Here is a 45,564-nt window from a genome sequence, read left to right on the forward strand (position 1 = left end):
CTTCGATTAAGCACGGCTAGAAGTTCCCTTCTTCGCCTTCTTGGCACACAGCTACTTCAATCTCTCCGAAGTGCTGATCAGCGCGGAAAGGTATGACGAAGTTCCCGCGATCTTCAAGAAAACCGAACCTCTAGTCAAAGAAATCGAAGATCCTGCAGGGTCTGCTGAATTCGATTTTCTTAAGGCTCAGTACTACATGGGAACTGGCAACTATGCAAAGGCTCTGGAAAAAATCGAAAGTTATATAGAGTATCAGAAAGAGTCTGGAAGCATGTCGAAAGTGCCTAACGCATTAAGAAATAAGATTACGATCCATGAAGAGCTTGGAGAAGAGGGGCTGGCTCTCGAAACCTACAGGGAACTTGACCTCTTGTCCCAAAGAATTTACAGGGAAGCCTCCAGTGCCAGGGCCGCTGAGCTGGCGGCTTCATTCAGATTTCAGCAGAAGATGCGCGAAATACAGTTACTGAGCAATCAGAACTTAGAACTTCAGGAAGCAAAGACAACTATCGAAAAGCAATATGAAGAACTTCTCGAAATCGACAGCAAACTCAAGAAGGCCAATGAGTTGCTCGAGAAACAGGCCGAGATAGATCCATTGACCGGCCTCCTCAACCAGAAGAAGATGTATCCCATAACAGAAAGAGAGATAAATAGAGCCACACGATACGGGACTCCTCTATCCATGATCATGATAGATCTTGACAACTTCAAGAGCGTCAACGATACTTACGGTCACCTGCAGGGAGACATGCTTCTCAAGAATGTGGCGGGCATAATCAGGGCTTCTCTAAGAAAGGTTGACTTCGTTTTCAGGTATGGTGGGGAGGAATTTCTTATTCTTCTGCCCTCTAGCGATTTGCAAATGGCAAGTTTTACTGCAGATCGTCTCCGGGAGAAGCTGGCCGAGACCACAGATCCTAAGGTGACGATGAGCGCTGGTGTCTCCAGCTGGTCAGGTGAAGATGCGACTCAGTTCATTCAGAAGACCGACCACCTTCTGTATGAAGCGAAAGGCAGAGGAAAGAACAGAGTTGAATTTCAGAAAGGCTCTTGACAGAGTAATCGGTGCAACATCAACCGGAGAGAAACTAGGACACTAGTAAATCCACCTTTTCTCAATATTGCGCGTGCTTATTAGAAAGAGCAGTGCGGCAAAGCCCAGCAGTATAAAAATGCTCGCCAGAGGATCTATGATTCCATTTCTGTTTATCGCATGTTTAAGAGAATCGGCACCGTACGTCAGAGGAAGGACGAATGAAAATGGCCTCAGAAAAACCGGCAGATTCTCTATAGGGATGAAGAGACCACAAAGAAACATCATAGGAAAACGGAAGAAGTTAGAGAACGTCTGCGCCTCGAATACTTCGCTGACCGAAACCGCTATAAAAAGACCAAGAAAGGTCGAAGTCACGGCAATCAACAGAACGCTAACTGAAACCAGGAACCAGTTTATTCCAGATAGGTCGACAATCAAGAGGGCAAAAAGAACGGGAATGAAAGCGTTGATAATTCCGAAAAGTATCGCCCCAGTTGTTTTTGCAAGCATTAGAAGCTTGAGGCTTATGGGAGCGAGAAGCAAACGTTCAAATGACCTGCTTTTTCGTTCGAAAGTTATCGTAACTGCAAGCATCGATGTAGTCCCAAAGAGAACGGAGAGAGCCATAACCCCCGGCAATATGCCTCTTATGTCTACGGCGCTTCCCGATCGCACAAAGAACATGAGGGTCCATGAGATGGGAAACACAATTCCCCAGCTTATGTTTGGCGGCTTCAAATAGTAGTTCTTCATATCCTTCATAAGGATTGTCCAGTAGGCAACTCCGCTCATTTTTTCTTCCCTTCTTTCTCTGTCTTCATCTTTTCAACCTCGATTCCGGTTACTTTTACGAAGACCTCCTCGAGGGATGGTCTGACTATCTTCGCCTCATACACATCGACCCCACGGGAACCGAAGAAGCTCATAAACGGCATCAATTTTATTGATTCCAAAGAGGTTATTCTAAGAGTGTTACCAGGTCGGAGGTTTATAGTCACGTTGCTGAACTCTTCAATCAACTGCTTCTTGAGATCAACGGAATCACTTCCAAGAGTGAATTCAACAATATTTTCTCTCTGAGCTTCTTTCATCAGGTCGACCACGGTACCTATCTTTACAATTCTTCCCCCGACGATGAAACCAATCCTATCGCACAACCTTTCGGCCTCTTCTATGTAATGCGTGGTCAGAAAGATCGTGGTTCCCCGGTCGTTAAGTTCTCTTACCAAAGATCTTATCTGCCTTGCGCTTTCGACGTCGATGCCTGTAGTGGGTTCATCGAGGAAGAGAATCTCTGGATCGTGAATTAAGCCCGCGGCGATCGTGAGCTTTCTTTTCATCCCCTTCGAAAAAGCCTTGAACGGTCTCTTTCCTGTATTATCAAGGCCAAACTGCTTCAGCAGAGACCTCGCCTTTTCTTCTCTTTCAGACTTTATGACCCCATAGAGAGCCGAACAGAAGACAAGGTTCTCATAGCCGCTAAGATCATCGTAAAGGTTGCTCTCATCAGGAACAATCCCGATCAATCTCTGAACCTTCTTGATCTCTCTGATACCGTCTTTGCCTGCAATATCGATCCTTCCCGAAGTAGGTCTTGCCAGACCCGTGAGCATGTTTATCGTAGTAGTCTTTCCGGCTCCGTTAGGTCCAAGGAAACCGAATACCTCTCCCTTTTCAACCGAGAAGTCGATATTATTCACGGCAGTGAAGCCGTTGTAGTTCTTCGAAAGGCCCGAGACTTCAATAATTTCCAATGCGACTACCCCCCAAGCTTGTATATTTCACGCATTTCTCTATTGACTTATCCTGAGAAACCTAACCGCTTTCCCCACTGGAGTTTAAACCACCGCCAATCTATTCCTGCACAATTGCAATGCTGTTAGAGAGAAGAGTATCTGAAGATTCTTCACAAAGCTCAGCAAGTTGATTCGACAGCTCCTTCAACTTCCCTCTGTCCACAGAATAATGGGTGAAATATCCTTTCTTATGGCCCTTGACAAGATGAACGCTCCGAAGCACCTTAAGATGCTGAGAGACGGCTGGCTCGGAAATACCGAGTCTTCTTGAAAGAGCTCTAACGCAGAGCTCCCTCCGAAGAAGCAGCTTAATAATTTCATACCTTGTATTATCTGCAAGTGCCTTCAATACATCGATTTCGAGATTCACAAAAATGTTCTCTCCAATCCAATTAAGTGAATACTTAATTGGATCATAGTCCATTTTTTCTACTCTTTCAACTGGACCTCGCTTACAGTTTTCTCATTTCAGCTCATTTCCTCAAGTGCTTTCTTCTGGGGGGCGTGTTTTTCTATCGATTGTTGTCTTACGATAAAAAACTCTTCTCATTCATTTAATACTAATTATTATAATCATAATTATTATTAATATCAGTATTGAATGAAGAAGGTGAATCCGATATGAGTGACTGCCCATGCAGAAAAAGGAAGTGCGAGTTCCACGGTATATGCGACAGATGCCGGGAAAAACACGAAAGACTCGGGTCGCTTCCGGTCTGTGAAAGGAAGAGAAGGAGGAATCGGAGGAAATGAGAAAACTGATCAACCGCATCCTGTTGGCTGTGGCGCTTTCCCCGCTCGTACCAGCGGCCGTCACGCTTTTCCCGTGGGAAGCTTCAAAGCCAAATTGCGTCGGCTACTATTCTGTCTGCTCTTTTGCACCGTATAGCTCCATTATTCTTGCAGGGATTGCGTTTGCTACTCTTGGACTTGTTATAGCAACCAAGAGGCTGCTGAAGAGGTTTCTGAGGTTGTCCGATGATCTTCGATGACAAGATGGGAAGCCTATTCGAGAAAATCGCTTCGTTGCACATAAACCTCAGCAGAAATGCACGGCTTGCCCTGGAACCTCTGGGTATTACCTATCCGCAGTTCGGCGCACTGCTCGTTCTTTCAAGCCGCGGAGAGATGACCCAGAAGCAGCTCTCCTCATATCTCGAAACGGACACAACGAACACCATGGTGATATGTGTCGGACTGGAGAAGAAGCACCTTATAACGAGAGAACGGTCCTCTGAAGACAAGCGGGCAAACATCGTCTCGATAACGGCTAAGGGAAGAGAGATATTTCAAAAGTCAATGGCAGTGCTTGGAGAGATCTATGGTCCGATTGCCAATTCAATTTCGGAGAAGGAAAGAGATACGGTGAAACCAATCCTGGATAAGTTACTTGAATCACTGAACACACTTCGGTAAGATGAGTTCCGGACTCTTTCACTTTCTCGAACGATACTCTTCGGCAAGCTTTTTCATGTATGGATCTATATGGGAGAAGTATTTCTTCAGTCCGGGGCAAAGGTAGTTCAGTCCCGGTTCTCCATCTGGTGTTTTGACAAATCTGTTCTTCGGGCATTCTCCGTGACAGGCGAAAAGGTATTCGCACTTGTTGCAGTATTCCGGTAGCGTGGCAGCTTTCGAAACTCCAAAGACATTCTGTGATGTCGAAGTTACCATTTGGAGCAACCTCCGGTCCTTAATATTCCCAAGCCTGTGCTCGGGATAGACAAAGTGATCGCAGGAGTACAGGCTTCCATCGGCCTTCAGTGCAAGTGCCCTTCCGCAAGTTTCGGAAAAGATGCACAACGATGCCTCCATCCCGAGCCACTGGGCAAGAGCACACTCAAAGAGAAAGACAAAGACTTTGCCAATATCCTCCCTGTACCAGATATCGAAAACACCGTTGAGAAAACTTCCGTAGTCTTCAGGAACGACCGACCAATCAGCAACGAGCGAACCGTGCTTACCTGGCAGGGCTTCAGTAGAACCTGTAATCGGCATACTATTTTCGGGAATGAATGTAGTGGGCGAACTTCTGAATACCTTCGGTTCTGCGATAGGGATGAACTGCATTCTGGTTGAACCGGCTGTTTCCCTCAAAAAGCGATACACTTCTCCAGGATACTTCGCGTTTATTCTGTTAACCACGGTCAGGGTATTGAAGGGAATCTCGTATTTGTGCAAAAGCCTTATGGCCTTGAAGACCTTCTGGAAGGTCGGGTCACCACTCCTGGTCTTTCTGTAAACGTTATGCAGTCTCTCCGGCCCGTCGATGCTTATTCCAACGAGAAAGTTGTGTTCTTTGAGAAACGAACACCACTTTTCATCCAGCAGGGTTCCGTTTGTCTGGAGATTGTTGGCAATCTTCTTGCCGGAAGGACAGTAAAGCCTCTCGTAATCGACAACCTTTTTGAAGAAGTCGATTCCAAGTAGTGTGGGCTCCCCTCCCTGCCAGGTGAATACTATCTCTGTCAGCTCTCTTGAGAGAGCGAGAGTCTTCTACGAAGAGATTCTCGGGTTCGAACCGGACTTTTTTTACGAACAGACCAAATGGCAGTCCTATAAACTCGACGGAACGGCCGGCTTTGGGATAATCGAAACTCCGCGATTGAAGAGAATCAGGAATTCAGACATCTTGAACTTCCGAATCACCGGTGTCGAGGTGCTGTGGAATAGAATCAAAGACGCTGTGGAAGTCGATACTCCTCTCGAAACGACTCCCTACGAAATTCTGAAATTCGTCATCAGAGATCCAGACGGTTTTAGAATTGGTTTTGTTGAAAGGATAAAAGCCTGAGGATTCTCTCCTCAGGCTCTTTATCATGTGCACTGAAACTATGCCAACTAAAAAGATACGGTCTTGAAAAGAGAACTTCACTCTCTTAAGGCTGGTAGAAAGACGCAAAAAGAGTCACATCAAACTGCAAATCGCTTAAAGTAATAGTCGGATAACCACTGAAAAAACTCCCGCATGATTCATAGTACCAGCCACTAAACTCATATCCGGGATTAGGCTTGGCGCTGATAGTAGTGCTCGTCCCTTTTGGAAATTTGCCTCCGCCGCTTACTTGACCACCCTCCGGTGGCTCAGCTCTTAGGCTCACTGTAATTGTATCGGGCACATCCAGATCGAACTTCGCCGTAAAAGTGAAGCTGTTTTCCGTACTCGTTATTGGAAGCGTATGGGTATCCAGGAAGCTGGCAGTGTCAAGGGTGAAGCTTGGGGATCCGCTCATGTTCTCTTCACCGTAGTACCAGCCCTCAAAGGTGTAGGATTCATTCGGTGCGGCCAGGAATGAAACGGTCTGCCCATATTTGGCCGTTCCTCCGCCGCTCACCGTCCCACCTTCAGGAGGTTCTGCAACTGCGTTGAAACTGTATATTATATCTGCAAACGCCCCTAGTAAGGGGAGCGCGGTGTATGTAATGCCCTCAGTGTAGTAGTCATTTGCCGGGAAAGTGTAAGTAGCGCCTTGGCTTAGCTCTTCCCCACCGTAATACCACCCATCGAAATTGTAATGCTCTGAAGGGGTCGCCCCGACAGTCACATAGCTGCCGTACGGATACACTCCCGCGCCCCAGGTCTCACCGCCGTTAACCGGCGTCGATTCAATAGTAACGTCTAATTGCCACTGAGGAGCCGAAGGATCGAACCTCCCCTGTATGGTGTATTCCGTACAGGTAATGCATTCGGTGTGATTTAGGATTTCGACTGTGCTAACCTGATCAACGGCCTGATCACTAAACATATAGCCGTCTATCCACCATCCCGCAAAGCCATAACCGTCATTAGACAATGCGCTAAGATTTAGAGAATCACCGTAATTCACAGCGCCTCCTCCGGCCACTTCTCCACCTTCAGGAGGAACAGGCACAAGATTGAAGGTATATTCCATCGGATTGAATGATACCAAAAGACTTACATCGTTCAAAGCCTCGAAAGAGACGATGGGATCAGTGTATATAGGATCGTCACCGCTCTCCTCAAAACTCTCTTCTTCAGGTTCGTCGAGATACCATCCATTGAACGTATGGTGAATGGATGGTGTGGCCACTATCGTTACGAGATCTCCGTAGACGTATTCGCCGTCTCCGCTAAATTCTCCTCCATTCGGAGGATCGGCCGTGATCGAGATCTCTACCTTCACTGTAAAGAAGATGCTGTAAGTTAGGCTTTCCTTTCCATTAAGAGAGGTGACGAGTACCGTTGCGGTCCCGGGAAGCGTCTCGGCGTCCGTTATAACTATGTTGACCCCTTCAACTGCAGATACGGCCGTAACAGTGGGCGGTTCCGTAGTGCCCGCCGGAAGTACAACCAAATACAAGGTCTTCTTCGCACTGAATTCGGGTACTTCAACTCCGTTGTACATAAGCTTCTTTAAAGTGGCGTCGGCCGATTTCCAGAATGCCGGACAACCGGTAATCATTATAAGAAGCAGCAAGACCACAGCATACACATAAGCCTTTTTCATTCCTGTGCCTCCTCCATGAACAATAATTGGTAATCTTGTTAAGACCCAATATGTGATTTCCAATGACCTTTCATAATAACTGTAAGGAGAAATAACACGGCGAAAAATGCTGAGTAGAATACAGAGAGCGGCGTATTTCAGTCCTTGAACTCAGTCTAGCATTACGGCGTGAAAATACATTCAAATTTCGCCTCCTTGAGCGACTATATTTCATCCTATTTCAACCCGTGTAGTTTAAACTAATTGAATTCTAATGTATGTTTATTCCACAACCCTTATCTGAAAGTCAATTTAGTTCAATCACTTGAATAAAAAAACCATGGACAGCAAATCGGAAAGGCTTCCAAACTCAGTACTTAATAACAAAAGTTACACGATTAACACTTGATTAAGCTCGATTGATATTTGTGGAGTATATTTTGAACTACAATTGTTACCATCTCCATAGTGTAACTTAAAGGCATACTTTAATTGATCTAATATGAAATACCTGATTTTGATTCCTGGTTTACGTAATCTAGTGATCAATAGATTCAACTAAATATCAATCGACAGTATAAGGTCATTTCAGGTCAGGCCCAACGTTCAACTCAGTATGAGTCTCTATTGTCGGCTGTGCTCAAACACTAGCTGCAGCAATGGAGTATCATTTCATTAAGGAAGCTTTGCTCAGAAACGAGTTTCAATTTTTGAGTAAGACTTCTAGTGAGAAAAGACAGCAGGTGGAATAATGCTCTCAACAGACCATGTAGATATTCCGACAGAACTAATAAGGGCGCAGGAGGAAGAAAGGCTGGTGGTCTTCGCGGGTGCTGGTGTTTCGATGGCCTCGCCGTCAAACATACCCGGTTTTGTCGATCTCGCAAAGGCCGTCGCGAAAAGCTACGGCCAAAAATACTACGCAAAACAGCAGAGAGTGCAGCCTCCGGACGTCTTCCTCGGTAGTCTTGACTCGAAGAATGACAGACAAGGTGTCCACGAAATTGTGAAGCAGATAATGAGTGAACAAACTTCTAGGCCATCAAAGCTTCACAACCTTATTCCTCTTCTATTCAAAAGCGCCCGGGACCTCAAAATCGTAACTACAAATTACGACGCGCACTTTCTAACCGTCTTGAAGAATTATGGAGAGAGGTACGACGGCTTCGATATCTTCAAAGCGCCCGCTCTACCGAGAGGCAACGACTTCAGGGGAATAGTATATCTACATGGAAACGTGGAACAAGATTCGAGGTGGCTTGTAGTAACTAACAGGGACTTCGGAAGAGCTTACCTCACCGAAGGTTGGGCGAGGGACTTTCTTAGGGACCTGTACCTATCAAACTACACGGTTCTCTTCATAGGATACAGTCACAGAGATACCATAGTCGATTACCTCGCCAGAGGACTGGACATAAGGCAGTCGAACAGATACGCACTTGTCAGCGCGAACGATGCCGAGAGGTGGAAAGAGATTAACGTGATTCCCGTTTCTTATCCACTTACACCCGAAAAGAAGAAAGTTCATTACGAACTCCAAAAGGCTCTTGAAAACTGGACTTACCTTGCCAGTTCAGATCTGGAAACCCATACTGAAAGAATCAACCATATTGCTAGCAAGAAACCCGGCAAAGATCAGAAGGCTGACAGCTACCTTACATACTGTCTCAACCGTGAAGACCTTACTGAGGTCTTTTGTCGTTTCGCAGAGGACTTCGCATGGGTGGAATGGCTAGATTCGAAAGCGATGTTGGACAGCCTCTTTCGCGAGGAAGAGACTCTCACGGAGATCGAAAAGTCTCTCGCCCGCTGGTTCGTAAGAACCGCTTTCGAAAGCAGCAGCCAGGAACACCTGACTTTCTTGGCCTCCAGAAAATCATCCCTGAACCCATATCTGGTCTCTTCAATCGTGGAGCACATGGCAGACAATGATTTGAACATTCCCGATACCTGTCAGGCAGAATGGTTGAATCTGATCCTCAACAACTGGCACAAAGGGGAAACTCCAGGTCTCGCAATGCTGAAAGCCTTGAAGAAGGTCGATGTCACCACAAACTCATGGATAATCACAAAGGCCATTCAGAACTTCTTTTCTCTTTCTCAGACTGGGAAATCGGCGAAGCTTTCCCTCTTTCACAGGCAGTATGATCTTGAGCCTCTCGTCAAACCCGATTGCTTGAAGAAATTCTGGTTTGAGATCATTGAATCGAACCTTGACACTCTACACGAAGATATCCTTTCGATTCTCACTTCGCAGCTAATGAAGGCCGTCACAGACATGTCGGTAATTAACAGTTCTGTAAGAGAGTACGACAGCATCTGCAGCGCGAGAAAGACCATCGAAGAGAGCGAGCCGGAATCAAACCCGGAATGGCTTCATATCTATATAGATCTCGTACGTGATACCATCCTTTACTTGATAAAAACCGACAACAAAGCCAGGAACTTCTATTACGAATGGTGGAGGCGATCCAGGGCACCTATTCTGTGGCGTATGCTGCTGTATGCGGTCTCAAAAGACCACCACTGTACACACGAATACCGAACAGAAATCATTATCGACAGAAGTTGGCTGACCAATTCTGTTCTTAAGGAAGAGGTTTCCAGTATACTGATTGACTCCTTTTGCAGCGCATCCAAGTTTCAGCAAGAAAGTATTGTCGAAACCCTTAGGAAGGAAATCACCAATTCGGAGAGAATAGAAGATAAAGCGGTCAGACAGAGTTCGTACGCTTCAATTCTGGCTATTATCCTATCGATTGAAGAATCCGAAAGCGATTCTCCCGAGATTAAAAGATCGATCGAGAGTATTAAATCAACCCTCTTAGACAATACTAGTCGAGGCAACAATTGATGACTTTATTGCTAACTTTGCCGGCAATTCTTATAGTCATCTTGATTGGGTTCGTTCCAGTTTTCAAAGCTTTTTTGGACGCAAGTATAGTCGACGGACTTCTGAGCGTATCAAACTTTCAGTACATCATTCAGGACAATGGGTTTTTCTTTAGTCTTAAGATTTCTATCTTATGGGCTTTCTTGAACACAATTATTATCCTTTGTCTAGGTTTACTAATTGCTCACTTCCTAAACGAAATGAAAAGATGGAAGACGCTGTATCTTGCTTTGCTTGTACCTTGGGGGATACCGTTGTATATTGGAGTTCCAATATGGAGATCAATCATTCATCGCGGAAGCGGTTTTTCTCCACTCAATCTTATTGGACTCGACATCAATATGCTTACTGATCCGATGTCAGCATTCTTGTCAGCTCTCTTTGTTAGTGTCTGGTTCGGTCTTCCGATAACTGTTTTTGTGCTCTGGGGGGCGATGGCAACTATTCCAAAAGGACTTACTGACTCTGTTAAATTAGATGGCGGAACCAACACAACTCTCCTTTTCAATCTCTATCTTCCAACATTGAAACCTACTTTGGTTACAATGTTTGTTCTCAACTTCTTGAAATTCATGAAAGAGTTCTCTGTAGTCTTTTTGATGACAGATGGGGGTCCACCTTTAGTATCAGGCTTCACCAAAAGAAGTATCATAGGTGCTACAACAACTTTGGACATCTTCATTTACGATATTTTTATGGGAAGAAACGAAACCGGAATTGTCTCCGCATACTCTGTTCTAACTCTCTTGGTTGTTGCTTTCATGATGGTACTGTGGTTTCTTTCGAGTAGAGAAAAACCAAACCTGATATTCTTAATAACTATTACTCTTGTTGCTCATCTTGCAGTTGGAGGATGTTCAGGGCTTATTATTGGTCCTCTCTACTTATTGACATTTTATAGAAGAGGATGTTTTGCTCCAGTTCTTTTAGCAGATATTGCAACTAACCTGATAACGGTCCTTTCTCTGGGATTTCTCAAAGGGCTAAATCCAGCAACGATAGTATCCTTTCTTGTCTTCATGATCATTAGAAAACAAGCTGGAAGTCAAAGAGTCTTTCGAGGGAGTGAAAGGGCTTTCAAAATAATGAAGTATCTCTTGATCTCCGGAGTGATCATCGCTGCTTTACTACCTTTGGTTCATCTTCTATGGATAAGCCTTTCGGCTGTGTCTACAACTTTCATCGATTCTCCCCTACCAAAATTCCTTACTCTTGGCAACTTCAAAAGAGTTATGAAAGAAGAACGAATTCTACGGGTTTTTTTTAATACTCTTCTGGTTTCAGCACTAACGGGAATATTAACGCCTCTGCTGACTTTTCATTTGGCTTCATTTCTTAGGAAACATAGGGGGACTTTCTCTGACCTAATGATTGTTCTGCTAAATATGGCCGGTGTGATTGGTGGAATGCACACTCTTGTACCTCTATACAATCTCTTCAATTCTATCGGAATGATAGACAGCTATTTTCCGATAATACTTATATACTCAGCGCATGCAATACCATTCTCAGTATTCACAATCAGAACTTACTTATCTACTATCCCGGCAAGTCTTGAGGACCAAGCTCGAATTGATGGGCTTGGCTCAGTGGGATACAATTACCGAATTCTTCTTCCTCTATCAAAACCAGTTCTAACAACTTCATTCATTGTGGCTTTTCTAGGTGCATGGAATGGATTTCTCGTTCCGCTACTGTTCATTTTTTCAGATAGCAAATACACCATAGGTGTGAAACTGTATTCCTATGTTGGAAGTCTAGGCTCCGGTTATACCCAGTGGAATCTTTTCGGAGCTGCCGCAGTTATTAACTTGCTGATTATGGGTCTTGTGTTTTATACTTTTAGAGGACATCTTGGAAAGACACCTTTATCTGAACACTATGAATAGCCCTCCGAGCTCTCATTCCTAAGGCATCCCGCTATGGTTTTGAGCCGTTAGGGTATGGTTGGAAACGGCCATGCCTCCCGAATTTGGAAAGGAGGTAGACGTGAAGCTATTGAAGCTTCTGATTTGCTTTATTCTTTTGCCTACTGTGGCCTTCTCAATTCAGATCAATGTTAACGGCTCTTCTTGGAAGACCTGGGATGATTCTTTGCAGCAGTTCGCCTACGAAAGCTCATATGGGAAAATTATCCCCATGTCAGATGTTGTACCTATTCTAGTTCAAGAAGCAGATACTCTGAGAGTTACTGCTGCAAATGGAATTCTGGAAGTAGTAGATCCCAACAGTAATCTCATTCTGAAAGAAGGTGAATGGTTACTTGAAGGACACGAAACTCTCGGAGAGATCCTTTCGGTAGAAATAGAAGGAGAGATTCTCGATTCGCGTTCAATAGAAATTTGGCTTGATTGGGAAGGAATCTCCGCACTGAAATCAATTATTGCAAGGTTTGGCGAACTGCATCAGATAGAAATCAACGTTCAAGAAGTCCCGAAAGCTGCGAGCAAACTGAGAGCAATAGTAAGAGCGGGCGGACGAGTTCCCGACATCGTAATGGTAAGTTCAAGCGACATTTATGATCTTGTTTGGGAAGACGCCGTTCAACCTCTTGATTACATTGACCCAATTAATCTTTCGGGAAGAAATTCATTTACTTATAATGAAAGACTTTGGGCTATTCCATTTTATGCAGATACCCAGCTCGCTCTGTTCAACAGAAAAGTCGTAGAAAACATCGATGGCAACTGGACGCTTGAAGAATTCGAATCAATTTCGCAGAATCTTGGTGAACTTGCCGCAGGCTGGAATATCTATTCAGCGTACTGGTTTGTTCCTTTTCAACTGGGATTTGGAAAGAGTTCCTTAATAGAAGATGGTGAATTAATCATAACCGATCAACCAACGATAAGTGCCCTTGCGTACCTTGTTGACAAAGTTAGGGACGGAACATTCCGAACCTTGGAGAGAGATGCAATGGTAAGCCTATTTGCAGCCGGAAAAACAGGAATTATTCTATCTGGTTCATACATGATTCCTCAGCTGGAAGAGATCGATCTTGATTATGGAATAGTACCCTTCCCTTTTCCGCTTCGCCCGCTGCTTGATTACAAAGGGTTTTCAATTGCGAAGAAAACTAGATCCCCAATTCTAGCAAGACAAATCATAGAACATTTGACGTCGGTGAAGATTCAGCAGATATTTTGCGAAAACACTTACAAGATTCCTGCAAACCAGTCAGCTTTGAAAATCATTGATCTCCCTGAGGGTATGAAGAGAAGTATGGAAAACGGATATCCAATTCCATGTAGTCCGCTTTACGGACTGTACAAGAACACTATGTGGAAGCTTCTCAATCTCGCTCTTTCTGGGAAGATGGAAGTAGGAGCCGTGCTTGAAAGTGGCCAAGAAATCATTTATGAAAATTATGAAGGTATGGAATGAGGAAGTTCCTTATGTTGCTACTAACCGTGTTTATCTCAGCTTCTACAATGCTTTCAATAACAGTTTCGAGAGTTGGTAATGACAATACGTTTGCTTTTGAAAGAAACGATTTCCCTAAAGTGATTTTTACCGTCAGGTACGAAGGAATAGCGTTGGATGGCGGGCCAAACTGGGGAGAACAAATTCGTTTCGAGGGGATTCCCGTAGTCTCTATCTTGGAATACTTAGGTGGAATGTCAGAAGGTGAATTTCTAGAGGTTGTAGCTTCCGATGGATATTCAAAGGTATTTCCATTTGAGGCAATCTATGGGGGTACCCCACTTGGAAAACCCTTTATTGGTTATACAGACGAAAGACCTTATTTTGTATTCAATGGTAACGATGGAGAGGTGTCAAATAAAGATATGCTAAATGCACTCGGCGAAGAATTTTCTCACTACAAGGGGGAAAAGCCTTCGGCCAAGGGTCTTCTCATGAAAGACGTATTCCAGCTTATTATAAGTTCCAGTGACTCAGGTTTTCCCGAATCCAGAACTGTTGATGTCTCATTTGAAGAAACTCGATGGGAGATTGCTGTGCGTGGAATGACTGAAAGCAAATTCACTTCAAGCGACTTCGACAAAATGAAGGGTGATTCATCATTATTCAACACTATAGATATAGAAAGAAAGGAATCAATTTCCTCCTACAGTGCTGTTCCTCTGGGAGTAGTAATCTACAGTTCATCACATGGTCCTTCTGACTGGAGCCTTTCTAAGAGTCTCTGGGATACCGGTTACGATATAACTCTCGTAGCAGAAGACGGATACTCGGTAACCTTCAACACTTCAGAAGTTTCCTTTGACAGTATCTACTTAACCGATGAAGTTGATGGCATCTTGCATGAACCATCAGTCGTAGGAGAGATATCGGGAAATCTGTGGGTGAAAAAACTCTCCATGATCGAAATGGAAGTGAAAGTCGTTGATGAACGGAGAGAGAACTACCGCCTTACTGTTCGTTCAGCAGAAAAGGAGAAGGAGTTCTCAATTGCTGATCTTGAAAGCAATCGGTACTACATTGAGGACTATGGACAGTACACAACGTTGGCTGGAAGCGTTAGGGGAGCAATTTACGGAGGAGTCTCTATGAAGTCATTAATTTCAGAAGTGGTAGAACTCAACCCCGAGTCCACGATAAAAATAACAGCTGTTGACGGTTATGAAATGATTTACTCAGCGAGAGATATTCTGAACGAAGAAGAAGGTATCTGGATAATTGCTTTAAAACAGGACGGTGAATACTTGCCGGAAGACCCTGGATATCTCAGGACAATAAAGGTTGGCCCAAGTCGCCCAAATATTGACGGACATTCATCTATCTCTATGGTAAGCGATATAGAGATTGTCAATAAAGAGTATTCTGATTACACCCTGAAGATCACTGGCTTCATCGAATTTCTGCTGGACAGATCAACTATTGACTCAGGAGTAAGCTGTCATAAGCAAAATGTAGTTTACACAAATAAAGGCGAAGATTTTTCCTACTCTGGAATACCTCTCTGGCTTCTATTTGCCTTTTCTGACGATCCTGACTATGCCCCGCACATGCAGGATAGCTCGATAATCTCTTACAACTCTTCTCTAGCTGAAAAGGGTTACAAAGTGGAGATAATTGCAGAAGATGGGTTCGCTATTACACTTGATTCTAAAGAGCTCCACATGAACAATGGAGTTATCCTCGCAACAACCAAGAACAATGAAGAACTACCTGAGGATGAATGGCCGCTAGTTCTTGTTTGGGACAAAACAATTGTACCGCCCGAAGGAATAAAATCAGTAAAGAAAGTGGCACAAATAAATCTGCTGGTCGGCAAGTATCAATAATCACTATTGGATCATAGGGACAGTGTTATCACTTGGATTTCACTGTCCCAATTATTACCTTAAAAGATTACATACGATGCGGTTGCTTCACAAGACATCTTCTGTTACTTAATCCTCAATACAATTCTCTTTGAGAACACCTATCTCCAACAGCTGCCAAAAATTAAGAATTTCTCCATTAATTGCATATGCAAGCCTTAGATTAAGCATAATACATCCTAATCGCTTTAGGATAATTCTTAGAGGGGATTCTATAATCATTAAATAAATGCCCATTGAGGTGAGCAAATGCCCGAATACGATATGATGATTCGTGTCACATGGATGTACTACTGTGAAGACAAGACACAAAGCGAAATCAGCTCTATCCTGAAGGTGTCACGGCAGAAGGTGCAGAGACTTCTGAGAAAAGCAAAGGAACAGGGCTTGGTTCAGGTAAAAATCCTGAATTCTGTTCATAACTTGCTCTCAGTTGAGGGAAAGCTGAGAAAGGTATTTTCGATTCACGATGCTGTAGTTGTACCTACCGCCGAAGATGGCGAAGAACTCAGGAGAAGTCTTGCTCGCGCTGCAGCCAATTACCTGTCTCCTCAGCTCGAGAAGATAAGCATTCTTGGTTTGGGAAACGGGGCGACTCTTAGTCACCTTCCGAATTATTTCGATCCATCAATTACATTCAAGAAGAATTTCAAGGTGGTCTCTCTACTGGGAAATTTGCTTAGGAATTACTCTTCGAACCCCACGAGCATTGGGATGAAGTTTTCGGATAGATTTGGAGTTCCTTATTATGGTCTTTGGGTCCCTTACAAACTCGACACAGTAGATGCAGTAGATACCGTGGTGAAACAGAAGGCCGTGTCTGAAGTACTTGAAATTATTAAGAAGGTTGAAATTTCGGTAGTAGGAATAGGTAGCACCGTAAACAGAAACTTGAACAGCGGCATTGTAAATGAGGCGGAGATGAAATTGCTTAAATCAATGGGTGCGGTAGGAGATATTCTTGGAAGATGGTTCAACATTGAGGGCAAATTTGTCTATGAAGAACTAAACAGGAGAGTTATTGGCGCAGATGTCAAGACACCAGGAAAGGCTATTGGAGTGGCTGGAGGCATCGAAAAAGCCGAGGCGATTCAGGGCGCACTCGAAGGAAATCTAATAGATGTACTTGTAACTGATGAAAGCACTGCCGATACAATCCTTGAGAACAAATCTAGATTGAGTTCCAAATAATCCGAAAGGGGGCAATGAAATGAAAACAAGAACTTTGCTAGTGATTGCTGTCGTGTTAATGCTGTCTGCTGTAATGTTCGCAAATGCACCATTGATTGGAATCTCTGTTATCGGTACAGAGCATGATTGGGATATTCAGGCCTACAATGGAGCAATTGCAAAGGCAAAAGAACTAGGTGCTGAGGTCATTGCATTCGATGGTGAAAGAAGACCTGAGAAGATGCTGAACGATGTAAAGACCTTGATCTCGAGAGATGTAGATGTTCTGATCGTCATTCTGGGATATCGAGATGTAATTGAGCCTGAACTGAAGATCGCAAGAGAAAAAGGTATTAAGGTAGTTACAGCAGATTTTCAGTCTGTCTACAGTCAGTGTAATGTTTCAACAAACAACATGACTGCAATGGTTGAGCTTGTTTTGAGAATGGTAGCTGACCTAAAAGGTGAAGGCGAAGTTGGAATTTTCTTCAGACCGGGCAGTCCAATCGCCGAATTGAGAAAGAAATGCTTCGATTTGGTTTTGAGCGAATATCCAAACATCAAAGTGGTAGCCGAAGAAGCTTACGTTGTTCCGGGAACAGTTCCTGACGCTTACAACAAAACAAAAGACATGTTGAGAGCCAATCCAGAGATAGATGCTTTCTGGTCGCTCTTCGATCAGCCAATGATAGGGGCTGCACAAGCAATCGATGATATGGGAAGTCAATATCATGCCAAGTGCTATGGCTTCGATGGAGATCCTACTGCTCTGAAAATGATTGCTGATACTAACTCCTCCTTTGTAGCTACAGTAGCACAGCAGCCCTACAAAATAGGAGAAACCTGTGCGGAAGTCGCAATGGACCTCCTTGCTGGAAAGGAAATTCCAGTCCTCAGATTTGTTGATCACATTTTGGTTACTACAGAAAATGTAAAGGATCTTCTAAAGTAGGTTAATTCTTCAAGTAGTCTGCTCTCAGTTTTTAAGGAAAGGCCCCGTCTGAAATCGACGACGGGGCCCAATATTAAGAGAACATTGAGGTGTCGAAATGAATGAATCATTACTCAATATGAAAGGAATCACAAAGAGATTTCCAGGTATTCTTGCCTTGGACTCGGTAGACTTCGATGTTCCAAAGGGCGAAATAAGAGCCATAGTTGGGAAGAACGGCGCAGGCAAATCCACGCTAATCAAGATCCTAACGGGAATCTATACTCCTGATTCTGGGAGTGTTGAAATCGAGGGAAAGCATTTCAGCCATATAACACCAGATGTTATGTATTCTGAAGGAATCCAAGCAATCTATCAGGAGAACGATTTGGTCTCATACTTCACTGTCGGAGAGTCGATAATGCTCAACAACGAATCCCGAGGCACAGTGAGGGCATTCATTGACAGGAGAGACATGAATGAAAAGGCACATCAATTGCTTCTAGGAAAGATAGGCATAGACATTGATCCAAGAAAACTTATAAGAGATCTCAGCGTTTCTGAGAAACAGTTAGTTCAGATTGCAAAAGCACTTGTAAGAGAACCAAAGATAATGATATTCGATGAGCCAACAGCTCCCCTCTCAGCTAAAGAAATTGATAAACTTTTCGAAATCATCCGTGGGCTTCGATCTCACGGAATAACAATCATATATATTAGTCACAGATTTGAAGAGATATTTGAGATAGCCGATTCAATAACGATAATGCGTGATGGAAAGAAAATCGTTGATCTCAATCTTAAAGAAACCAATGAGGACGAGATTATTAGCCATATGACGGGTGGAAATATGCAGGTTGCTAGTAGAAGTGAAGGAGAAAAGAGAAGGGTATCCGACGAAATCACGCTTGAAGTTGAGAATCTAGAAAGCGAAAGAGTCAACAAGATCTCCTTTTCGCTCTATAAAGGTGAAGTTCTTGGACTCTTCGGTGCCGAGGGAGCAGGTCAAGTTGAATTGGTTCGAGCATTCTACGGTTTGCTACCAAAAAAAGGAAAAATCAAGCTGAACGGTAAGGAAACACACATAAGGAAGCCAACCGACGCAATAAGGAAAGGAATCGGATATGTTCCTAGAGATAGAAAGGAAGAAAGCTTGGTTAGGACATTTACACTAGCGGAAAACGTAACTCTTTCTCACCTAAATGCATTTTCCCCAGGCGGTTTTGTAAACAAAAAATCCGAATTAGAAATGGCAGATCAGATGATAAAAGATTTGGCGATAAGTACGCGAAGCGCGAAAACAGTAGTAAGCTTCCTCAGTGGTGGTAATCAGCAAAAGGTTGCGATTGCAAGATGGCTAGCATTTCCTCTCAAGATTCTAATACTTGATTATCCAACTATGGGGGTTGATGTTCAGGCCAAACTGGAAATCTATCGTCTTCTAAAGAAGATATCTTCCGAAGGAACATCGATAATAATAATCACCCCAGAATATGAGGAGATCAAGATGCTTTGCGATAGAGTAATGATTCTGAAGGATGGGCAACACAGAGCCACTCTTGATGTGAAAGACATCGATGAAGATATCCTTCTGAAGCATGCTATCGGATCATCCGGAAGTGTGGTGTCATAAATGGAAAACGCATTGAGAATCACAAAATTCAAGAGCTACATCACTTTGGGAATATTCTCTTCAGTAATAATTTATCTGATCATCGCATCCCCGGGATTCTTGAGATTCGACAATCTAATGAACGTAATTGTCTCTGCCACTTTTGTAGCAATACCGGCTATGGGGCTTGGAACAATTATGTTATCAGGATCATTTGATCTCTCTTTTGTAGGAATAATTGGGGTCGTATCAGTAACGTCTATCAGAATGGTTCACGCTGAAATACCAATTCCAGTTGTGTTGATAACAGCACTAGCAATTGCTTTGGGATTTGAACTGGCAAACGCTTTCCTAATAATCAAATTGAAGATACATCCTTGGTTGACCACAATATCAACAATGTTAGCCGCTCTCGGTCTTGAGAAAGCTATAAGCAAGGCTTACTTTCTGACAACTTCGCATTCGTTCTTTCAAACAATCAGATTTGAGAGCTTTCTAGGAGTTCCTTTGCCTGTATGGATTCTTGGCCTGTCTTTTCTAATGATGTACTTGCTCGTTCACAAAACTGCGTTTGGTATGCATCTATATGCTGTGGGAGGGAATGAGGTAGCTGCAAGAAAGGCCGGTCTCAAGGTTGAAAGGTTACGTTTCAGTTCCTTCGCAGCAATGGGGGTATGCATTTGGATTGTCTCACTTGTTTACCTGTCACAGCTTTCAGGTTATACTCCAGAAGCTGCGTACACTAATTTGAATGAAGTGATACTGTCAGTGTTTTTCGGAATGTCGATTTCTAGAAAAAACGTCATAACTATTCCGGGAGCTGTTGTAGGTGCTCTTTTCGTGGCACTCTTGGCAAATGGACTTGCACTGTCAGGTGTCAGCTCATACTGGATAAAACTCATAGAGGGTTGTCTAGTGATTGTCGTAGTCATAACAAATGCTATGGGGAGTGGTGAAATTGTCCAACTCGAAAAGTAGTGTGATATCAACCAGCAGTACTACGTCCCGGAAAGCTATTGATTTTCTGGTAAATGGAAGCATAATAATCGGATTTGTTGGTGTTGTGATCTTCTTTGCTATAACGAGTAGCGCATTTTTCAAGTGGGACAACATTTCCGACATTCTTCTGAGACTTTCTATAACAACACCAGCTGCATATGGGGTAATGCTCGCACTTGTAGCAAAGGGTATTGATCTTACTCCAGGAACAACAATGGGGCTTGTCGGAATTACTGTCGCAAGCGGCGTTGCAGCCGGAATGAGTTTTGGTCTTTCAATACTTCTCGCGGTCCTGGTTGGAGTTGCTGTCGGACTAGTAAATGCTTTCTTAATTGCAAAAGCCAATCTGAATCCGTTTATAGCAACTATATCTGTGCTATTTATTGGCAACAGTATAGAAAAGAGTGTCACAAGGGGAGGGCTCCCAGTCTATCTTTATCCCGCCCCTCCTGCTCTCAATCAAATATATCGCGGTAGCACTCTCGGAATCCCAAATCCGATTTTGATTCTCATAATACTTACCTTGTTGCTCTATCTGTTTCTTGAGAAGAGCAAATATGGAAGAAGACTTTATGCATGTGGGGAGAGTATTAAGGCCTCAAGAGCTTCCGGCATTCCTGTAAGGCTTTACTATGGAGCTGCTTATTTTATTAGTGCTTTGTGTGCAACTATAGGCGGAATAATTCTCTGCTCTCAGATACGTTCAGGTCAGCCACTCGTTGGTCATTCCTACATGTGGGACGCCATCGGTGCCGCGTACTTGAGTACAATAATGTCAAGAAGGAACTTCAGACCAAATGTATTTGGAACGCTTTTTGGTGCAGTTGTCATGGCTACAGTCGCAAATGGCCTTACATTGATGGGACTCGCTTTCTACTGGAAAGAGTTTGCCAAGGGTCTGATTATTTTGATCATGCTACTTGTTTCTGTCATGAAGAAGCGCTATGAAAGGAGCCGCCTGTTTTGAGTAGCTCAACGCTAACAATAGATGTTAGTACAGGTGGGATTCATTTATGCATCGTTGATAAGAGGATGCAGATTGTCCACAAAGAATACAAGGAGTTTGAGTACTTGACGTCAGAGATTCCTGGCGCAAAGGAAATTGATACTGATACCCTGTGGGCGTTGCTAGTTCAAATGATGCGAAGTCTACGATTTAGGCCAGACCTTACAGCAGGAATTTCTGAGATCGCAGTTACAAGCCAGCGTGAAGGCTGCGTCTTTTTGGATAGAGAAGATCGAGTCTTGTCTGCCTGTCCTAACATTGATTCGAGGGCATCTAAAATTGCTAGATCACTTCCTAGAAGCACTAAAGAGGAAATCTACGATATAACTGGCCATTGGCCGGACTGCTACTTTCCGGCCATGCGGCTTCTTTGGTTCAAGCACGAAGCGCCTTCAACGTATACAAAGATCAGCCGATTCATGATGCTTAACGAATGGATTGTATATAAGTTGCTCGGAAAGAATAAGGATGAATCTGTGTCTGAGGAGACAAATGCTTCGGAGTCAATGCTTTTTGACGTGCGAAAGAGAACTTGGTCGCATCAAATCATCGAATTACTTGAGCTTTCACATCTTCGGCTTGCAAGAATCGAAAAGCCAGGTACAATCGTCGGATCGGTTAGCAGTTCACTAGCCCAAGAAATCGGAATCTCAGAAAGTGTTGATGTCAAGATTTCTATGGCCGATACTCAGTCAGCAGTTCTTGGGTCGGGCGGATTTGAACCCGGAGACGTTGTAATTGTTAATGGTTCCACGACTCCTGTACAGCTAGTTACAGATTCCCCCATATTGGATAGTCAGCGTAGGACGTGGACTTGTCCGTATCTACCTGATCTCTGGACACTTGAGAGTAACTGCAGAAAGACAGGTCTAATGTTCAGAAAGATTAAGAATGATCTCGAAGAATTGGTTTCACAGTTCGATGACAGTCTATCTCTTTCCAGCGAACAGCTAGATGATGTTATCTCAATCAATGCAGACAGATCATTTGACACAATGGCTTTTCTTGGCCCTGGGATATTTGACGTGTCACGGGGCAAAGATCTCCCGATCTCTCTCTCCTTTTACGATGAGCGAGTCAATATCTTCAGTGCAATTCTGACAGGATACATAGAGAACCTGACCTTTGCAATAAAAGCGAACATAGAACAGCTGAAGGAGATATCAAGCATTAGCCTAAGGCGAATCATACTAACAGGAGGAGCATCAAAGAATAGCTTACTAAGAGTTATCCTTCCGAGAATATTGAGAGAAAACGAATTATTAATTACTGACAACCTCGATACTACTTCATTAGGTGCTTCAATAATTGGCAAAGAGAAGAACTCTGAAATTGAAAAAGCCTTATTGAGTTCACTACGTAGACTTCCCTCAAATGAGGATATGGGCGACTTCTACAATAAGAAATTCAAAATATGGAAACAATGGTACTCAAAGATGATTAGCATAACATGACTGGAGGAATGCCATGAAGAAGATTCTTATTACATCTGAGCTAGACAATAAGACTCTAGAAGTACTCGAGAAGGAGTTCATAATAACCTTGAAAGGTCGGGCAGCAGGAGAAAAGAACTTCCTTTCGGAAAGCGTTATGATCGAACAGATAAATTCCCTAGAACCAGAAATCTTGATAATAAGTGCAGACAAGATTGGCAGTGCAATTATCAAAGCGGTCGACAGCATCAAATTAATAGTGGTTACACGCGGGAATCCTGTAAATGTAGATCTTAATGCGTGCAAAGAAAAGGGCATAACTGTGACATGTACACCGGCGAGAAATGCGAATTGCGTAGCAGAACTTGTCATAGCGCTTATGATTTGTTCAGCGAGAAAATTATTCCAATCTTTCGAAGCAATAAAGGATGGGACAGCGGCAGTCGACAAAATGACCAATGTCGTCGACAAGGGTAAAGATGTCATCTGGTCAGATCCGCAACTAGCAGTTATGCCATACATAAGATTTAGAGGGTTTGATATTCAAGGGAAGACCTTAGGTCTTGTTGGTCTTGGATCAATAGGAAGAAAGACTGCATCAAAAGCGATCGCTCTTGGAATGGATGTACAGGTTTTCGATCCCTACGTTTCTGAAGATGAAATTCGAAGAATTGGAGCAAAACCCTCTTCAATGGATGAACTTCTATCTGAGTCAGATTTTGTAAGTCTCCATGCTATTGTGACAAAAGAGACCGAAAAGATGATTGGTATGCAAGAGTTTCTTAAAATGAAAGACACGGCGTATCTTATAAACACAGCTAGAGGAGCTTTAGTCGATCACGATGCTCTTTTGAAAGTTCTTAAAGAGAAAAGGATCGCAGGTGCAGCCGTTGATGTCTTCTATTACGAGCCGATAGCTCTCGATGATCCTTTCCTGAAACTTGATAACTTCATAATTACGCCTCATATTGGCGGTGCAAGCTCAGACGTAATAACGCATCATTCGAAAATGGCTTTGGAAAGTATCCTAGCTTATGCAAATAACGATGAGATCCCATATAGGGCAGTCTGAATAAGGGAGTGTGGACGAAATGTTTGAAGCAGAAAAGAAAGAACTAATCGAGTACGGAATAAAGGTCTTCAGGAGTGGTCTGGTACACGGTACGGGTGGCAACCTGAGTATGCGAGTTGGAGAGAACGGTGATATGTACCTGATGACTCCAAGCGGTATTGACTACGAACAGATAGTGCCAGATGATATCGTGTTGATTGACATGAACGGAAGAGTAATTGAAGGGGAAAGAAAACCATCCATTGAACACGGTATGCACAGAGAAGTCTACAAAAAAAGAAAGGATGTAAATGCCATAATCCATACTCATTCTCTTTACTCAACGGCTCTCTCAATAACAAGGCAACCTTTGCCCCAAATTGAGTCAAGTGTTGTCCTAATGAGAGGGCAAATCGAAGTTGCCGACTATGCAAGGCACGGAAGTATGGAGCTTGCCATGAATGTTGTGAATGCGCTTGGCGACCGGAAGGCGGTTCTAATGGCAAATCATGGCCAACTTGCAGCAGATGAATCTCTTGCTAAGGCATTGAAAACTTGTGTTAGTGTCGAACATTGTGCCCAAATGTACATTCTAGCAAGAAGCGTTGGCCAAGTGTATCCAATATCCCCTGAAAAATGTGATGAATTGAGAGAGTACATCAAAACCTCTTACGGACAAAAGAAATAGAAGAAACTAGGGGAGGCCTTTTAGAAGACTCTGTTCCCGCCTTTCCAAAGGAGAAAAAATGACTGTCCAATCATTTCTAACTAAGAAGATCACTGTCATCCCTCTTGTAATAGTGATATCAATTCTTTGGGGAAGCGCCTTCCCAGTTATAAAACTGATTTATTCAGAGTTGGGAGTCGAATCTGTTTCGGTGCCGGCGAGAATATTTCTTGCAAGTTTACGATTTCTGATAGCTTCCGCAATTCTTCTTTGTATTAGTCTCCTCGCGTTTCGAAATCAACTTCTAGTCAAAAAGGAGCTTGTCCCAAGGATTATAATGTTAGGATTCTTCCAAACCATTCTGCAGTATATTTTTCTATACGTTGGAATGGCAAATACAACGGGTTCGAAGGGATCAATACTTACTTCGACTCTCAACTTTTTTCTCATCCTGATCTGTCACTTCTATTACAAAGACGATAAACTCAATCTCACGAAATCTATAGGACTTATTATTGGTTTCTCGGGAATAGCTCTTGCAAATTGGGATGAAGGAATGAGTTGGACCTTCAAAATGAACGGAGAGTTTCTTCTTATCCTTGTTGGACTTGTGTCGGCTATAGGTTACTTCATGGCAAAGGAGATATCTAGAGAGGCGAATCCCATTATTGTAACTACCTGGCAAATGATTGTGGGCTCCCTCACTCTTCTATTAATTAGTCTGGTTTTCATGAAGCCTGGTGACATTGCGCATATATCAGAAAAAGGTTGGTTCCTCATACTTTATTCGGGAGCAATTTCCTCGATAATCTTCCCACTTTGGTATTCAGTTCTTAAATACAACAAAGCAGGTGAAATCACAGTATACAAGTTCATAGTGCCCTTGGCGGGAACTTTGATTTCATCATGGATTGTTCCGGGTGAAGTAATACCCCCCGCATTACCTGCCGCTCTGTTTCTAGTCGCAATAGGAATAATGATTGTAAACTACCATCGTAAGGCTCCGAAAGATAAGGAGGCTGTTACATGATTTTGAATATTGATCTGAACAAAAAATCTTCAAACAAAGAAGAATACAGACACTTTGTTGCAGGAAGAACTCTTTCATCAAGGCTCATAGCTAAATATGTTCGGCCAGATATACATCCACTCAGTCGAAAGAACGTACTTGTAATATGTCCGGCTTCGTTTGCAGGAACTCCAGTACCGAATTCAAATAGGCTTTCAATTGGTGCGAAGAGTCCTCTTACAGGAGGAATAAAGGAATCGAACATAGGAGGGAGAGTTCCTGATCTGATTGCTAGAAATGGTATAAGGGCAATAACAGTTTCTGGTGCACTTGAAGAACTGTCAGTATTGATAATAGACAAAGGAAACTGCAGATTCGAAAAAGCTCCTGAGCTAAAGGGTCTTATGAACTACGAACTGTTTGAGAAGCTTCACGAGAAATATGGAAAAAATGCCGGCATACTTGGAATAGGACCTGCCGGTGAAAATAGGTTGATTAACTCCACCATTTCAGGCAACGATCTTGAAGGTCATGCTTCTCGTCATGCAGGCAGAGGGGGAATGGGAGCGGTCATGGGAAGCAAGAACATAAAAGCCATTATTTTCTTGGAACCAGGCTCTCCTATGATTATGCCTCCTGAAGAAACCAAAAAAGAATTCCTTAAAGTATCTAGGGATTTCGCGCAAAGAATAATAAAGAGCAAGGTAAACATGACCTTATTCAGTAATCTTTCTCTAGTGAGTTTTATTAACAGACTCGGCGCCCTTCCAATCAGAAATTATAGAGAGTCATCTTCAGAAGAAGCTCTAGCGTTGTCCGGCGAGAATATCGTTGATGAACTGAAATCGAGAGGGGGAAGGATGGGGCATGCCTGCTCCAAAGGTTGTGTGGTTCGATGTTCAAACATTATCCATGACAAGGATGGAGAATATGTTACTTCGGGATTCGAATATGAATCGACAGTAATGTTAGGATCAAATCTAGGAATCTTTGACTTCGATAAAGTTGCACCGCTTGAAAGATTCTGCGACGACTTTGGGCTTGATACAATTGAGACAGGCGCCTCATTCGCAGTAGCAGCGGAAGCTGGCCTCGCAGAATTTGGAAACGCTGAAAGCTTTAGCGCTCTTACGCATGAGATCAGATCTCTCTCGCCTTTTGGAAGGCTTCTTGCTTCCGGATCTGGTCTAGTGGGGAAGGTCTTCGGTATAACAAGGGTTCCTGCTGTCAAGAACCAATCAATGGCCGCTTATGACCCAAGAGGTCTTAAAGGAACAGGAACAACCTATGCTACTTCAACAATGGGTGCCGACCATACAGCTGGAAACGTTTTTCCAGCAGTTAGCAAAGTGGACGTTCGAACTGGAGAAGGGCAGGTTGCAGAGTCATTATATAGGCAAATAATGTACACGGCTTTTGATATGTTTCTCTGCATATATGCGGGTACTACGGAAGAGAACCTTGACACTATTGCAACGTTGGTAAATCTCTTTTATGGTGAGCATATAACTAAAGAAGATATCTTCGAAATCGCCAAGAATACTATCGTTCTTGAAACGAAATTCAACGAAGCTTGTGGATTGAATTCCAAACACAACGTAATGCCGGAGTTCTTCGTTGAAGAGAAAGACAGCCGTGGCGACCAGTATGATGTGCCAAATTCAGAGCTTCAAGAAGCGCCAAAGATACTGAAAGATCTTGAAATAAGAAAGTGAAACTTCAAACGAAAGGATTCATAACGAAATGTCACAAATGAACGGCCCGGAGAATCCTCCGGGCCTCTTAATATTAAGACTCCGACTTAGTCTTTTTGCCTTTGTCCATAAAGGCGACAAGGACCATAATGGCACCACCGATCCATAAGAAAACGATATGCCAGCCAGGCACAACAACAGTTCCAATTGAAGCTAGAAGAGCCACAACCAGGAAAACCACACCGGCGAGCATCAATACCATTCTTGACATAATGACCACCCCTCCTGTTCACAGGTATCTGGTACAATTTTGGCTCCATCTACTATAGTAATTTTATCACAACTTCACGCTAGAAAGACCATTTTCGCAGAAAGAATCTCTCCTTAGCTTTCTAGGTAACCATTACAGGTAGGTTATTCACTTGCACTGGTCGATTTCGGTGTCAAGATCTATGTAGACCGCCAAGTTCTTTTGTCATCTCTTTGGGAGGCGATTCATAAACTAGACTATAGATTGGCTCCTTGAAGGTCCTTCATGAGTCGAATATAGAACAAGATTAGATCTTCTCTTACAGGATGAAAAGGACGAAAATGTTATTGAATCACGTATGAAAATGCTCACCAGAGACAAAATCATTGATCACCGAACTTCAAGACTGGCCCCGTTCTGTATTGACAAGCCACAAGAATGCCAGCCGTCTGATTCACAAATTGACATTTCTGGCTGATCTTGGGATAAGAAAAGATGATCCCGGGGTTGAAGAAATCGTTGAGAAGATACTTGGACATCGCTCTTCACAGGGTCCTTTTCAGGCTCTCATGAATATTCCTGCAAAATTCGGCGGTTCGGGAACAGATCAGTTTGCCTGGGCGCTGTGTGATGCACCGGTAATACTTTATTCGCTAGCAGGAATAGGACTCTAAGACGATGCAAGAGTGCTTTAGTCGCCGAATATCTAGCAGAACAAATAAGGGACAACGGCTGGCCATGCGTCGCGTCACCTTAGCTAGGAAGCTTTACCGGACCTGGTAGAAGACAAGACCCTTGCCCGTACGCCACTCTCGTCATGACGAAACTCCTACTCGAAATCCCTGAATTCCTTGGTAGTACGGAAGCCAAACTCGGGCTATAATCACTTCTCTCACTATGGGAAAGAAGAAGAGATTATCATCCATTCATTTTCTACATGGGTACGGATTTCTGTAAACTTAAGTCTCCCGAAGTTTGGTTCGACATACTTCATGTGCTGGATGTCGTCTCGAGATCTGGGCTTTAGAGGGGTTGGGGATTGTGGCAGGTAGGGGGTTAGTAAGAGCAAGAAAAACTGTTTGACCGTTGAGCGTTTCTCCGTTCGCCGAAGAGAGCCTGTTCTTTGTTACAGAGCGAGGATCTGTTCCTCGTTCTTGGTTAAGATCAAATACCAAGAACACGAGATTCTGAATCAAGTTCAGAATGACAGAATTAGTAGTGAGTCTCGGGACTCGAGTCTGGGGTCTCGCGAACAGAAACGGCTCAGCAATTCAAGGTTTTACTGCAACTGATGAAGTTATCCCGACATCGGCTTTTGGAATTCCCTCACTCTGTCATCCCAAACTTGTTTCGGGATCTGGTTCCAAGAACGAACCACGAAGAAAGAACAATGACCGCTTTTCGTTGAACTCTCTTCCAAGATATGTAAGCCATAGGAGGAACCATGTAACAACATAACATATGGCTATTGCAATCTCTAGTCTTTGTCTTTCCTCCAGTTGAAGGTTCCTTTACCCTCTCCATTGTGTTGTTTGTGCGTGATCTAAGTATCTCTTCTCTTGTTATTTTCGGATTGCTCATGAATCTGTATGCGCTCTTGATTTCAGACCAGCTTTCAAAACTTTCCAGAATGCTGTTTTCACTGTTTCTCACAAAAGCCTCTGAGATACTCTTCAGTCTCTTGTCACCAAAATCGCTTTCTTCAAACTCATCACTTATCCCAATCACTGAGATCACCTCCATACCGCATTAAAAGAAGAATTCACAATGTTCGACAATCTATGTTCTTAATCTATCACTTCGCTTGCCTTTTCTCCAATACTTGTGGGTAATGATGAGTTTCCAACGGGCTAGACACCGGTATAGGATTTGTATGGGGACTTGTAACGGATATCGTCAACAACATCGGCGGAAACAACAAGCTGCTAATAACATTCGATAACTTCACGACCCATCCGCTTTCATCTTCCCTCTCTGCGAAGATCGCCATGATGATGGCTACCAAGCTAACTGTGGAAGGGAATTCGACTGTCACAATCTTTGCCGAAACATCTGCAATCTTCACAACCTATGTACCGAGTGGTGATGAAGTGACCTATTTACCGCAGGCTCCTGAATCCATACCCATTGTTGCAGCATCCAACGTCGGTGGAGGGAAAGTCGTGGCGGTCTCCAGCACGTATGCACTCACAGGAACCTTAATGAGAATCGTTCAGGGAAACACCGACCTCTTCAGGGCCATCGTCGACTGGTAAATCATTTATTAGAAGCGTAGTTACTCTAAGCTGCCGGACTTGTCATTTCTCTCAGGCTTGATAATAATGTACTTATCGAAAAGCCAGACGGTGAGAATTCCGCATGCGATACCGATAACAGCGCCGGCAATAACATCCGAGATAAAGCTGAAATAGACGTACACTTCTGCCAGAGCTATTAGAGAAGAAAGTAGAACTAGCGGAACCCTGAGCATCTTGACGCTGTTCCATAAGACGACAGTGTAGGCAAAAGCTACGGCGACCGGAGAAGAGGGAAAGGAGTAAGTCTCGGGAATTGGAAAGATGATAGTATACCCCTCGATAAACTCTAGCGGCCGCAGCCTCCCGAAAACGGGCTTAAGGATAATGAAGACAATGAGCAGACTTATGCCGAGTCCAAGCGAAGTCATATATCCAGCTCTGCGAAATCTCTTATCGAAGAGCAGAAAGACCGTGAGAAGGATCCATACTAAGGACCCCCTCTCGAGAAACAGCATGAAAGAGAGGAAAAGATCCATGAACTGGCCAGACATAACTGCATTAAGCGAATCCATAATCGAAAGCTCAATCTGATTCAGCACATCCCACATTCCAGAACACCACCATAATCTCTAAGAAAAGAGGCGGCTCCAGACCGCCTCTCGATAATAACACTCTCTATGGAACTATTATCTAAGAATATCCTGAATTGCAGCGATCTCGGTGTAAGAGAGACCTGCTTTCTTCGTCAGGTAGTCTAGAGCAACGCTCTTCACATTGACATCGTCGACGGGATTACCGTTGTTCATTAGTACGAAGAGATCTGCGATGATCTTTCTTACTGCGTCGTAAGCTGCGGTCCCCGGTACGACATTGTAGTAGTTCTCGTAAGACCTGACATAATCGGCATAGATCTCGTCGGTCTTCGCGTTCATGATTGCGCCAAGCAGAGCCGATGCAATTCCTGCTCTATCCTTGCCTTCGACACAGTGAATCAGGTATGGCGGCTCGTGAGCTATCATGAATCTTAGGCCCTCTCCGAGCTCCCTCGCAAAGTCGTCTGCGAGAGGATCGACACTCATGTTCAAATTGATGAGGTTGCCGGCCTCGCTGATGGACTTGTAGTACTCTGAGTATTCAAGATTTGATGCGAGCTCTTCATCTGAGTCGGAGAGATTGATAACCGTCTTGATACCGGCCCGCTCGATAAGAGCCGACGCGTAAGGAGCCCTGGGATCGTCTATCGAAGGATGGGAGCATCTGTAAAGCTTACCCGGAGCGATATCTCCGAGGGTAATCTCTCTGAAGTTCGCGAAAACCTCATCGCTCGCGTAATCTTCCCTTACGTCGCTTCTCACAAGGTGTCTTATCTCCAGTTCATCCTTGTAAGCTCCCTTCTCGACCAGACCCATGTAAACGGGACTTCCAACTTCCAATCCGTAAGTCTTTGCGAAGTTACCATAGTTGATAGCGAGAAGAACATGCGCGTCGGAGTATCTTGCAAGAGGCTGTCCTCTGTCGACATCACCATATGTTGTTACGAATGGTACCATGATTGTGGTTGTACCCATTGTTACATAAACCAAGTCTCCTGCTTCAATAGCGGCGTAAACAACTGCTTCCATGGGGATATTCGTATGAACGTTACCGTACTTATCAATTTCGGCTACTGCGCCAACTATTCCGGCGAGCATCAAAGCCGACAGAATTACAAATACACCCAGTAAAAACCCTCTCTTAAGCATACAACACCTCCACCTATCCTTTTAGACGTTAAGGTATTTGCACCACAATTATATCACTGGCCACTTTTAATCACGAAAAGGCGAATTCTCTTTGCCGAATTCACTTGATAATCATCTTACACTGCGTGGACTCAATACTCAAGACAAACATCTTCTGATATACAGTTTATACCACACATAGAGCCGTAGAGGAACGAATGAAGAAGTGTGTCTCACAAAACCAAATGATAAGGATGCTGTTAACAATAACCGTCTATCAGTCTACCTGTAAAATTGATTAATGAAAGAGAGACTTCATCCACCGGAAAATCCTGACTTCTACAGTTCTTGGCTCTGAGTTTTTCCAGCGTTCTCACTCTCTTTTTGCTTACGAACAAAGGGGGTCGTAAGCGCAACGGTCCATCTCAATTGTTTTGCCTCTTAGTATTTCTAATCATGCTCCAGGATTTGAGTTCGGACGATATTTCAACTTCCCTGGCAACGGAAAAGCCAAAGGATTCGTAGAAGCCTGCATTTGAAGGATTCTGGGTTTCCAAATAACCCGGAAGTCCTCTGGAGTCTGCTTCACGGATAAAGAAGTTCATCAGTTTCTTTCCTATTCCCATTCTCTGTTTTCGAGGTAAAACAGCTAGCAAGATAAGGTGAAGGTGCTGATCTTGTATGCATTCTTTGTGAACCTTAGATACTACCCTGCCGACCTTCATAAGACGATTAAGTGACCTTGCTGGAAATGTGAGCATTTTCAAGGCTCCGCTCCTGATCCAGGCTCCAAGGCCGGGGTCTTCTTCAGAGTCAATCCATAGAATCATTCCGTTCATATCGGGTGAATCGAAATAGGCATTTCCTTTAGCCGAATAGGCCTTGAACATTACTCCATAGATTTTCTTTACGTATTCTCTTCCTTTCTCTTTTAATATATATTTGATCATCGGGTCATCGGCAAATGCTTCAGACAGGATTTCTATCGCTCTTGTGTGTTCTCTTACAGAAATCCTTATCGGTTCGAACATGCTATCACCCTTTCAGCTTGCCTCCATGCACAATGAAGGGCTTGAGTAGCAATAAATCTATAATCTCAGACAGCACTCGAGAGCTGCCCAGAAGACGCGTTCTTTGTGGCTCGAGGCCTCAGGATGGAATCTTCTATCCCAATCTTCGCCGCTAACGTCGTCTCCCGAGGAAAGCAGCTGTCCAAAGACGACATCTCTGAACTTTGAGACGGCCATGAGGGCGGAAGCCTCCATCTCGACGGTAATACAGCCCTCATCGATCCTCTCCTTGACTATCTTCTTCGTCTCCCTGTAGAAGGCGTCGGTCGTCCAGGTCTTTCCCTTGATATATGGAATCGATGAAGCTTCCAATGCGGCCTCTACCTTCTCTAACACCTCTGCATCCACAGTGATTTCGCGGGAAGGCTCCAGGTAATGGTAAGAGGTTCCCTCGTCTCTGATGGCAGACTGAACGACTATGATCTCTCCCCTCGGGATCTCCCTCTTCAACACTCCGCATGAGCCGCAGGCTATTGTCTTTCTAACTCCAAGGGCGATGAGCTCCTCATAGAAGCCCGCCGCCGACGGCGCTCCAAGTCGGGGATTCAAGATCGCAACTTTGACCCCTTTGTACTCGATCTCGTAGACGGGAAAGAATCCGACCTCGCTTCTCCTGTCAACGATCTTCTTCAGAAGACCCTTCTTCAAGAGAATCTCTATCACACCTTGATAGAAGAGAATCACCGCTCTTTCCGGCATCTCGGAGATCGAAGAGATGGCCTTCGTCGGTTCTATGACGGCTGGTCTTTCATAATCATGTTCTAGAATAGGTAAACGCTTCTCCATATATGCCCCCTTTGCGACAATTCTAGCAGCGAAGAAGAGATCGACAATCCCCAAATGACCTGACACTATTGTAACCGAAAGCTTCATAATTGTAATCAATATAAACGGAGGTGGAATCGTGAAAACAGGTTCAAATTCGAACTTGAATATGAGATCGGATTTATGGGAGTGATCTTCCACACCATTCAGTTCGGTCAGACGGGAACCGTTCTTAACTACGTGAAAGACGGCGGACAGGACATTCTCTTTCCATATCAAAATCAAAGGTACACAGCCGGGCTGAGCATCGGCAAACACACGGTTTACTTTCTGTATCAGCCGCTCACGGTTCAGTCCAAGGTTCAACTTAAGAACGACCTGATAGTCGATGGAGTCACCTTCCCCGCCGGAAGTGGAAACCTCTTGAACTACGTCTTCCCCTTCTACAGGGTCAGTTACACTTACGACGCCTTGAGAAAGGGTAACAGCTATCTTGCCCTCGGCCTATCACTTCAGTTGAGAAATGCAGATATCTACTTCGAGTTTCTCGACGGAACGAAATTCGTCGACAACAAGAATGTCGGTCCCGTTCCGATTATCAAAGTGAAGGGCGCATACTGGCTGAACGAAAAGGTTTACCTGGCAACAGACATCGACGGTTTCTACGCCTCCAGCAAGTTCCTTAACGGAGCTGACTTCGACTTCGAGGGATCGGTACTCGACGCTTCTCTGAGAGCCGGACTGCTTCTGACGGATTATCTCGAAACCTATTTCAATGTACGTTTCATAGGGGGAACCGCGAAGGGCACTTCCGAAAACTCCGGCAGCCCCGACGGCTTCACCGACAACAGACTTGCGACCATTAACTTCAGCATAGGCTTCCAGCTGAAGTAAGTAGACTCTATAAACTCCTACCTAAATGGCCGGTGCTTTTTTGTCTGGTGCTCGATCCTCAATTGAGATTATGCCTTTAGAAAAGGTGTTACCAGCAACAATACGAATTCAGCACTTAACTTCTCATTTATGTTTGCTAATACTGGGTCTCTACGGATCAGAAAGTTGATTCGTCAAGAGATTTGCTATCGAAAGCATTTTTTGATATTCTAGTATCAATGTCATCGAGTGAGGTCAATATTATGGAACATTTCAAGGCTTTCAAAAAAGTGGACGAGATCTTTGAGCTCTTCTTTGAGCAAAGAAAATGGAGACTTAGCGACATAGTGGCCAGGTTAGGTTATCCCAAAGCCACCGTTCACCATATTCTTGCAGCAATGACGGAACTGGACTACCTCACAAAGGACAGGAACTTCTATATGCTCGGAAACAGGATTCTCCAGTTGAGCGGACTCATGAGAAGGAACCTCGAATTCAGAGAAGTGGCTCTTCCATACCTTGAGGAACTCAGAAATGAGATTAACGAGACTATTCATCTTACGTCGCTATTCAGAGATCAAGTAATCTACATCGAATGTCTCCATCCGACTCACGCACTCCGCCCGCACTCAACGGTCGGAGTCACCGCCTCTATGTATTGCACCGGAGTTGGAAAGGCTCTTCTGGCGTTTCAACCGGATTCTTACATAGACGGATATCTTGAAAGAGTAACCCTGGCAAGAAGAACAGACAATACTATTACAGACAAGGAGCGGCTCAGAAAAGAGCTCGAGTGGATAAGAGAACACGGCTATGCGTATGACAGAATCGAACAGGAAGAAAGCATAAAGTGCATTGCCGCACCCATACTGGACAATCACGGAGTCGCGAAGTATGCCGTCAGTATTGCCGGGCCTTCTAATAGAATGACCGACGAAGCAATTGAAAGGTATAAGGAACGCTTTTTGAAGACAATAGAAAAGCTGAACAAGCTGTTTATCGATTTCGAGACGTGAAAGCTCAAAGAAGTCTGATTCTACCTTTACTTCTAGGAACAACGACCTTCTTTCAAGATCGACCCGCAGGAGAGAGATTACCTCTATCTAACAGTCATAATTAACCCAGATACTTCTCAGACGTCTCTGAATGGTTTTGGAAATCCTGTGACCAATTTGGTAAATTCAAAGGTAGTTACCACATTGTTGAATCCTGTTCCATATTATTGAACTATTCAGACCATTTCCAATGCGTGCTTTTTTTGAGACGCAATCCATACGTGAAAGGGGAATTGAGATGAAAAAACTGTTTGTTTTGATCGTTGTTGCCTGTATGTTTGTTTCATTTGGTCTTGCAGCTACCACACTGGAAAACGTAGTTAAGAGCGGAAAGTTAACTGTTGCAACTGATATGACCGCTGTACCGATGCAGTACAGGGACGCTTCGGGAAATCCAACTGGATTCACCGTCGAGCTTATGGAACTTGCAGCCAAGGAAATGGGTGTCGAATTGGTTTGGCAGGATGTGGCTTGGGAAAGCCTTATTCCTTCATTGCTTTCGGGAAAAGCCGACATGATAGCGGCAAATATGTCAATGACCCTAACGAGAATGAAGTCTATAAGATTCTCCGACCCGTTCTTCCTTACAGGAATTGTTGCGATAGCCAGAAAGGATTCTCCTCTTCAAAACTGGAAAGAACTGGCCGATCCTTCAGTCAAGATGGGTGCGACAATGGGTTCCGTTCACGCAGATTTCATTGAACAAGAATGGGGCAAAGATGCTTCTCTGTACGACAATCTTGCCGAATGGATGACGGACATCAAGTTGGGTAGAATCGACTCGGTCATGGACGATGAGATGATCTGTGTCGAGCTAGTCAACAAGAACCCGGATCTGAAGATTCTGGACGGTTATGTGAGACCCGACACTTACGGACTAGCTTTCAGGCAGGACAAAGATTCCGACTCGCTGGTCGAATGGTTCAACTGGTTCCTCAAGTGGGAAAAGCTGACTGGCGAATACGGAAAGATTTACGAGAAATACGTAGGCAAGGCCTGGGAACCATCTTTCATTATTGATTAAACCAAGAGAATCGTTATTTCAAGATGAGATGGGGGGCTAGCCCCCATCTCATTTTAGGAATCGAAAGGGGAATTCTGATGGAACCGATTGTTCGAATTCGAGGTCTCAACAAGTCTTTTGGCAAACTTCACGTTCTCAAGGACGTCGAATTGGATGTATACGAAAGCGATGTGCTGGTCCTTTGTGGACCCAGCGGGGCCGGAAAAAGCACTCTTCTTCGCTGTATAAATATGCTCGAGCACTTTCACGAGGGTTCGATCGAGGTTTTGGGAAAAGACATAAAGCAAACGAGAGCTAACCTGAATTTCGTTAGAAAGAACTCGGGAATGGTCTTTCAGCATTTCAACCTCTTCCCTCACATTTCCGTAGTTGATAATGTCACTCTGGCACCCATACTCGTTAAGAAAGTACCTAAACATGAAGCCGTTGAAAAAGCAAAGAAACTGCTGGATCAGGTGGGATTATCGGCCAAGTACGACGCCTTCCCTCCTCAACTTTCCGGAGGACAAAAGCAGAGAGTCGCTATCGCTAGGGCCCTGGCAATGGATCCAAAACTCATGCTCTTCGACGAACCCACGTCGGCCCTTGACCCTGAGATGATAAAGGAAGTACTAGATGTCATGACAAATCTCGCACGCGGCGGAATGACGATGATAATCGTAAGTCACGAAATGGGTTTTGCGAGACAGGTGGCCAACAAGATTGGTTTCCTGGATGACGGGAAGCTGATCGAGCTTACCCCTAAGGATGAGTTCTTCAACAATCCCAGGAGTGATAGAACCAAGGAATTCCTGAGCAAGATACTTTAGGTGATGTCATGCTTGACATGAGAATGATCTCACAGTATCTTCCCGATTTCTTTGAAGCCTTGTTGGAAACGCTAAAAGTTGCGGCTTTGAGTGGTATCTTCTCCCTCATTATTGGAACAGTAGTGGGTATCCTTTCAACGATGAAGTCCTGGTTCGCAAGAACACCCGTAGGAATATATACGGGATTCATAAGATCGACTCCTTTGCTTGTCCAGTTGTACTTCGTCCACTATGGCCTCCCGATAACCGGACTGATGCTGACTTCCTTTCAAAGCGCTATAGTTGCCTTTTCTCTCAACAGTGGCGCTTACATATCCGAAATAGTACGTGGCGGGCTTATAGCTATAGACAAAGGCCAGGCAGAAGCCTCAAAAGCACTCGGCCTATCATGGTTTCAGACGATGAGGAAGGTAATCCTGCCTCAGGTCTTCAGAAACATCCTGCCACCACTGATCAGCCAATTCTCGTACTTGATAAAAGACACAAGTCTTGCTGCAGTTCTGGTTATCCCCGAGCTTACATATACTGCTCGAAAGATCGCTGCGAGAACCTATATGCCATTCGAATCATTCGGTGTTCCGATGTTAATGTATTTCGGAATCTATCTGATTCTTGCTCTTCTGAGCGGTCTAATAAGCAGAAATCAGAAATCGAGACAGTCGGATGCGAAGCGATGGTTCGGTCCTAAGAAGGTGGTATGATGCAAGACATATCTTTACTACAGCAGATAATTAGGCTCGGAGTCGCCTTCCTTAACAACCTGGCCTTTCTTCCATTCGTTCTGGGAATCGGTATAGTGCTGGGAATTGCGATCGCCCTGATTCGTTTCCATCGAATCCCCGTTGCATCGCAACTTCTAGCCATTGTTGTAGAGATAATCAGGGGATCGCCCTTCTTGATAATCGTCTATGCGATCTACTTTGCGCTGCCGTACGTCGGAATTGAATTGGGCGCGTTTCAAACGGGAATAGTTGTTCTTTCTGTTACAGCAACGGCTTATCTCTCAGAGGTTTTCAGAAGCGGCCTTCTGTCTCTAGATAAAGGGCAGTTTGAAGCGGCTGAGGCTCTTGGAATGAACTACTTTCAGAAACTAGTCCATGTTGTTTTACCCCAGATCATTAAGAGTACCATGCCGTCAATTGTCGGCCAGATAGTAATGACAATAAAGGACACTTCGATAGTCTCACTCGTTGGAATGGTTGAGATCGTCAGAACCTCCAGACAGATAATGCAACTGACTTTGAGTCCGTTTACTGCATTCAGCATAGTGTCTGTGTTCTTCATACTTGTGTGCTATCCACTAATTGTCGTATCTAAAAAACTAGAGGGAGGGAGTAACAAATGAAGTTTCAGCTCGAGTCTTCCAAGCTTGAGTTTTTCAGGCCCGATGCCTTTGGATTCATTAACGGTCTGAAGAAAGAACCACCAAAGCAGAAAATGATCAACCTTTCAATAGGTGCCCCGAACAGACCCACCCCGGAATGGATAGTGGAGATAATGAAGGAGAACCTGTCGAATCCTGCCTACCATACTTATCCGCCGCAGCACGGCGCTCCGGAGCTTCTTGAGGCTGTCGCTGACTGGTATAGGAAACGTTTCGGAGTCACGCTGAATCCCGAAGAGAATGTGCTCGTCACAGTCGGAATCAAAGAGGCTATTTTCAATGCATTGCACGCACTGGCAAATGCCGGCGATTCAATTCTTGTTCCTGATCCAGGTTATCCAACATACTTTGAGGGCGTTCTTTTCACCGGAGGAAAGCTTCTCACTTACGACGGCGATGTTGATCCGATGGCCACTCTAGACGAAATCGAGAGTCTTGCCAAGTTGCACAAGCCGAAAATGGTAATCGTCAATTATCCCTCAAATCCCACCGGCAGAGTGGCAAACAGAGAATACTACGACCGGCTTTCCGAGCTTTCCGGCAAGTACGGTTTTGTCGTGATGAGTGATCTTGCATACTCCGAAATAGCCTTTGACAATCTTGAAGTCAACAGTTATTTCGAAGCGCGCCAGAATCTCGAACTGGGACTGGAGTACTTCGCCTTCTCAAAGACCTATAACATGGCCGGATGGAGAGTTGGGGCAATAGTAGCCGAAAAACGTCTTCTGGACGCAGTGAAACTTTACAAATCGAAGATCGACTCAAATGTCTTCTACCCTATCCAGCTCGCCGCTGCGGGGGCTTTGAAGTCTACCCCCGATTCTTATTATTGTGAGCTCAGGGGAATATATCAGGGCAGGCGAGATGCGATTATTGAAGGTCTGAAGGCATCGGGATTGACCTTCACTGCTCCCCAGGGAGCGATGTATGTATGGGTTTCCACGCCGGAAGGCATTGATCCCTGGAGCTTCACCGAAAAACTATACAGAGATTACGGTATTCTCGTTGTTCCTGGAACAGCCTATGGCGCCAACGGTTCACGGAAGGTCAGAATGGGCTTGGTTCAGGAGTTCGAAGCTATGACGGAAGCGGCCAGAAGATTGGCAGAAGGGAGATCATGGTGAGAAGATTACTTGAAGGGGTCGGCGTAGCTCCGCTAACTCCGATGAATGATGATGGTTCCTGTGTTGACTACAATGCAATAAAGTCCTATGTGGACTTCCTGGCTGAGAAAGGTGTCGACGGAATGTTTGTGCTCGGCACGACCGGTGAGGGAACATCCCTCACATTGCCTGAAAGAAAAAAGGCTCTGGAGTCATTCCTCGAGGCAAACAAAGGGAGAATGACCGTTGTCTCTCATTGCGGAGCTGCAGTGCTGGAAGACATAATCGAACTGTTGAAGCACTCAAAGGAATCTGGAGCAGACGCGGCCGCAGTAGTCTCGCCTTTCTTCTTCAATCACAAGCAGGAGGAGCTCTTCGGTTTTTACGACAAGATAGCGGATTCTGTAAGCGACTTCCCTTTATACATCTACAATATTCCTTCTCTGACGAAAAACCCGGTTAGCGTCGATGTCATTGCCAGGCTCCATGAAAAACACAAGAATATTGTCGGTCTGAAAGACAGCAGCGGCGATTTCGTGAATTCGCTGAGTGTGATTTGGGCACTGCCGTCGACGTTCAGTACGGTCGTTGGATGCGATGCTGCATTCGCATCGGTTCTAATCGCCGGTGCCAGAGGCTGTGTTTCGGGCCCCGGAGCAGTCTTTCCGGAATTCTTCGTGAAAGTCCGAGATGCGGTAAGAGCTGGTGATTTCGACAAGGCATTTGATAGTCAGAAGTCCTTGACAAAGCTGACGAAGGCAGTTGGGAACGGTGCAAATATTCCGTATATGAAACATGTTCTCGAAAGAAGGGGCCTAAAGATGGGCGGTGTGAAAACTCCTCTCAAGAGACTGGAGAATTCGGAAATTGCATCTCTTGACAGCAATCTTGTCACAGTCATGAAGGAACTCGGAATAGACTTCTAGTCCTCTCAATAAGAAATGCGTTTGGAAAGTTCTCCAGACGCATTTCTTATGATATTCAAAGAACTATCGATTCGGCGTTTTTAATCTCGATAGAGTTTCCGGGGAGATCGCCGAATTCCTCAACGGGTTCGCTGGAGACTATCCTAACCCCGTCCATCTCGTAAAGAAACAGGGCGTGCTCCGTGTCGTCTTTCTCTGCGTTCTGCCTTATTGCCCAGACGTTTTCAAAATCCGTGAGAAGCGCGTTGATCGAAGTGTAGCGGTAGTTCTCCGCCACAAAGTCTGCGGTGATTTCCAGGGCTCTCTTCGTTTCGTATCTTTCGAGATTGCTGACCAGAAGCTCGAGATATCTCTGTGTATCTGTCGTTCCTTCATCGCTCGCAAAGTCGTATATCGTTCCATTGTGGCACAAGGCGTAATTCCTCCCTTTGACCGTGGCGTAGAAGGGATGCACGTGTTCGAGATTGACGACGTATCCCTTTGACGCCTTTCGAGAATGAACAATGCCGATCCTGCTTGGAGGAAGCTTTCTATAACTATCAAAGATCGCGCCTGAACTGTTGTAGGTCTCTCTTCCTTCGCCACGAAGGGCATAGCCCCAGCCGTCACTGTGAGGACTGGAAATGCCTTTTTCGGAGATGACCTTTAGAATGTCTAAAATCCAGTTTGTGTCTATTTCCTTATATGCTTTGAAGGCGATCATTCTGCACACTCTTTAATCCTCTTTTCAGCCGCTTCGGCCATCTTTAGAAAGTACCGGTGAATTCTCAGGTCCCCTGTGAGTTCGGGATGAAAGGAGGCTGCCAGCACGTTACCCTGGCGAACAAGTACCGGCGATCCGTCGTAGCTGGTCAGGACTCTAACTTCGCCACTGATCGATTCGATCTTTGGAGCCCGAATGAATACTGCCCTGAATGGTTCGGGACCGATCTCGTCTATCTGTAGATCGACCTCGAAGCTGTTGATCTGCCTGCCGTAACCATTTCTCTTGACGCTTATGTCTAGAACGCCCAGAGAGTCCTGATTGAGCACGTTCTCAATCTTCCTCGACAGGAGAATCATGCCCGCGCAGGTCGCCAAGACCGGCATTCCATCTTCTATTCTATTCCTGAGGATTTCCCACATTTCGAATCTCTTCAAGAGCTTGATCATCGTGGTCGACTCTCCACCAGGCATTACCAGAGCCTCAACGGAGTCGAGTTCCTTCCGGTTCTTCACCCAGGACGGTTCGACTCCTGTCTTCCTGAGAATCGATAGATGTTCCTGTATAGCGCCTTGAATTCCGAGAACCCCGATCTTCAACCCTTACCAGCCTCTTTCTTCCATTCGAACTTCAAGAGTCTCGATCTCGAGACCGTCCATTGCATCTCCAACGTTTTCCGAGATCTCTGCTAACGCTTCGGCATTGTCATAATGCGAAACTGCTTCTACGATCGCTTTGGCCATTCTTGCAGGATCCTTTGACTTGAAGATTCCCGAACCTACGAAGACTCCGTCGCAGCCGAGCATCATCATGAGAGCCGCATCGGCCGGTGTAGCCACTCCGCCGGCGGCGAAATTGACGACTGGAAGCCGCCCGAGCTCTCTTACCTGGCTGAGGATCTCGACAGGCGCACCGATCTCCTTTCCATAATGGACGAGTTCGGCATCGTTCATCATCTGGGCCTTTCTCACTTCTTCGTTGACGGTTCTCATGTGCTTGACGGCCTCGATGATATTTCCGGTGCCTGCCTCTCCCTTTGTTCTGATCATCGCAGCGCCCTCGGCGATTCTTCTGACTGCTTCTCCGAGATTTCTCGCTCCACAAACGAAGGGGACGGTGAATATTCTCTTGTCTATGTGATATTTATCATCTGCAGGTGTAAGAACCTCCGATTCGTCGATGAAGTCAACGCCAATAGCTTCGAGGATCTTCGCTTCGGCAATATGTCCAATTCTCGCTTTTGCCATTACAGGGATCGTAACAGATTCCATGATCTCTTTGATGAGACCGATTTTCGCCATTCGGGCTACTCCGCCCTCTTTTCGGATATCCGCCGGTACTCTTTCAAGAGCCATTACTGCCGTGGCTCCGGCATCCTGAGCTATCTTTGCCTGTTCGGGATTCGTGACGTCCATGATTACGCCGTTCTTGAACATTTCAGCGAACCCTTTTTTTACTGTCCAGGTTCCCTTTGCTTCCATTTTCAACACCTCTCCTCTTTATCGTTGTTCCAATAGTTACTCGCTACCTTTTCCAATCTTGGAGCTTCTTTCTTCCCTCTTCCGACTTTTGCGCAAGGCCTTCCTTCGACCTCCACGATATCTGCCGTGAAGTCCAGCTTGTTCTTCAGTAGAGACGAACCGACTCCGTAAACATCCGCGGGGACATTCAGCTTTTCGAAGAGATCTATCTTCTCCGCCGTGAAACCGCCCGAGACGACTATCTTCAAGTCCTTCATTCCGCACCTGTCGAATTCCCTTCTAGCCCTCCAGACCATTTCGGGACAGACTCCCAGCGATGAAGCGTCTTTCGGGGCGACCGAGACGTCTCTCAAACTGCCAGACGTATCGAATCTCACGCCCCATATCTTTCCCTTTCCCGGACCTATAACGGCCGAAGGATCGGTCTTGCCAGGTACAAAATCCTCACCGGTCTCGGCTTTGTACGTGCGGGCAACGCAATCGACCGTCGTTCCAATCACATCGTTGTCCCAGTCGACCAAAATTATTCTATTGACTCCACCGTCTATGTAACGATCGAACTCCATGGCGGCCTTGGCCGTATCTCCGTTATACACTGCAATAAGGGCGTGGGGTATCGTCCCCATACTCTCAACGCCCCAGTAGTCTGCATTCGCATCTGTAGAAACACCGAAGGCACCTGCCTTGAGCGCCGCGTATCCGTCCGTTGCCTGAGTCCAGAAATGGTCGAATCTCGCGCTGAAGAAGAGTATCTCCTTGCCTCTAGCGGCCTTCACGACGGACTTGACGGCAGTGGCAGTTGAAGAAGCTCTCGCTATAACACCCAGCAATATGGTTTCCAGATAAGAGAAATATCTGGGATCGCCTTCTATAGTCATTACCGGTTCCATATCCTTTGCTTCATCACCGTCATACAGAGCGCGAACTTCTAGTTCGGGCCACTTGTCGACCCAGAGATCATTAAGCTTCATCTTAAGATCCCATTTTCGGGCGGTCAGTTCCACCAGTGCCCGACGGTCCATCTCCCAGGCTGCGTGGTTGACCTCCTTCTCAATCTCGAGTACCCCTTCGAAGAGCCTCTTCGCCTCTCCTTCATTCGAGTAATAACCGGTCCCAAATCGAAGAATGGCAAGCGCTTCGTCAATTCCCACTATTGTCGCGTCTCTCCTCGGGAAGAGCTGGTATAGCACCCTTGACTTCTTTTCTGCCTTCTTGAGAACTTCGACGAGTCTTGTGAAGTATTTGTCAGAATAGTAGCCGGCTCTCATCTTGTCAATCGGTACTTTGAAAACCCTCGGGTCGATTCTGCACTTGTCCACGGAGCGCCCCCTGCTTCTGCTGTTATTCGCAAGCAAAAATTCCGGAAAGTCATATCCGGTAACCTGATTATATAATAATAAGTCACTTTCGGCTCGCTGCCCATGCTGTTTCTTGTGAAATAGACCAGTCCAAAAAAAACCGGCCATCAGGCCGGCAGAGAAGATGATTCTTTTTTATATCCAGTCGATAGAGATCTTCGACATATCTGACTTTACGTTGATCTGGCAGGTCGTCACGGCCCTGTCGATATTGGTCGAGACGTATCCCTTTTCTCTCTCCATAAGATTGTTGAAGTTACTCCAGTTCAACTCCCCTTCGTGAACAATACTAAGTCCAACATCCTTTGGTGCCCTGATGTTCAGGGAAGTAACTTCGCAGTCAATATCGATTATTGAGTCACGCCGCTCAGAAGGGATTATTGACAGCCTGGACAATGAGGTTTTGATTGTAGCCCTATCTAGATTCAGACTCGAAAAGTCAAGAACTGTATCAGCTCCATCAAGTGTGGCCTCAACCCTGAGAATGGGCTCAGCATTGATCTCAAGGTTCATTCTTGACTTCGACATAACACTCGAAACCCCGGATTTTGCCTTGCACTTCGCCTTCAAAACGCCTCTAGCCTTATCCATATCGTATTTCAGATCTCCATTGAAACTCAGCTTATCGAAACTTACATTTGCGTCTATACCGTTTGAAGTGTTGTCCATCATTAGTACCTTCGTTAGGTTTGCCTCGAGTTCTATTTCGAGCTCATCAAACTCCTTCGGTCTCGAGATGTTCAGGACCTGTCTAGTGGAGCTTTGTGTTTTTCCTAGCTTAAAGCTTTTTTTGAAAAGAGTAACTATGCCCCAACCAACGATATACGATCCAATCATGGCCACTATGAGCTCCCAGAAGCCCCAACCCCTGAAGCCCCTGATAACATTCCACCCAATCAAAAGGTCGGTGACAAGAATCGCACCGAAGATGAGACTGCCCATGTATTCCGCCTTGAATCTTCTGAATATCTTAAATCCCTGATAGAGGAATACAATGGCAAAGAAGATCTCTATTGTGAAAGCAAAGCTAGGAATTATGTGTGTAACCGACAGAATGATCAATATCCCCAGAAAAATCGCGAAAAGCGCACCAAATTTCATTGCTAATCACCTTCTTTCTTTTCTCTGGTCAAGTTAGGTTCTTCAGGAGTATCAACTTTCTCAGGAGACTCCTGAAGCTCTTTGCTTTCTGTATCTTCGTCCTTCATCACTACATCTATGGAGTTCTTAAGCTTCTTGAGCTCTTCATCAACTTCGAGCATCTCTTCTATTTCCTTCTCAGAATAGCCTAGAACTCCTAGCATCTCCAGAGCGTACTCCTTTGTCAGCTTGCCTTCCTTGAAAAGTCTCAGTATCTTCTTAGTCTCCTGATCCTGGAGATTCTCTTCAACCACAGCGGCTCTGTAGGACCTGTTCTCTTCCGAAGAAGCAGGAGAAGATTCGACCTTGACATCTTTTGCGGGCGCTCCTCTGTACTTGGCACTTATTAGGAGATCACCAGACACGCTGCTCATCTTAAGATACTCCTGTGGTTCACCATTTCCATATCTATAGTGCTTCTTGTCAACCTTCACCAGTCCCATGTCAGAGGAAACATCCCCACTAACCGAAGAAATCGTCGCATCGAACCTGGGTTCACCTGAATATGAGATTATCGCATCCCCGCTTACCGTTGACACACTCGTGTCTCTTTCCATCGGAGGAATTCCTTTAATGCTCAGATCACCCGATACTGATCCGAATTTGCCTCTTCGGTAATTCGATGCAAC

The 45,564-nt window shown here is 44.8% G+C and carries 45 protein-coding genes and 1 riboswitch; of the genes, 28 read left to right on the plus strand and 17 right to left on the minus strand.

Going from position 1 to position 45,564, the window contains the following annotated elements; translation table 11 throughout:
• Positions 1-40: 40 nt before the first annotated feature.
• Positions 41-1,057: a tetratricopeptide repeat-containing diguanylate cyclase gene (locus B3K42_RS08900; RefSeq protein WP_292598344.1), complete on the plus strand. Its 1,017-nt coding sequence runs from the start codon at positions 41-43 to the stop codon at positions 1,055-1,057.
• A gap of 42 nt (positions 1,058-1,099) precedes the next feature.
• Here B3K42_RS08900 and B3K42_RS08905 read toward each other — a convergent pair whose 3' ends face one another.
• The 3 genes from B3K42_RS08905 to B3K42_RS08915 all read right to left on the minus strand — a co-directional run bounded on the left by B3K42_RS08905 (position 1,100) and on the right by B3K42_RS08915 (position 3,259).
• Positions 1,100-1,831 (minus strand): ABC transporter permease, encoded by a 732-nt coding sequence (locus B3K42_RS08905; RefSeq protein WP_110991199.1) that lies wholly within the window; start codon positions 1,829-1,831, stop codon positions 1,100-1,102.
• Positions 1,828-2,793, minus strand: coding sequence for an ABC transporter ATP-binding protein (locus B3K42_RS08910; protein WP_110991198.1), 966 nt, complete (start codon positions 2,791-2,793; stop codon positions 1,828-1,830). Before B3K42_RS08910 ends, B3K42_RS08905 begins: the two co-directional genes overlap by 4 nt.
• A 100-nt stretch (positions 2,794-2,893) precedes the next feature.
• Entirely contained in the window at positions 2,894-3,259 is a 366-nt protein-coding gene (locus B3K42_RS08915; protein WP_110991197.1) for an ArsR/SmtB family transcription factor, read from the minus strand.
• Positions 3,260-3,584: 325 nt separating this feature from the next.
• Between B3K42_RS08915 and B3K42_RS08920 the strand changes: the two genes are divergently transcribed.
• Entirely contained in the window at positions 3,585-3,827 is a 243-nt protein-coding gene (locus B3K42_RS08920) for a hypothetical protein (protein ID WP_110991196.1), read from the plus strand.
• Entirely contained in the window at positions 3,814-4,251 is a 438-nt protein-coding gene (locus B3K42_RS08925; RefSeq protein WP_110991195.1) for a MarR family winged helix-turn-helix transcriptional regulator, read from the plus strand. The genes B3K42_RS08920 and B3K42_RS08925 overlap by 14 nt, the downstream gene beginning before the upstream one ends.
• 18 nt (positions 4,252-4,269) lie before the next feature.
• On the opposite strand, the gene B3K42_RS08930 is transcribed toward B3K42_RS08925, so the two are convergent.
• Complete coding sequence (locus B3K42_RS08930) at positions 4,270-5,307, minus strand: anaerobic sulfatase maturase (protein WP_349680968.1); 1,038 nt, start codon at positions 5,305-5,307, stop codon at positions 4,270-4,272.
• On the opposite strand from B3K42_RS08930, the gene B3K42_RS08935 reads away from it, so the two are divergent.
• A complete protein-coding gene (locus tag B3K42_RS08935; protein ID WP_258367481.1) occupies positions 5,288-5,629 on the plus strand; it encodes a VOC family protein in 342 nt (113 codons plus the stop codon). The genes B3K42_RS08930 and B3K42_RS08935 overlap by 20 nt on opposite strands.
• Before the next feature lie 85 nt (positions 5,630-5,714).
• Here the strand turns inward: B3K42_RS08935 and B3K42_RS08940 are convergent, their stop codons facing one another.
• On the minus strand, positions 5,715-7,304 hold the full coding sequence (locus B3K42_RS08940; protein ID WP_110991194.1) for an InlB B-repeat-containing protein: 1,590 nt from the start codon (positions 7,302-7,304) through the stop codon (positions 5,715-5,717).
• A 730-nt stretch (positions 7,305-8,034) separates the two neighbouring features.
• Here B3K42_RS08940 and B3K42_RS08945 point away from each other — a divergent pair.
• The 14 genes from B3K42_RS08945 to B3K42_RS09010 all read left to right on the plus strand — a co-directional run bounded on the left by B3K42_RS08945 (position 8,035) and on the right by B3K42_RS09010 (position 27,057).
• Positions 8,035-10,137, plus strand: coding sequence for an SIR2 family protein (locus B3K42_RS08945; RefSeq protein WP_110991193.1), 2,103 nt, complete (start codon positions 8,035-8,037; stop codon positions 10,135-10,137).
• A complete protein-coding gene (locus B3K42_RS08950; protein ID WP_110991192.1) occupies positions 10,137-12,065 on the plus strand; it encodes an ABC transporter permease subunit in 1,929 nt (642 codons plus the stop codon). Before B3K42_RS08945 ends, B3K42_RS08950 begins: the two co-directional genes overlap by 1 nt.
• A riboswitch (molybdenum cofactor riboswitch) is annotated at positions 12,056-12,175 on the plus strand. It overlaps the preceding gene by 10 nt.
• Positions 12,166-13,560, plus strand: coding sequence for a sugar ABC transporter substrate-binding protein (locus B3K42_RS08955; RefSeq protein WP_146227082.1), 1,395 nt, complete (start codon positions 12,166-12,168; stop codon positions 13,558-13,560). (Overlaps the previous riboswitch by 10 nt.)
• Entirely contained in the window at positions 13,557-15,425 is a 1,869-nt protein-coding gene (locus B3K42_RS08960; RefSeq protein ID WP_110991191.1) for a hypothetical protein, read from the plus strand. Before B3K42_RS08955 ends, B3K42_RS08960 begins: the two co-directional genes overlap by 4 nt.
• Positions 15,426-15,713: 288 nt before the next feature.
• Entirely contained in the window at positions 15,714-16,655 is a 942-nt protein-coding gene (locus tag B3K42_RS08965) for a sugar-binding transcriptional regulator (RefSeq protein WP_110991190.1), read from the plus strand.
• 19 nt (positions 16,656-16,674) lie between these two features.
• Positions 16,675-17,586 carry a substrate-binding domain-containing protein gene (locus B3K42_RS08970; RefSeq protein ID WP_110991189.1) on the plus strand — a complete coding sequence of 304 codons (912 nt, stop codon included), beginning with the start codon at positions 16,675-16,677 and terminating at the stop codon, positions 17,584-17,586.
• A gap of 97 nt (positions 17,587-17,683) precedes the next feature.
• Positions 17,684-19,198 carry a sugar ABC transporter ATP-binding protein gene (locus B3K42_RS08975; protein WP_110991188.1) on the plus strand — a complete coding sequence of 505 codons (1,515 nt, stop codon included), beginning with the start codon at positions 17,684-17,686 and terminating at the stop codon, positions 19,196-19,198.
• Positions 19,199-20,155, plus strand: coding sequence for an ABC transporter permease (locus B3K42_RS08980; RefSeq protein WP_110991187.1), 957 nt, complete (start codon positions 19,199-19,201; stop codon positions 20,153-20,155).
• The gene (locus B3K42_RS08985; RefSeq protein ID WP_181419132.1) at positions 20,136-21,143 is read left to right on the plus strand and encodes an ABC transporter permease; all 1,008 of its coding nucleotides are present in this window, start codon (positions 20,136-20,138) and stop codon (positions 21,141-21,143) included. Before B3K42_RS08980 ends, B3K42_RS08985 begins: the two co-directional genes overlap by 20 nt.
• Positions 21,140-22,636 carry an FGGY-family carbohydrate kinase gene (locus tag B3K42_RS08990; protein WP_110991185.1) on the plus strand — a complete coding sequence of 499 codons (1,497 nt, stop codon included), beginning with the start codon at positions 21,140-21,142 and terminating at the stop codon, positions 22,634-22,636. Before B3K42_RS08985 ends, B3K42_RS08990 begins: the two co-directional genes overlap by 4 nt.
• A gap of 13 nt (positions 22,637-22,649) precedes the next feature.
• Positions 22,650-23,687 (plus strand): NAD(P)-dependent oxidoreductase, encoded by a 1,038-nt coding sequence (locus B3K42_RS08995; RefSeq protein WP_110991184.1) that lies wholly within the window; start codon positions 22,650-22,652, stop codon positions 23,685-23,687.
• Between the two features lie 19 nt (positions 23,688-23,706).
• On the plus strand, positions 23,707-24,354 hold the full coding sequence (locus tag B3K42_RS09000) for a class II aldolase/adducin family protein (RefSeq protein ID WP_110991183.1): 648 nt from the start codon (positions 23,707-23,709) through the stop codon (positions 24,352-24,354).
• A gap of 58 nt (positions 24,355-24,412) precedes the next feature.
• Complete coding sequence (locus B3K42_RS09005) at positions 24,413-25,363, plus strand: DMT family transporter (protein ID WP_110991182.1); 951 nt, start codon at positions 24,413-24,415, stop codon at positions 25,361-25,363.
• Positions 25,360-27,057 carry an aldehyde ferredoxin oxidoreductase C-terminal domain-containing protein gene (locus B3K42_RS09010; protein ID WP_110991181.1) on the plus strand — a complete coding sequence of 566 codons (1,698 nt, stop codon included), beginning with the start codon at positions 25,360-25,362 and terminating at the stop codon, positions 27,055-27,057. Before B3K42_RS09005 ends, B3K42_RS09010 begins: the two co-directional genes overlap by 4 nt.
• A 73-nt stretch (positions 27,058-27,130) precedes the next feature.
• On the opposite strand, the gene B3K42_RS09015 is transcribed toward B3K42_RS09010, so the two are convergent.
• Positions 27,131-27,307 carry a hypothetical protein gene (locus B3K42_RS09015; RefSeq protein ID WP_181419131.1) on the minus strand — a complete coding sequence of 59 codons (177 nt, stop codon included), beginning with the start codon at positions 27,305-27,307 and terminating at the stop codon, positions 27,131-27,133.
• A gap of 365 nt (positions 27,308-27,672) precedes the next feature.
• Between B3K42_RS09015 and B3K42_RS09020 the strand changes: the two genes are divergently transcribed.
• Positions 27,673-27,960, plus strand: a complete 288-nt coding sequence (locus B3K42_RS09020; RefSeq protein ID WP_110991180.1) for a hypothetical protein — start codon at positions 27,673-27,675, stop codon at positions 27,958-27,960.
• Between the two features lie 652 nt (positions 27,961-28,612).
• On the opposite strand, the gene B3K42_RS09025 is transcribed toward B3K42_RS09020, so the two are convergent.
• Entirely contained in the window at positions 28,613-29,014 is a 402-nt protein-coding gene (locus B3K42_RS09025) for an IS4/Tn5 family transposase DNA-binding protein (RefSeq protein WP_181419129.1), read from the minus strand.
• A 263-nt stretch (positions 29,015-29,277) separates the two neighbouring features.
• Here B3K42_RS09025 and B3K42_RS09030 point away from each other — a divergent pair, with 263 nt between their 5' ends.
• Positions 29,278-29,541 carry a hypothetical protein gene (locus B3K42_RS09030; protein ID WP_292598355.1) on the plus strand — a complete coding sequence of 88 codons (264 nt, stop codon included), beginning with the start codon at positions 29,278-29,280 and terminating at the stop codon, positions 29,539-29,541.
• A 20-nt stretch (positions 29,542-29,561) separates the two neighbouring features.
• Here B3K42_RS09030 and B3K42_RS09035 read toward each other — a convergent pair whose 3' ends face one another.
• The 4 genes from B3K42_RS09035 to B3K42_RS09050 all read right to left on the minus strand — a co-directional run bounded on the left by B3K42_RS09035 (position 29,562) and on the right by B3K42_RS09050 (position 33,187).
• Complete coding sequence (locus tag B3K42_RS09035) at positions 29,562-30,131, minus strand: phosphatase PAP2 family protein (RefSeq protein ID WP_110991178.1); 570 nt, start codon at positions 30,129-30,131, stop codon at positions 29,562-29,564.
• A gap of 78 nt (positions 30,132-30,209) precedes the next feature.
• Complete coding sequence (locus tag B3K42_RS09040; RefSeq protein ID WP_110991177.1) at positions 30,210-31,265, minus strand: tyrosine-protein phosphatase; 1,056 nt, start codon at positions 31,263-31,265, stop codon at positions 30,210-30,212.
• 404 nt (positions 31,266-31,669) lie between these two features.
• A complete protein-coding gene (locus B3K42_RS09045) occupies positions 31,670-32,275 on the minus strand; it encodes a GNAT family N-acetyltransferase (RefSeq protein ID WP_292598357.1) in 606 nt (201 codons plus the stop codon).
• Between the two features lie 57 nt (positions 32,276-32,332).
• On the minus strand, positions 32,333-33,187 hold the full coding sequence (locus B3K42_RS09050) for a nucleoside phosphorylase (protein ID WP_292598359.1): 855 nt from the start codon (positions 33,185-33,187) through the stop codon (positions 32,333-32,335).
• A 75-nt stretch (positions 33,188-33,262) separates the two neighbouring features.
• Between B3K42_RS09050 and B3K42_RS09055 the strand changes: the two genes are divergently transcribed.
• The 8 genes from B3K42_RS09055 (at position 33,263) to B3K42_RS09090 (ending at position 40,253) form a co-directional block, all read left to right on the plus strand.
• Positions 33,263-33,973, plus strand: a complete 711-nt coding sequence (locus B3K42_RS09055; protein WP_292598360.1) for a hypothetical protein — start codon at positions 33,263-33,265, stop codon at positions 33,971-33,973.
• Between the two features lie 242 nt (positions 33,974-34,215).
• A complete protein-coding gene (locus B3K42_RS09060; RefSeq protein ID WP_292598362.1) occupies positions 34,216-34,968 on the plus strand; it encodes an IclR family transcriptional regulator in 753 nt (250 codons plus the stop codon).
• Positions 34,969-35,245: 277 nt separating this feature from the next.
• Complete coding sequence (locus tag B3K42_RS09065; RefSeq protein WP_292598364.1) at positions 35,246-36,031, plus strand: ABC transporter substrate-binding protein; 786 nt, start codon at positions 35,246-35,248, stop codon at positions 36,029-36,031.
• 77 nt (positions 36,032-36,108) lie between these two features.
• The gene (locus B3K42_RS09070; RefSeq protein WP_292598365.1) at positions 36,109-36,840 is read left to right on the plus strand and encodes an amino acid ABC transporter ATP-binding protein; all 732 of its coding nucleotides are present in this window, start codon (positions 36,109-36,111) and stop codon (positions 36,838-36,840) included.
• A gap of 8 nt (positions 36,841-36,848) precedes the next feature.
• Positions 36,849-37,541: an amino acid ABC transporter permease gene (locus tag B3K42_RS09075; RefSeq protein ID WP_292598367.1), complete on the plus strand. Its 693-nt coding sequence runs from the start codon at positions 36,849-36,851 to the stop codon at positions 37,539-37,541.
• Positions 37,541-38,185, plus strand: a complete 645-nt coding sequence (locus B3K42_RS09080; protein ID WP_292598369.1) for an amino acid ABC transporter permease — start codon at positions 37,541-37,543, stop codon at positions 38,183-38,185. Before B3K42_RS09075 ends, B3K42_RS09080 begins: the two co-directional genes overlap by 1 nt.
• The gene (locus B3K42_RS09085; RefSeq protein WP_292598370.1) at positions 38,182-39,348 is read left to right on the plus strand and encodes a pyridoxal phosphate-dependent aminotransferase; all 1,167 of its coding nucleotides are present in this window, start codon (positions 38,182-38,184) and stop codon (positions 39,346-39,348) included. The genes B3K42_RS09080 and B3K42_RS09085 overlap by 4 nt, the downstream gene beginning before the upstream one ends.
• Positions 39,345-40,253, plus strand: coding sequence for a dihydrodipicolinate synthase family protein (locus tag B3K42_RS09090; protein ID WP_292598371.1), 909 nt, complete (start codon positions 39,345-39,347; stop codon positions 40,251-40,253). The genes B3K42_RS09085 and B3K42_RS09090 overlap by 4 nt, the downstream gene beginning before the upstream one ends.
• Positions 40,254-40,308: 55 nt before the next feature.
• On the opposite strand, the gene B3K42_RS09095 is transcribed toward B3K42_RS09090, so the two are convergent.
• From B3K42_RS09095 to B3K42_RS09120, 6 genes are all read right to left on the minus strand, one after another.
• Positions 40,309-40,956, minus strand: coding sequence for a class II glutamine amidotransferase (locus B3K42_RS09095; RefSeq protein WP_292598380.1), 648 nt, complete (start codon positions 40,954-40,956; stop codon positions 40,309-40,311).
• The gene (pdxT, locus tag B3K42_RS09100) at positions 40,953-41,555 is read right to left on the minus strand and encodes a pyridoxal 5'-phosphate synthase glutaminase subunit PdxT (RefSeq protein ID WP_292598373.1); all 603 of its coding nucleotides are present in this window, start codon (positions 41,553-41,555) and stop codon (positions 40,953-40,955) included. The genes B3K42_RS09095 and pdxT overlap by 4 nt, the downstream gene beginning before the upstream one ends.
• 3 nt (positions 41,556-41,558) lie before the next feature.
• Positions 41,559-42,437, minus strand: a complete 879-nt coding sequence (pdxS, locus tag B3K42_RS09105) for a pyridoxal 5'-phosphate synthase lyase subunit PdxS (RefSeq protein WP_292598374.1) — start codon at positions 42,435-42,437, stop codon at positions 41,559-41,561.
• Positions 42,438-42,439: 2 nt separating this feature from the next.
• Positions 42,440-43,705 (minus strand): nicotinate phosphoribosyltransferase, encoded by a 1,266-nt coding sequence (locus B3K42_RS09110; protein ID WP_349680969.1) that lies wholly within the window; start codon positions 43,703-43,705, stop codon positions 42,440-42,442.
• Positions 43,706-43,930: 225 nt separating this feature from the next.
• A complete protein-coding gene (locus tag B3K42_RS09115) occupies positions 43,931-44,896 on the minus strand; it encodes a hypothetical protein (RefSeq protein ID WP_292598377.1) in 966 nt (321 codons plus the stop codon).
• Between the two features lie 2 nt (positions 44,897-44,898).
• Positions 44,899-45,564: DUF4097 family beta strand repeat-containing protein (locus B3K42_RS09120; RefSeq protein WP_292598378.1), on the minus strand; the 666-nt coding region annotated here is incomplete at its 5' end.

It is taken from the genome of Mesotoga sp. UBA6090 (genome assembly GCF_002435945.1).
Lineage (GTDB): Bacteria > Thermotogota > Thermotogae > Petrotogales > Kosmotogaceae > Mesotoga.

Excerpts from the sequence above, each read along its gene's own strand:
- B3K42_RS08905 (WP_110991199.1), bottom strand. The coding sequence starts at position 1,831 with ATGAGCGGAGTTGCCTACTGGACAATCCTTATGAAGGATATGAAGAAC.
- B3K42_RS08915 (WP_110991197.1), bottom strand. The coding sequence starts at position 3,259 with ATGGACTATGATCCAATTAAGTATTCACTTAATTGGATTGGAGAGAAC.
- B3K42_RS08920 (WP_110991196.1), top strand. The coding sequence starts at position 3,585 with ATGAGAAAACTGATCAACCGCATCCTGTTGGCTGTGGCGCTTTCCCCG.
- B3K42_RS08925 (WP_110991195.1), top strand. The coding sequence starts at position 3,814 with ATGATCTTCGATGACAAGATGGGAAGCCTATTCGAGAAAATCGCTTCG.
- B3K42_RS08940 (WP_110991194.1), bottom strand. The coding sequence starts at position 7,304 with ATGAAAAAGGCTTATGTGTATGCTGTGGTCTTGCTGCTTCTTATAATG.
- B3K42_RS08945 (WP_110991193.1), top strand. The coding sequence starts at position 8,035 with ATGCTCTCAACAGACCATGTAGATATTCCGACAGAACTAATAAGGGCG.
- B3K42_RS08950 (WP_110991192.1), top strand. The coding sequence starts at position 10,137 with ATGACTTTATTGCTAACTTTGCCGGCAATTCTTATAGTCATCTTGATT.
- B3K42_RS08960 (WP_110991191.1), top strand. The coding sequence starts at position 13,557 with ATGAGGAAGTTCCTTATGTTGCTACTAACCGTGTTTATCTCAGCTTCT.
- B3K42_RS08965 (WP_110991190.1), top strand. The coding sequence starts at position 15,714 with ATGCCCGAATACGATATGATGATTCGTGTCACATGGATGTACTACTGT.
- B3K42_RS08970 (WP_110991189.1), top strand. The coding sequence starts at position 16,675 with ATGAAAACAAGAACTTTGCTAGTGATTGCTGTCGTGTTAATGCTGTCT.
- B3K42_RS08975 (WP_110991188.1), top strand. The coding sequence starts at position 17,684 with ATGAATGAATCATTACTCAATATGAAAGGAATCACAAAGAGATTTCCA.
- B3K42_RS08980 (WP_110991187.1), top strand. The coding sequence starts at position 19,199 with ATGGAAAACGCATTGAGAATCACAAAATTCAAGAGCTACATCACTTTG.
- B3K42_RS08995 (WP_110991184.1), top strand. The coding sequence starts at position 22,650 with ATGAAGAAGATTCTTATTACATCTGAGCTAGACAATAAGACTCTAGAA.
- B3K42_RS09000 (WP_110991183.1), top strand. The coding sequence starts at position 23,707 with ATGTTTGAAGCAGAAAAGAAAGAACTAATCGAGTACGGAATAAAGGTC.
- B3K42_RS09005 (WP_110991182.1), top strand. The coding sequence starts at position 24,413 with ATGACTGTCCAATCATTTCTAACTAAGAAGATCACTGTCATCCCTCTT.
- B3K42_RS09010 (WP_110991181.1), top strand. The coding sequence starts at position 25,360 with ATGATTTTGAATATTGATCTGAACAAAAAATCTTCAAACAAAGAAGAA.
- B3K42_RS09015 (WP_181419131.1), bottom strand. The coding sequence starts at position 27,307 with ATGTCAAGAATGGTATTGATGCTCGCCGGTGTGGTTTTCCTGGTTGTG.
- B3K42_RS09030 (WP_292598355.1), top strand. The coding sequence starts at position 29,278 with ATGATGGCTACCAAGCTAACTGTGGAAGGGAATTCGACTGTCACAATC.
- B3K42_RS09035 (WP_110991178.1), bottom strand. The coding sequence starts at position 30,131 with ATGTGGGATGTGCTGAATCAGATTGAGCTTTCGATTATGGATTCGCTT.
- B3K42_RS09040 (WP_110991177.1), bottom strand. The coding sequence starts at position 31,265 with ATGCTTAAGAGAGGGTTTTTACTGGGTGTATTTGTAATTCTGTCGGCT.
- B3K42_RS09045 (WP_292598357.1), bottom strand. The coding sequence starts at position 32,275 with ATGTTCGAACCGATAAGGATTTCTGTAAGAGAACACACAAGAGCGATA.
- B3K42_RS09050 (WP_292598359.1), bottom strand. The coding sequence starts at position 33,187 with ATGAAGCTTTCGGTTACAATAGTGTCAGGTCATTTGGGGATTGTCGAT.
- B3K42_RS09055 (WP_292598360.1), top strand. The coding sequence starts at position 33,263 with ATGGGAGTGATCTTCCACACCATTCAGTTCGGTCAGACGGGAACCGTT.
- B3K42_RS09060 (WP_292598362.1), top strand. The coding sequence starts at position 34,216 with ATGGAACATTTCAAGGCTTTCAAAAAAGTGGACGAGATCTTTGAGCTC.
- B3K42_RS09065 (WP_292598364.1), top strand. The coding sequence starts at position 35,246 with ATGAAAAAACTGTTTGTTTTGATCGTTGTTGCCTGTATGTTTGTTTCA.
- B3K42_RS09070 (WP_292598365.1), top strand. The coding sequence starts at position 36,109 with ATGGAACCGATTGTTCGAATTCGAGGTCTCAACAAGTCTTTTGGCAAA.
- B3K42_RS09075 (WP_292598367.1), top strand. The coding sequence starts at position 36,849 with ATGCTTGACATGAGAATGATCTCACAGTATCTTCCCGATTTCTTTGAA.
- B3K42_RS09080 (WP_292598369.1), top strand. The coding sequence starts at position 37,541 with ATGCAAGACATATCTTTACTACAGCAGATAATTAGGCTCGGAGTCGCC.
- B3K42_RS09085 (WP_292598370.1), top strand. The coding sequence starts at position 38,182 with ATGAAGTTTCAGCTCGAGTCTTCCAAGCTTGAGTTTTTCAGGCCCGAT.
- B3K42_RS09095 (WP_292598380.1), bottom strand. The coding sequence starts at position 40,956 with ATGATCGCCTTCAAAGCATATAAGGAAATAGACACAAACTGGATTTTA.
- pdxS (WP_292598374.1), bottom strand. The coding sequence starts at position 42,437 with ATGGAAGCAAAGGGAACCTGGACAGTAAAAAAAGGGTTCGCTGAAATG.
- B3K42_RS09110 (WP_349680969.1), bottom strand. The coding sequence starts at position 43,705 with ATGAGAGCCGGCTACTATTCTGACAAATACTTCACAAGACTCGTCGAA.
- B3K42_RS09115 (WP_292598377.1), bottom strand. The coding sequence starts at position 44,896 with ATGAAATTTGGTGCGCTTTTCGCGATTTTTCTGGGGATATTGATCATT.